The sequence below is a fragment of the Rugamonas sp. FW305-51 genome (assembly GCF_058786935.1).
In genome coordinates this window covers 1-41,712 of sequence record NZ_JBYSZG010000052.1, presented here as the reverse complement: position 1 = coordinate 41,712, position 41,712 = coordinate 1, and the positions used below count along the sequence as shown (strand labels likewise).

The following is a 41,712-nucleotide window of genomic DNA, read 5'->3' as shown; positions in this document are numbered from 1 at the left end:
GCCCCGGCGGCCGGGGGCGGGCAGCGCGGCGGGGACTAGAAACGGCGGGTGAGCGTCATTTGCCCGGCGTTGCGTTGCAGATCGCAGCGGTTCAGGAAAGAGTTGCCCAGCAAGATGACGGACAGGCCGCCCTCCTGCACCAGGGCATCGACCTGGAACAGCTCCAGCTCGCCCACCCGCACGCTGTCGAGGCGGACCACGTAGGCCGGCACGGTGCCGTTGGCCGTACTGACGGGCACCACCCGGCCCTTGCGGTAATCGATGCCCAGCCGGCGCGCTTCGGCGGCCGGCAGGGCGATGAAGGTCGCGCCCGTGTCGACGATCATGCGCACGCCTACGCCGTTGATCTGCCCGTTGGCGATGAAGTGGCCGCCCTCGCTGGCCGACAGCGTGACCTTGCCCTGGGCGCTGGCGGGCGCGCCCACATACTGGCCGAGGGCGATGGTATGGCGCCGGCCGCCCTCCTCGATGGTGGCGCCGTTGCGGTCCACCTCGGCCAGGGTGGCGGTGCCGGCGATCTTGTCGCCCACGGCATAAGTCTTGGGCGCGCCGCCGTCGACCACCAGCAGCGCCTTGCCCGTGAACAGGCCCAGCACGCTGATATCGGCCGCCTGGGCGGTGCCGGCCAGCAGGAACAGGCAGGCGGCCAGCAGCCGGGCAGGGACGGCGCGGAAGGCGGAGAGTGGCAACATGGCATCGGCTCGCGGTAAATGGAGAGCCCCATTGTATAAGAGTGGTGCCATAAGGAAACTATCGAATGGTCACCGGCGCCGCCGAGAAAATGGGGACGTACCCCTTTTTAAAATGGGGACGTACCCCTTTTTCAGGAAACGGGGAGAAAACGGGGACGCAACACGGTTTTCTTGAAAAATGGGGTACGTCCCCATTTTGGGCAGACGAGACACGTTGCCGCAGCAATGGAACAGTTGTGCCCCATGTACCCTGTCCCCGCCATTGCTGGGATCGCACGCGCAGTGCCGTGCCGGCCGTTCAGCGCAGGATCAGGTCGTCGAGCGCAAACGGCGCGGGCCGGCCCTGCATCATGCCGGCCAACAGGCTGGCGCTGCCGCAGGAAAACGTGAAGCCGAGCGGACCGTGGCCCACGTTCAGCCACAGCTTGGGCACGGATGTCGCGCCAATGATGGGGGCGCCGTCCGGCGTGGCCGGGCGCAGGCCGGACCAGGGAATGGCCTGCTCAAAGTCGGCCGCGCGGGGCATGGCGGCGCGGGCCGTGCGCAGCAGGCTGGCGATACGGCGCGGGTCGATGGCGGGACGCTCGCCCACCAGGTCGACCATGGCCGCGATCCGCAACTGGTCGCCGATACGGGCATACAGCGTTTTGCGCTCGAAGTCCGTCACGCTGATGGAGGGCGCCAGGTCGCTTGGGCGGACCGGCGCGCTCAGGCTGTAGCCCTTGAGCGGATACAGGGGCAGCTGCAGGCCCGCGCGCGCGGCAAGGTCACGGCTCTGGATGCCGGCCGCCAGTACGAACTGGTCGGCCTGCTGCGGCCCGAGGCTCGTTTCCAGTGCCACCAACTTGCCGGCTGCGATGCGCCAGCCGTGTGCGTCGCCGTGCAATGTACCCTGGTAGCGGGGATGGCTTTGCAGCAGCCGCGCCAGCGACAGGCAAAACGCACGGCAATCGGCCAACGCCTCGCCGCCCGTAAAGATGGCGCCGGCCAGCGCCGGCTGCAGCGTGGCCAGTGCCGGTTCCAGCTGCGTCGCTTGCGCCGGCGACAAGAACCGGACATCTTGCCCGTCGCGCAGGCCAGCCCCGGCCACAGCCCCTGCCGCATCTCTCGCTATAGCTCCACCTTTAGCGCCGGCCGCAACTCCAATACCGACCGCAGCTCCAACGCCGGCGCCGACTTCAGTTCCAGCTCCAGCCTCGCCCCCAGCCTCGCCCCTGGCCCCGGCCGCCAGTTCCGCCCGCGCCCGCGCGGCGGCCTGGTCGAACAGCGCTGGCGAGCGATACAGCACCAGCTTGCCCGGCGCGCGCCACGCGAATGCGTCCGGCGGTATCAGCGTCATCATCTGCTGCATGGCCGCGCGGCTGCACTCGCCCAACTGCAACAGCGCGGCCGTGGTGCGCGCGTTGCTGACGGTGTTGCAGCGCCGTAGGAATTGCCACAGCCAGCGCCACTGGCGCGGGTCCGCCTCGGGCCGCAGGCGCAACGGGCCGTCGCGCTGCAGCAGCCAGTGCAGCGCCTTCAGGGGCACGCCCGCGTCGGCCAGCGGCGACACGTAGCGGTAGCTGAGCTGGCCGCCGTTGGCGTGGCTGGCGCCGCTGGCCGGCTCGGCCGCGCGCTCCAGCACGCGCACGCGGTAGCCCGCTTCCAGCAGCCACCAGGCCGTGGTCAGGCCCACCACGCCGCCACCGATGACGATCACTTCCTGTCCCATCATTGCCCTCCATCCGCCACGCGTGCCATATGGCCCAACTTCGGCCCAACATAGGCCCAGCATAGGCCCGGTGCCCCGCATCGGCCAACAAAAACCGCACGTTCATCGGCCACATTGCGCCCTGGCTGCCCGTTTTCCGCCACACCGGCCGCGAATTCATGTATTCGGACTACACGTGCGCCCCCTAACGCCAGTACACTAGCGGCGATAGGAGATTCGTATGAGCCAGAGCAGTGCTGTATCCAAACCCGACGACAAGGACAATTCGCCCTTGTATATGCAAATCGCGCGCAAGCTGACCGATGACGTGCACAACGGCCGCTACCAGGTAGACCAGGCCCTGCCGTCCGAACGGACGCTGTCGGAATTGCTGAACGTGTCGCGGGTGACGGCGCGCAAAGCCATCGACCAGCTGGTGGACCAGGGCCTGGTGGTGCGCCGCCGCGGTTCCGGCAACTACATCGCGCCCCGCATCGAGCAGCCGCTGTCGAACCTGACCAGCTTTTCCGAGCAGCTGCAGCAGCGCGGCCACCAGCCCGGCTCGCGCTGGCTCAAGCGTTCCATCGTCACGCCGTCGCCGGACGAGCAGCTGAGCCTGGGCCTGTCGCCCTATTCCAAGGTGGCGCGGCTCGAGCGCCTGCGCCTGGCCGACGAGGTGGTGATGGCCTACGAGGTCAGCGTACTGCCGCAAACCATCCTGGCCGATCCCGAGGCGGTGGGCAATTCCCTGTACCAATACCTGGAGAGCATCGGCAAGGCGCCGGTGCGGGCCTTGCAGCACATCCGCGCCATGAACGCGTCGGCCGAACTGGCCCGCCAGCTGGGCGTGCCGGAAGGCCAGGCCGTACTCTACATCACCCGCATCGCCTACCTGGAGTCGGGCGAGGCCATGGAGCTCACCCATTCCTATTGCCACAGCGATCATTACGATTTCGTGGCGGAAATGCGCCGCCCGACCTGATCTGCCGCAAGCTTTCATGGCAGCAGGGACTGGTTTGGGATTACACTGACCCTGTCACCTTTTCGGGACACGGCGATGCTGAAAACGGAAACCCCCCATCCGGACCACGGCCAGCTGGACCAATATCCGCTGCCGGACCTGGTCGCGGCGTTGGTGGACGATCAGGCGCGGGCCGTGCAGGCCGTGCGGGCCGCCGCGCCCGCCATTGCCGCCGCCGTGGAAGCGATGCTGCCCCGCATCGGCGCCGGCGGGCGCCTGATCTACGTGGGCGCCGGCACCTCGGGCCGGCTTGGCGTACTCGACAGCGTAGAACTGTATCCCACCTTTTCCTGGCCCCACGAGCGGGCGCTGGCCGTGCTGGCCGGCGGCCAGCCGGCCATGTTCGCCTCCGTGGAAGGGGCCGAGGACAATGCCGAACAGGGCGCGGCCGACCTGCGCCGGCTCTACCCGGCCCCGCACGACGTGGTGTTGCTGCTGGCCGCCTCCGGCGTCACGCCCTATGTGCTGGGGGCGCTGCTGGCGGCCCGCAAGCTGGGCGCGTACACCATCGGCATCGCCAACAATGCCGGTTCGCCGCTGGTGCGCGAGGCCGACCAGGGCATCACGCTCGACACGGGGCCGGAAATCATTTCCGGCAGCACCCGCCTGAAGGCCGGCACGGCCCAGAAGATCGTGCTCAACACGCTGTCCAGCGCCCTGATGGTCAGGCTGCACAAGGTGTACGGGAACTTGATGGTAGACTTGCAACCGACCAACGCCAAGCTGATGCAGCGCGCCGTCCAGCTCACCATGCACGCCACCGGCGCCGACGAGGCGGCCGCGCGGCACGTGCTGGCCCAATGCCGTTTCCACGTCAAGGTGGCCATCGTGGCCCTGTTGCGGCACACGGACGTGGATCAGGCCCAGGCCTGGCTGGATGCGGCGGATGGCAGCGTCCGGGCCGCGTTGATGAAATGATACATTTTTGACGTTGCGGTATTGAAAACTGAATCGTTAGGAATGTATGGAGCAAGCGCAGCAACGCAGTCCGTGGTGGTGGGTGCCCACCCTGTATTTCGGCCAGGCCATCCCCTACGTGGTGGTGATGACGCTGTCGGTCGTGATGTACAAGAACCTGGACGTGTCGAACACCGACATCGCCCTCTACACGGGCTGGTTGTACCTGCCGTGGGTCATCAAGCCCCTGTGGTCGCCCCTGGTGGAACTGCTGCGCACGCGCCGGCTGTGGATCGTCGGCATGCAGCTGGCGCTGGGCGCGGCGCTGGCGCTGGTGGCCCTGACCACCAGCCTGCCCCAGTTCTTCCAGCTCAGCCTGGCCGTGTTCTGGCTGATGGCCTTCAGTTCCGCCACCCACGACATCGCCGCTGACGGCTTCTACATGCTGGGCCTGCCCCAGCACCAGCAAGCCGCCTTTGTCGGCGTGCGTTCCACCTTTTACCGGCTGGCCATGATCGCCGGCCAGGGCGGGCTGGTCTACCTGGCCGGCAAGCTGGCCGAGGGGACGGGCAATGTGCGGCTGGCGTGGTCGGTGGTGTTCTTCGTGCTGGCGGCCCTGTTCGTGCTGCTGTTCGCCTATCACCAGCTGATATTGCCGCGCCCGGCCGCGGACCGCCCGCCGGCCGCCGGCGGCGCCCTGTTGCACGATTTTTTCGCCACCTTCAAGAGTTTCTTCCGCAAGCCCGGTATCGCCGTCATCCTCGGCTTCCTGCTGCTGTTCCGGCTGGGCGAGGCGCAGCTGCTCAAGCTGGCCGTGCCATTCCTGCTGGACCCGGCCGACAAGGGCGGACTGGGCCTGACAACGGCCCAGGTGGGGCTGGTCTACGGCACCATCGGCGTGCTGGCCCTGACGGCGGGCGGCCTGCTGGGCGGGCTGGCCGTGGCCCGTTTCGGCCTTAAGCGCTGCCTGTGGGGCATGGTGCTGGCCGTGCATGTGCCGGACCTGGTGTTCGTCTACCTGGCCAGCGCGCTGCCGCACAATGTCTACCTGATCGGGGCCAGTCTGGCGCTGGAACAGCTGGGCTACGGCTACGGTTTTGCCGCCTACCTGATGTACATGATCATGGTGGCCGAAGGCGAACACAAGACGGCCCATTACGCCATCTGCACCGGCTTCATGGCGCTCGGCATGATGCTGCCTGGCATGGCCAGCGGCTGGATCCAGCAGCGGCTCGGTTACCAGCACTTTTTCATCTGGGTCTGCGTGGCCACGGTGCCGGCCTTCATCATGGCCGCGCTGGTGAAAATCGACCCCCAGTTCGGCCGGAAACAGACGCCGGCCGCATTACAATAGGGCATTGCGCGTCATCTGAATCGGGGAACGGGAAGTGGAGTTTAATGCGAAGAAGCGACAGTCCTTGGCCGCCTGCGTGGCCGGCGGCCTGGCCGCGCTGTTGAGCGGCTGTACTTCCACGCCGCTGGCGCCGGCCACACCGGCCCAGCCCGTGCCGCCCGGCGCGGGCCCAGGCCCCGGTAACGGTACTGGCCCCGGCACGGGCAGCGCTGGCGGCACGCCCGCCGACCCGGCCGCGCCGCCGGCGGCCCCGCGCGAGTTCCGCGCCGCCTGGGTCTCCACGGTGGCCAATATCGACTGGCCCAGCCGCAGCAACCTGAGCGTGGACAAGCAGCAGGCCGAGGCGCTGGCCATCCTGGACCGCGCCAAGGCCCTGAACCTGAACGCCATCGTGCTGCAGGTGCGCCCCAGCGCCGACGCCATCTACCCGTCCGAACTGGAACCGTGGTCGGAATTCCTCACCGGCCAGCAGGGCCGCGCCCCGCGCCCGATGTACGATCCGCTGCAATTCTGGATCGACCAGGCCCACGCCCGCGGACTGGAGCTGCATGCCTGGTTCAACCCCTACCGGGCCCGCCACGCGACGGCCAGGACGCCCCTCACGCCTGGCCACATCGCCAATACCCAGCCCGACGCCGTCAAGCCCTACGGCCGCTTCCTGTGGATGGACCCGGGCGAACCGGTCGCCTCGCGCCACACGCTGGACGTGGTGCTGGACGTGGTGCGCCGCTACGACATCGACGGCGTCCACATCGACGACTATTTCTATCCCTACCCGATCGACGCCCCCAACGCGGCCGGCGCCGAGAGCGCGGCGCTCGACGGCGGCGCGGCGCCGAAGGCGGAACTGGAATTTCCCGACCAGCCATCGTGGCAGCGCTACCTGCTGGCCGGCGGCCAGCTGGACCGGGCCGGCTGGCGGCGGCAGAACGTCAACCAGCTGATCGAAGCCCTGTACAAGGGCATCCACAAGGAAAAGGCATGGGTGCGCTTTGGCGTCAGCCCGTTCGGCATCGGCCGGCCGGACCGGCGCCCGCCCGGCATCGTCGGCTTCAGCCAGTACGACAAGCTGTACGCCGACGCGGAGCTGTGGCTGGCCAGCGGCTGGCTCGATTACCTGGCGCCCCAGCTGTACTGGCCGGTGGCGCAGGCGCCGCAAGCGTTCGACGTGCTGCTCGACTACTGGCTGGCGCAGAACACCCATGGCCGCCACGTGTGGCCGGGCCTGTACACCAGCCGCATCGACAATTCCAGCAAGGCGTTCCCGCCGGAGGAGATCGTCAAGCAGATCGGCGTCACCCGCAGCCGGGCGGGCGGCCATGGCCACCTGCATTTCAGCGTGGCGGCCCTGATGGAGAACCGCAAGGGCGTGAGCGACCAGCTCAAGGCCCAGGCTTACCAGTACGCGGCGCTGGTGCCGGCCACGCCGTGGCTGGGCGCGGCGGCGCCGCTTGCCCCGGCCGTGACGGCGCGGCGCGACGGCGCCGGCCTCGCCCTCAAGCTGGCGCCCGGCGCCGGCAAGGCCGTGGCCCAGTTTGCCGTGTGGTCGCGCTACGGCAACGAGTGGCGCTTCGCCGTCGCCCCCGGCACGCGCACGGAATTGCGCCTGCCCGACGATGGGATGGCGGGCGCGGCCAGTGCCGTCGTCGTCAGCGCCGTGGACCGGCTCGGCAACGAGAGCGTGCGCGTGACGGTGGCAGCCGCCTGATCGCCATGACGCTCGCCCATCAAACACCCCGCCTCGGCCTGGGCATCGACGCCGGCGGCACCCAGACCCGCTGGGCGCTGGCCGCCGCCGACGGCGTGATCGTGGCCGAGGGCCACGTGGGCGGCCTGTCGGCCCTGCAGATGGAAAGCGACGCGGGCCGCGCCGCCGTCCACGCCAGTTTCACGGCCCTGTGCGCGGCCGTACTGGCGGCCGGCCGGCCGGACGCCGTGTGCGCCGGCCTGACCGGCTTTGGCGGCGACAGCGTGCAGCTGGCGCACTGGCTGGCCACGCTGCTGGCCATCGGGCCGGACGCCGTCACCGTGCGCAACGATATCGAGATCGCCTGCCTGGATACCTTCGCGCCCGGCCACGGCTACCTGGTATATGCCGGTACGGGCTCGATCGCGGCCTGGGTCGATGAGCACGGCCAGTTCCACCGGGCCGGCGGGCGCGGCGTGCTGCTCGACGATGGCGGCGGCGGCTACTGGATCGCGCGCGAAGCGTTGCGCAGCATCTGGCGCCGCGAGGATGAAACGCCGGGTGCCTGGCAAGACTCGCCGCTGGCGCAGGCCGTGTTCGCCCACCTGGGCGGCAGCGACTGGGCCCACAGCCGCCAGTTCATGTACGGCCAGGACCGGGGCACCATCGGCCGGCTGGCGGTGGCCGTGGCCGCCAGCGCGGAGGCCGACCCGGAAGCGCGCCGCATCCTGCTGGACGCCGGCCTGGAGCTGGCCCGGCTGGCGCGCGCCATGGTGCAGCGCTACGGCCTGCGGCCCGTGGTGCTGGCCGGCCGCGCGGCCGAGCTGCATCCGCTGCTGGTGCAATCGATGCGCGCCGAGTTGCCGGCCCACGTGCCGCTGCAGCAAAAGACCGTGCGGCCCCATCACGCGGCGGCCCGCATCGCGGCCCAGGCCCGCCATTTTCCTACCGCTCCTTTGCGATCCCACCCATGAAGAGTGCTTTCCTGACGCGCCGTCCCGGCCCGCGCGCCGCGCTGTTGCCGCTGGCCCTGCTGACCCTGTTGACGGGCTGCGCCGTGGCGCCGTCCGGCCCCCGCCTCGACCACAGCTACACGGCCCGCGGCCAGAGCGACCGCGTCAAGTTCATTGTGCTGCACTACACGGCGGGCGACCTGACGCGCTCGCTCAAGACCCTGACCCAGGACGTGGTCAGCAGCCACTACCTGCTGACGGACGGCGAACAACCGTTCTTCTACACGCTGGTGGACGAGTCGCGCCAGGCCAACCACGCCGGTGTGAGTAACTGGAAGACTTATACACAGCTGAACGTGAGCTCGATCGGCATCGAGATCGTCAACCCCGGTTTTCGCGACACGCCGGAAGGGCGGCTCTGGTATCCCTTCCCGCAGGCCCAGGTCGACCAGCTGATACCGCTGCTGCAGCAGATCATGGCGCGCCACAACATTCCGCCCGAGAACGTGCTGGGTCACAGCGACATCGCGCCCCAGCGCAAGCAGGACCCCGGTCCCCTGTTCCCGTGGAAGCAGCTGGCCGATGCGGGCCTGGTGCGCTGGCCCAGTGCCGTGCAGGTGGCCGCCCGCCTGCCCCTGTTCCAGGCGCAATTGCCCGAAATCGGCTGGTTCCAGCAGAAACTGGCGCAGCATGGCTATGCCGTGCCGCAGACGGGCGAGCTGGACGCGGCCACCCGCAACGTGCTGGTGGTGTTCCAGTCCAAGTACCGCCAGGCCCGCTTCGACGGCGAGCCGGATGCGGAAACGGCCGCCATTCTCGATACGCTGACGTCGCCGGCCTTGCCGCTGCCACCGCCGGGCGTGCCGGCCGCGCAGCCGTTTGCGACCCAGCCCGCACCGCCGTCCGTTGCACCGGCGGCGCCCTCCTCGCCGCCGCCGGACCCGGTCGAGGGGCACTGAAGAACAGAGCGCGTCCTACCCTTAGCAGCGACCGCGCTTTCCGGTATGCTTAGCCTACGCCGTTCTGGAGGACAGCATGCATCCTGCCGTATCCTGCGAAACGATCGCCAGCCATGGCGGTTTCCGGCCGCTGGCCAGCGTGGCCGGCATTGCCGTCGAACTGCGCTATGCCACGGTGGACAACTTCGTCGGGCGCGACCTGTACTCGCCGCTCGACTGCGCCTGGCTGCACCAGGAAGCGGCCGCCGCGCTGGAACAGGCCGTCGCCTGGCTGGCCCTGCACTGGCCCGGCTACCGCCTGCTGGTGCTGGACGCGCTGCGCCCGCAGCGGGTGCAGGAGCAGTTGTGGCTGGCGCTGCAGGGCACGGAACTGCTGGCCTATATCGCCGCGCCGGCGCGCGGCTCCATCCATTCCTTCGGCATGGCCGTGGACCTGACCATCCTCGATGAGCAAGGCTGCGAGCTGGACATGGGCACCGGCTTCGACGACTTGAGTGAGCGCTCACATCCTGCGCTGGAGGCGCAATTGCTGGCCAGCGGCGAACTCAGCGCCACCCAGGCCGGCAACCGCCAGCTGCTGCGCGACGCCATGCAGCAGGCCGGCTGGGTTGGGATCAACACGGAATGGTGGCATTTCGACTGCGGCGACCGCGACCGGATACGGGGCAGTTATACCCGCGTGCTGTAACCGTCCGCGACGCCTCCCGCCGCCCGCCGACGACGGCAGCGGGCAGCGCTGCGGTGGCATGCCCGTCCCGGTGCCGGGACCCGGCTTCGCCGCCGGGGCCGCCAGGGCCTTTCCCGTCAGCGGTCCACCATCGCAAGCCGTTCCGGGCTGTAGCGCAGGCCGGAGACGTGGCTGAGCGCCTGTTCCAGGCTGGCCATGTCCGCCGCGCTCAGCGTGACTTCGGCCGCCGCCGCGTTCTGCTCCAGGTAGCTGCGGCGGCGCGTGCCGGGGATGGGCACCAGGTCCTCGCCCTGCTGCAGCACCCAGGCCAGCGCCACTTGCCCGGCCGTGAGTCCGCGCGCGGCCGCCAGCGCGTGGACGGCTTGCGCCGCCGCCATGTTGGCGTCGAAATTGGCGCCCTGCAGGCGCGGATCCAGGTGGCGGAAATCCGTGGCCGGATATTCTTCCGCGCGGCGGGCCGTGCCGCCCAGGAAGCCCCGGCCCAGCGGGCTGAACGGCACCAGGCCGATGCCCAGTTCGCGCAGCAGGGGCAGGATCTCGTCTTCCAGGTTGCGCTCCCACAGCGAATATTCGCTTTGCAGCGCGCTGATCGGATGCACGGCGTGGGCGCGGCGGATGTTGGTCACGCCGGCCTCGGACAGGCCCAGGTAGCGCACCTTGCCCTCGCGCACGAGCTCGGCCATCACGCCCACCACTTCCTCGATCGGCACTTGCGGGTCGATGCGGTGCTGGTACAGCAGGTCGATGTAGTCCGTGTCCAGCCGCCGCAGCGAGCCTTCCACCGCCAGCCGGATGTGCTCGGGCCGGCTGTTCACGCCCACCGTCTGGCCGTCCGCGTTGATGTCGAAGCCGAACTTGGTGGCCACCACGGCTTGCTGGCGCCGGCCCTGCAGCGCCTTGCCCAGCAGCGTTTCGTTGGTGTAGGGGCCGTACTGCTCGGCCGTGTCGAAGAAGGTCACGCCCAGTTCCAGCGCGCGGTGCACGGTGGCGATGGCTTCCGCCTCGTCGGCCGCGCCGTAGGTCACGCCGCTCATGCCCATGCAGCCCAGTCCCATGGCCGATACCGTCAGGCCGCAGCGGCCCAGTTTGCGTTGTTCCATCGCTCCCTCCTGTTAATGTGATGGAAATAGTATCGTCCATCTGCCAAAGGTACACAATTACCTTAGAATGCAAAGCATTGTTGAACTCAGTGCAACGGTGGAGGCGGGATGGAGATGTTGAACGAGATGGCGGTGTTCGCCCGCGTGGTCGATTGCGGCGGCTTTTCCGCCGCTGCGCGCCAGCTGGAGCTGACCACGTCGGCCGTGAGCCGCCATGTGTCGCGGCTGGAGGCCCACATGGGTGGCCGGCTGCTGCACCGCACTACCCGTTCGCTGGCCCTGACGGAGCTGGGCCGCCAGGTGCATGGGGCCTGCGTGCGCATGCTGAGCACGGCGCGCGAAGTGCATGCGCTGGCCGGCAGCTACAGCGCCCGTCCCAACGGCGTGATCCGGATGACGGCGCCCGTCGTGTTCGGCCAGGTGTGGCTGGCACCACGGCTGCCTGCCTTTCTCGACCTGTATCCGGAAGTGGATGTGCGGCTGACGCTGGTGGACCGTTTCGTCGATCTGGTCGAGGATGGCGTGGACCTGGCCCTGCGCATCGCCGACGAGCTGGCGCCGGGGCTGGCGGCGCGGCCCCTGCTGCCCATCCGCTATGTGCTGGTAGCCGCGCCGCAGTATTTGGCCCGCCAAGGGGCGCCGCTCACGCCCGACGCATTGCCGGGCCACCGCTGCTGTTACCTCGGCTATGCCCGCTTCGGCGAGCGCTGGCAGTTGCAGCGCGGCGAGGAACGGGTCAGCGTCAGCGTGCCGTCGCGGCTCACCATCAACAACAGCGGCGCCCTGCTGTCCGTGGTGGAAGCGGGCGGCGGCATCGGCCTGGTGCCCGATTTCGCGGCGCAGGCGGCGCTGGCCCAGGGCCGGGTGGTGCAAGTGTTGCCGGAGTGGACCTTTGGCGCGCCCTACGCGGGCACGGCCTACGCCGTGTATTTGCCCGGGCCGCATCTGGCCTTGAAGGTGCGGGCCCTGATCGATTACCTGGCCGGCGGCACCGGCGCCTGAGGGACGCGCGCCACCCAGTCCACCAGCGCATCGAGCACGGCGCGGCCGGCGCCGTTGGCCACGTGCTCGTCGTTGATGAAGGCCACCACCACGCAGGGCTGGCCGCTGGCGTCGGGCACATAGCCGGCGATGGCCACCACGCCGCTCAGGCTGCCCGTCTTGAGGCGCGCATGCAGCGCGGCCGGGCTATCCTTGAGGCGCTTGCGCAACGTGCCGTCGAGGCCGGCGATGGGCAGGCTGGAGACGAATTCCGGCATCCACAGGCTGCGCTGGCCGGCCTGCAGCACCGCGGCCAGCTGGGCCGGCGTGGCCCGCTCCAGCCGCGACAGGCCGGAACCGTTTTCCAGCACCAGGCCTTCGGTGGCGATGCCCCGTTCCTGCAGCCAGGCGCGGATGCGCTGCTCGGCGCGGGCGGCCGTGCTGTCGGCGGTGGGCGGCAGCGGGTGGCTGCCCAGCGCGCTGTCCGCTTCCAGGCTGCCCAGGCTGAGGAACAGGGTGCGGGCCAGCGTGTTGTCGGACTGCTTGTTGATGTCGCGCAGCAGCTCGGGCAGGGGGCGCGAGACATGCTCGGCCAGCAGGCGCGCCGTGGGCGGGGTGGCGCCGGCCGCATCGGCTTCGCGCACGTCGCCGTTGAGCACGCCGCCCAGGCGCTTCCACGTGGTGCGCAGCAGGCGTTCCAGGTAGTCGTGGCGGTCCAGTACGTTGATGCTGGTGGCCTTGCTGCAATCCTTGGGGAAGGTGCCGCGCAGCAGCACGTTGATCTTGCCGTCCGTGCGTACGGCCGCGGGCGGCTTCCAGCCCGTTTCCCACAGGGCGCAGGGAGTGTCGACCAGTTTCAGGTCCGTTTTCAGGGCCACTTTTTCCATGGCCGGCAGCATCACGGCCGACAGCTGGCTGCCCGTGGAGCGCAATTCCAGCCGCAGCAGGTTGGTGTTGAGCAGCAGCGCGTCCGGCACCACGTTGTAGTAGGCGTAGGGGTATTCGTCGAACGGCGGCGCCTGCGGGTCCGGCTGGGAGGGCTGGAACAGCTGGCGGTCGAGCACGATGTTGCCCTGGATGCGCCAGACGCCCTCGTTGCGCAACGCCTGCAGCATGCGGGTCAGCACATCCTCGTTGAAATCGGCGTCGGCGCCGCCGCGCAGGTACAGGTCGCCCCGCAGCACGCCGCGCACCAGCTCGGCGGTCGTACGCATTTCCGTACGTCCGCGGAAGATGGGGCCCAGCTGTTCCAGCGCCACCATGGTGGTCAGCACTTTCATGGTGGAGGCGGGCTGCATGCTGCGCCCGGCGCCGTGCGTCAGCAGCGGCGTACCGTTGCGCAGCACCACGGCGCCCATCGCCTCCTGCGGGATGCGGGCCGTCTCCAGCAGCTGGGCTACCGGTTCCGGTAGCTGGGCGTGGACGGCGCCGCTGGCGGCGAACAGGGCGGCGAGGAGATGGCGGCGCAGCATGGACATGGTCAGTGGAAGAAAGCGTAGGATACGAGGACGGCTGCCACCACCCCGGCGAAGTCGGCGATGAGGCCGCAGGAAATGGCATAGCGCGTCTTGCGGATGCCGACCGAGCCGAAGTACAAGGCCACGATGTAGAACGTGGTGTCGGCCGAGCCCTGGAACACGCAGGTGAGGCGGCCGATAAAGGAATCGGGGCCGTAGGTCTTCATGGCGTCGATCATCAGGGCCTTGGAGGCGCTGCTGCTGAGCGGCTTCATGAGGGCCGTCGGCAGCGAGGGCACGAAGTCCGCGTTCCAGCCCAGGTGCACCACCACCCAGTCCAGCGCGCCGATGACGAAGCCCAGCACACCGGCGTTGCGGATCACGCTGATGGCCACCAGCATGCCCACCAGGTAGGGAATGATGGTGATCGAGGTCTGGATACCGCCCTTGGCCCCTTCGATGAAGGCTTCGTACACGTTCACCTTCTTCCACAGGGCGCCGATGATGAAGGCGGCGATCACGACGATCAGCACCAGGTTGCTCACCACCTTGGACACCTGCTCGATTTCCGAGCGCGCCAGGTACTGGGTGAAATACCAGACGGTGAGGCCGATGAAGGCCGTGATGCCGCCCAGCCAGCCCAGCACGACACCGTTGAACAGGTTGATGCGCTGGCGTATCGCCACGCCGATGATGCCGGCCATGGTGGCCACGTAGGTGGCGATCATGCAGGGGATGAAGATGTCGGACGGATCGTGTGCGCCCAGGATGGCGCGCTGGGCCATGATGGCCACCGGGATCAGGGTCAGGCCGGACGTGTGCAGCACCAGGAACATGATTTGCGCGTTGCTCGGTTCATCCTTGTTGGGGTTGAGCGTTTGCAGCGATTCCATCGCCTTCAGGCCGAACGGGGTGGCCGCGTTGTCCAGGCCCAGCAGGTTGGCCGAGAAGTTCATCACCATGTGGCCGGTGGCCGGATGGTTCTTCGGCACTTCCGGGAAGATGCGCGAAAAGAAGGGCGAGATGACGCGCGCCAGCAGATTGACCATGCCGGCCTTTTCGCCGATGTTCATGATGCCCAGCCACAGCGTCATCACGCCGGCCAGCGGCAGGGCGATGTCCATCACGCCCATGCGGGCCGAATCGAACGTGCCTTCGATGATGCGCTTGAAGATTTCCGTGTCGCCCAGGAACAGCCACTGCGCCAGCGCCGCGGCAAAGCCCACCAGGAAAAAGCCAGACCAGATGTAATTGAGCGACATAGAGCGGGGTGTTCCTCGGGCTAGATGGGATAGGCAATGTTGCAGGCAGAGTATAGAGTATGCTGGCCGCGCAATCTCAACTGGATATCACATGAAGCGTTACTGGAAACTGATACTGACCGGTGCTCTGCTGGCGCTGGCAGGCTGGAGCGGTGCCGCGCGAGCAGCCATGCAGACCACTGCGCCTGCGCCTGTCGGGGTCGCGCCGGCTGCCGCTGCCGCTGCCAGGGCCGTGCCCGCCGCTGCCCGCGCCGCCGCTACCGCAGCAGCTGTCGCTACGCCCGCAGCTGCATCCGCCGTCGCATCGTCGACCGCGCCCAAGGTGCTGCGTGCTTTCCTCAGCACGGGCGAGACGGGGCTGGACCCGGCCGTCGCCTCCGACCTGGCCAGTCTCAGCCTGCTGGAAAACCTGTTCGATCCCCTGCTGCGCTACGACTACCTGGCCCGTCCCGTGCGGCTGCAGCCGAACACAGCCAGTGCCATGCCCACCATCGATGAAGGGGGCTTGCGCTACACCTTCCACCTCAAGCCCGGCCTGGTCTTCTCGCCCGACCCCACCTTCCACGGCGCGCGGCGCGAAGTGACGGCCCAGGACTATGTGTACAGCCTGATGCGGCTGTACGACCCGGCCCTGAAGTCGCCGTGGCTGTTCCTGCTCGAAGGCAAGCTGGTGGGCGACAGCGCGCTCAAGGGCGACGGCTTCCGCTACGACCGCGCCATCGCCGGCCTGCGGGCGCTGGACAAATACACGCTGCAGTTGCGCCTGAACGCGCCCGATCCCAACTTCCTGTTCTACCTGGCCATTCCCGCCACAGGCGTGGTGGCGCGTGAAGTGGCGGATGCCTACGGCAGCCAGTTCGGCAACCACCCCGTCGGCACCGGGCCGTTCGTGATCGGTGAATGGAAGCACAGCGACAAGATCACGCTGCTGGCCAATCCGGACTACCGCCCCACCGTGTTCCATGCCGGCCCGGACGTGGCGCCGGCCGACCGCGCACTGGCCGCCGCGCTGGAAGGCAAGCGCCTGCCGCTGGTGGACCGGGTCGAAGTGAAGATCATGGAGGAATACCAGTCGCGCATGCTGGGCTTCCTGAACGGCGAATTCGACTACCTGGAGCAAGTGCCCGAATCGATGAAGGACATGGTGCTGACGGCCGACGCCACGCCCACGCTCAGGCCGGAGCTGGCGCGCAAGGGCGTGGTACTGACGCCCTTCCCCGTGCTGCAGACCTACTACATGTGGATGAACATGGACGACCCGCTGATCGGCGGCTACGGCAAGGAGAAGGTCGCGCTGCGGCGCGCCATCGCGCTCGGCTACAACGGCGCGGAAGACATCGCCCTGCTCAAGAAAGGCCTGGCCCTGCCGGCGCGAACGCCGCTGCCGCCCAACGTGCTGGGCTACGACCCGGCCTTCCGCAGCCCGACCGCGTATGACCCCGCGCTGGCGCGCGCGCTGCTGGACCGCTACGGCTACCGCCTGGACGCGGACGGTTTCCGCCGCCAGCCCGACGGCCAGCCGCTGACGCTGGTCATGCATACCGAGCCGACCACGGTGGGCCGGCTGCGCGACGAGCTGTGGCGCAAGAATTTGAACGCCATCGGCCTGCGGGTCGAATTCAAGAGCGACAAGAAGACGGAAGTGATCAAGGCCTCGCGGCTGGGCAAGGTGATGATGTTCGAAACCAACTGGATCGCCGACTTCCCCGACGGCGACAACTTCTACCAGCTGCTGTACGGCCCCAACAGCGGCCGCGCCAACTACGCCCGCTTCAACCTGCCCGCCTTCAACCAGCGCTACGAGCAGGCCGGCAAGCTGGGCGACTCGCCCGAGCGTACCCGGCTGTTCGATGAAATGGCCCAGCTGCTGCACGCCTACGCGCCGTGGGTGCTGCTGACCCATCCCATCTCGGCCGACCTGCAGCAACCGTGGCTCAAGCACTACAAGCGCCACCCGGTGGAATTGACGGCCTGGCGCTACGTGGACGTGGAGCACCGCAAGTAACGGCTGGAAAAGAATTTGTGCGTCGCACAAAAAACTATGTTACACTACGTTCAGTGGTGAGGTTTGTTCGCAAGCAGTCCCGCTATCCAGTAGCATGCGCAGCGATTTGTATTGTGTAAGTTCAAATTGTGCAAAGCCGCAAACGCCTGGATTTGTAACTCCGAATACGTTGGTCGATTTACACGTTGGGGGCACTATGCAGATAGCATGGGCGCCCGAGACTCTGGAGGCACTTTGCAGATAGCACTGGCGTCCGGCACGATTAAAGCATAGGTAATACATTGGAATAAAGCTCGCTCCGGCGAGCTTTTTTTTCGTCCGTCGCCAGCACAGAAAAATGGGGACGTACCCCATTTCAGAAAAATGGGGTACGTCCCCATTTTGGGTTAGAGAGCGCGGGCGATCAGGAGCTTCTGGATGTCGCTCGTGCCTTCGTAGATCTGGCACACGCGTACGTCGCGATAGATGCGCTCGACAGGGAAGTCGGATACATAGCCGTAGCCGCCATGCACCTGGATCGCGTCGGAACAGACCCGCTCGGCCATCTCGGAGGCGAACAGCTTGGCCATCGCCGCTTCCTTCAGGCACGGCAAGCCGGCGTCCTTCATCGAGGCCGCGTGGCGGATCAGCTGGCGCGCCGCTTCGATCTGGGTCGCCATGTCGGCCAGGCGGAACTGCACGGCCTGGTGTTCATAGATGGGCTTGCCGAAGCTTTCCCGCTCCTTCGCATAACGCAGCGCCGCTTCATAGGCGGCGCGCGCCATGCCCACTGCCTGCGAGGCGATGCCGATGCGGCCCCCTTCCAGCCCGGACAGGGCGATCTTGTATCCCTGGCCTTCTTCGCCGATCAGGTTTTCGGCCGGGATGCGGCAGTTCTCGAACAGGATCTGGGCCGTGTCCGACGAGTGCTGGCCCATCTTCTGCTCCAGCCCGGCCACGATGTAGCCCGGCGTCGACGTTGGCACCCAGAACGCGCTGATGCCTTTCTTGCCGGCCGCCTTGTCCGTCACGGCCATGACGATGGCCACGTCCGCATACTTGCCGCTGGTGATGAATTGCTTGACGCCGTTCAGCACGTAGCTGTCGCCGTCGCGCGTGGCTGTGGTGCGCAGGGCCGCCGCGTCGCTGCCCGTGTGCGGTTCCGTCAGGCAGAACGCGCCCAGCATGTCGCCCTGGGCCAGCGGCCGCAGCCACTGTTCCTGCTGGCGCGCGTTGGCGTACATCATGGCGATGCTGCACACCGGGCAGTTGTTGACGGAGATGATGGTGGAGGTGCCGCCGTCGCCGGCCGCGATCTCTTCCAGCACCAGCGCCAGCGAGACGTAATCGAGCCCGGCGCCGCCCAGCGCTTCCGGCACGGCCACGCCGAACGCACCGAGCGCGGCCAGTTCTTTCAGTTCCTGCTTGGGGAAATAATGTTCCTTGTCCCAGCGCGCCGCGTTGGGCGCCAGGCGCTCCTGGGCAAAGGCGCGCAGGGCGTCGCGGATCATGTTGTGTTCGTCGCTCAGTATCATGGAAAACGTCTCAGGTGAAGTGGTTGGCGGCGGCTCGGCTTACCAGCCGATCGGGGTGCCGTCGTAGTTGCGGTAGACCGCGTGATCCGCATGCGGCAGGCCGGCCAGCGTGCGGCGGATGCCGGCCGCGCTGTCTTCCACCGCCAGGTCGGCGTCGGCGCCGCCCATGTCGGTGCGCACCCAGCCCGGATGCAGGGCCACGCAGGTGGCGCCCTGGACGCCGAACTGGATGGACGTGTCGATCAGCACGGAGTTGAGGGCGGCCTTGCTGGCCCGGTACAGCGTGCCGCTGGCGTTGTCGCGCTCGGACAGGGAACCCATGTGCGAGGACATCACGGCCAGCTTGCCCCGCGCCGCGCACACCAGCGGCGCGACGATGGGCAGCAGGCGCATGGCGGCCAGCACGTTGGTGTGCATCACGGTGTCGAAGTCCGATTGCAGGGGGAAGCCATCGTGGCGCGGGCCGTACACGCCGGCGTTGAGGATGGCCACTTCCAGCTGTTCGCCGTCCAGCCGCCAGCCGAGGGCGGCGCACGCTTCCACGTTGGTCACGTCCAGCGGGTGGGCTTCGGCGCCCAGGTCGGCCAGCAGCTGGCAGTCTGGCTCCTGGCGGGCGGTGGCGATCACGCGCCAGCCATCGGCCAGGTACTGGCGCGTCAGTTCGTGGCCGATGCCGCGCGAGGCACCGATGATAAGTGCGGTGGGCATGAGATACCTTTACGCCAGTTCGATCGCCATCGCCGTCGCCTCGCCGCCGCCGATGCACAGGGCGGCCACGCCGCGCTTGCCGCCGGTGCGCTTGAGGGCGCCGATCAGGGTGACCAGGATGCGGGCGCCGGAGGCGCCGATCGGGTGGCCCAGGGCGCAGGCGCCGCCGTGCACGTTGATCTTGTCGTGCGGGATCTCCAGGTCGTGCATGGCGGCCATGGCCACGGCGGCGAACGCTTCGTTGATCTCGAACAGGTCCACATCCTTGGTGCTCCAGCCCACCTTGGCGTACAGCTTCTGCACGGCGCCGATGGGGGCGGTGGCGAACAGGTCGGGCGCCTGGGCGTGGGTGGCGTGGCCGTGCACGGTGGCGATGGGGGCCAGGCCCAGCTTCTTGGCCGTGGAGGCGCGCATCATCACCAGCGCGGCGGCGCCGTCGTTGATGGAGGAGGACGAGGCGGCCGTGATGGTGCCATCCTTCTTGAAGGCGGGACGCAGGGCGGGGATCTTGTCGAGCTTGGCCTTGAGCGGGCCTTCATCCTGGTCGATCACGGTGTCGCCGCCGCGGCCGGACACGGTCACGGGCGCCATTTCCCACTTGAAGTAGCCTTCCGCCGTGGCCAGCTGGGCGCGCTTGACGGACGCGATGGCGAACGCATCCTGCGCCTCGCGCGTGAACTGGTACTTGGCCGCGCACTCTTCCGCGAAGGTGCCCATGGAGCGGCCTTCGCCCGTCTTCTCGTTGCGCGAGTAGGCGTCTTCCAGGCCGTCGTACATCATGTGGTCGAACAGCATGCCGTGGCCGATGCGGTAGCCGCCGCGGGCCTTGGGCACCAGATACGGCGCGTTGGTCATCGATTCCATGCCGCCGGCCACCACCACCTCGGCGCTGCCGGCCACCAGCTGGTCGTGGGCGAAGATGGCCGCCTGCATGGCCGAGCCGCACATCTTGGACAGGGTGACGGCGCCGGTCGAGGTCGGCAGGCCGCCCTTCAGCAGGGCCTGGCGGGCCGGCGCCTGGCCCTGGCCGGCCATCAGGCAGTTGCCGAAATAAACGTGCTCGACCAGCTTGGGATCGACGCCGGCGCGCTCGACGGCGGCCGCGATGGCCACGCCGCCCAGGTCGTTGGCGCTCTTGCTCGAGAAGTCGCCCTGGAAGGCGCCCATGGGGGTGCGGGCGGCACCGACGATAACGATAGGATCATTCATTTTCTAGAGTCTCCATAAAGGGGGGCGGCGTGACCGCCGGGGGGGTGGTGAGGTGCTGATGGCAAAAACGGATGTGCTGCGGATAGGGGAACACGTCTTCCACGTAACCATCCGCGATGCGCTGCTTGCGCGCTTGCCAGTACTCCTGCGTGAGCAGGTCGGCGTGGTGTTTCATGAAGTACTTGCGGATCTTGGCGTTCCCGAGCAGGAAGTGGCCGAACTGTTCGGGGAACACGTCGTGCCTGCCGATCGGGTACCACGGTTCGGAGGCCATTTCCTCCTCCTCCGTGCGCGCCGGCGGGATCACGCGGAAATTGCAGTCGGTGATGTATTCGATTTCGTCGTAATCGTAGAACACGACGCGCTGGTGGCGGGTCACGCCGAAGTTCTTGTACAGCATGTCGCCGGGGAAGATGTTGGCCGTCACCAGTTCCTTGATGGCGTTGCCGTATTCCAGGATGCCGTGTTCGATCTGGCTGTCGTCGCCATCCTTTTCCGCGTTGCTGAGCCAGATGTTGAGCGGCACCATGCGCCGTTCGATGTACAGGTGCTTGATGATGATCTGTTCCTTGTCCTCCTCCACCAGCGACGGCGCGAAGTGCTTGAGTTCGGCGATCAGCTCTTCCGTGAAGCGGTGGCGGGGGAAGGCCACGTTCGAATATTCGAGCGTGTCGGCCATGCGGCCCACGCGGTCGTGATTCTTCACCAGCAGGTATTTTTCCTTGATCAGGGCGCGCGTGGTGTCCTTGGGCGCCGGGAAGAAATCCTTGATGACCTTGAACACATAGGGGAAGGACGGCAGCGCGAACACCAGCATCACCAGGCCGCGGATACCGGGTGCGATCTCGAACTGGTCCGACGAATGCTTGAGGTGCTGCAGGTAGTCGCGGTAGAACAGCGTCTTGCCCTGCTTCTGCAGGCCGAGGATGGTGTAGATCTCGCTGCGCGGCTTGCGCGGCATCAGGCTGCGCAGGAATTGCACATAGGCCGACGGCACTTCCATGTCGACCAGGAAGTAGGCGCGCGTAAACGAGAACAGCACCGTGATCTGCTCCAGGTCGAACAGCACGGTGTCGAGTATCAGTTCGCCGTTGCGGTTGTGCAGGATGGGCACGATGAACGGGAATTCCTTGTTGCCGTTGATGCCCTTGCCCACGATGTAGGCGCCCTTGTTGCGGAAAAACAGGCTCGACAGCACCTGGATCTGGTGGTTGGGCTCCATGCGGATGGTGCCGAACAGCTGGCGCAGCCGGGCTTCCACCAGGTCGACGTCGCGGTCCAGGTTGGCGAACTTCGCGTCCAGCTGGAAATTGGTGATGATGCGCCGCAGCGCCACATGCAGGCCGTCCTTGCCAGGGTAATAGACCCGGTAAGTGGGCGACAGCTCTTCCGTCTCGATGTATTCGGTCGACACGACGGGCCGCACGAAGATGAAATCGTTGTGGAAATAAGTGCGGTGCAGGATGTTGCAGCAGACGGAATTGAAGAACGTTTCGGCCAGTTCCGGCTGCTTGTGGTCCGACAGCATGCCGATGAAGTGCAGCTTCAGTTCGCGCCACACTTCGTCCGTCAGCTCGGCCGGGTCGTATTCATCTTCCAGCATCTGCACGCATTCGTGCACGCGCTGGTCGTAAAAGCCGATGCGGGCGCGCGCGGCCTGCTGGGCCTCGCGCCACGCGCCCCGTTCGAAATGCTGCCTGGCTTGCTGACTGGTCTGGCGAAACAGCCGGTAGTGCTTGTCGAAACCGTCGCGGATGGTGCGCGCGATATCGAAGGCAATCTGGGAAGACAGCAGTTTGGGAAAGGCAGCTTGGGTCATCGTCCTACTCGCGGTTGGGCTGGTGAGTGAGCGCCGTTCCCGCGCGGGAACGGCGTACGGACCGCCCCAGCCCGAGTGAACTGTCACGCTCGAATCGGTAGTGCCTGCCGCGCCGGCGCCGCGCATGGCCGCGTTGCAAATGCTCGCGATAGCCCGCTATCGCTGCGCTTTGCGCCTTGCCCTGTGCGCCACCGGCACGTCCTTCACTCCCGATTCTACCGTGACAGTCCACTACATGGTCTCTGCGAACAGTTCGCGACCGATCAGCATGCGGCGGATTTCGCTGGTACCGGCGCCGATCTCGTACAGTTTGGCGTCGCGCCACAGGCGGCCCACCGGATACTCGTTGATGTAACCGTTGCCGCCCAGGGTCTGGATGGCCTCGCCGGCCATCCAGGTGGCTTTTTCCGCGCTGTACAGAATGGCCCCCGCCGCGTCCTTGCGCAGCTGGCGGACCGCTTCCGGGGTTGTGGCCCGGTCGCAAGCCTGACCGACGGCGTACACATATGCCTTGCACGCCATCATGGTCGAGTACATATCGGCTATCTTACCTTGCATCAGCTGGAATTCGCCGATGGGCTGGCCGAATTGCTTGCGATCGTGGATGTAGGGCACCACGTTGTCCATGCAAGCCTGCATGATGCCCAGCGGGCCGCCGGACAACACGGTGCGTTCGAAGTCCAGGCCCGACATCAGCACGTTGACGCCCTTGCCCAGGCCGCCCAGCACGTTCTCGGCCGGCACTTCGCAGTTCTCGAACACCAGTTCGCCCGTGTGCGAGCCGCGCATGCCCAGCTTGTCGAGCTTTTGCGCCACGGAGAAGCCCTTGAAATCCTTTTCGATCAGGAAGGCCGTCATGCCGCGCGGGCCCGCTTCCAGGTCGTTCTTGGCGTACACCACCAGTACGTCGGCGTCGGGGCCGTTGGTGATCCACATCTTGGTGCCGTTCAGTACCCAGCGGTCGCCCTTGAACTCGGCCCGCAGCTTCATGCTCACCACGTCGGAGCCGGCGTTCGGCTCGGACATGGCCAGCGCGCCCACGTATTCGCCGGAAATGAGCTTGGGCAGGTATTTGCGCTTCTGCTCTTCGGTGCCGTTGCGCTTGATCTGGTTCACGCACAGGTTGGAATGGGCGCCGTAGGACAGGCCGACCGAGGCCGAGGCGCGCGAGATTTCTTCCATCGCCACGATGTGGGCCAGGTAGCCCATGTTGGCGCCGCCGTATTCCTCGCCGACGGTGATGCCCAGCACGCCCAGCTCGCCCATCTTGCGCCACAGGTCCATGGGGAACTGGTCGTTGCGGTCGATGTCGGCGGCGCGCGGGGCGATTTCGGCGGCGGCGAACTGTTGCACGGCTTCGCGCAGGGCGGCGATGTCTTCGCCATGGTCAAAGGTCAGGCCGGGGAGATGGAGCATGTCATCCTCTATTGTCGTGTGGGTGGTGGTGGGACAATGATACGCTTGTGTGACGTTAACGTAAACGTCAAGTGAAACAGGCAAGGCCGCCCATGCGGCCCCTGGCGCCGCCTATGGGACGGCGCCCTGCTGCTCGTCGGCCAGGGCCGCCAGCAGGCGTTTGCATTCGTCTTCATGGGCCGTCAGCTCGGCCAATGCCATTTCCAGGTCTTCGCGCTGCTGTTCCAGCGTTTCCCGGTGCTGCGACAGCACGTTGAGGAAGCGGTGCATCTGGGCCGCCGTGTCCTTGGGCGATTCATACATGTCGACCAGGCTCTTGATTTCGGACAGGGCCAGGCCCAGGCGCTTGCCGCGCAGGGTCAGCTTGAGCCGGGTGCGGTCGCGCGGCGTGTAGACGCGGTTGCGCCCGCCCGCGCCTTCGCGCGAGGGGCTCAGCAGGCCCTGGTCTTCATAAAAGCGGATGGCGCGCGCCGTCACGTCGAATTCGCGGGCCAGTTCGGTAATAGTATAGGTCGGCATTGTTGGGCTTGCGGTAAAGTGGCGGAATCCGGATGACGGGGGGGCAGGTGCCGTTTACAATCGGTGCTCTGCTTCCGTTTACGTCAACGTCAATCACATTGTAGCGCGCCTGCCGGGAAAGATCGCCATGAATCCACTTGAATCGCAACTGCAGTATCCGCTGGGCGACACCGTGCCCGCCGTCGGCACCACCGTCCCCGTGGCGGACGGCGTGGCCTGGCTGCGCATGCCGCTGCCGTTCGCGCTCGACCACATCAACCTGTGGCTGCTCGACGACAGCGACGGCGAGACGGGCGCGCCCGGCTGGACCGTGGTCGATTGCGGCGTGGCCACGGACGCCACCCGCGCCGGCTGGGAAGCCCTGTTCGCCGGTCCCATGGCCGGCCGGCCGCTGCAGCGGGTACTGGCCACCCATTGCCATCCCGACCACATCGGCCTGGCCGACTGGCTGGGGCGGCGCTGGCAGGCGCCGCTGTGGACCACGACCGGCGAATATGCGTTCGCGCGCATGATGTCGGCCGCCCTGCCCGGCGTGGACGGCCCGGCCGCCTTGCCCCACTTCCAGCGCCACGGCCTGCGCGATCCGGACATGCTCGACAAGATGGCCAGCCGGCGCCAGTACTACCCGAGCCTGGTGCCGTCCGTGCCGGACAGCTACCGCCGCATCCAGGATGGCCAGCTGCTGGCGATCGGCGCCCACCAGTGGCAAGTGATCACCGGTTTCGGCCACGCGCCCGAGCATGCGTCGCTGTACTGCGCTGCCCTCAACGTGCTGATTTCGGGCGACATGGTGCTGCCGCGCATTTCCACCAACGTCTCCGTGTTCGCCGTCGAGCCGGAAGCGAACCCGCTGGGGTTGTATCTCGATTCGCTGGGCAAGTTCGCCGCCCTGCCGGACGACGTGCTGGTGCTGCCGTCGCACGGCAAGCCGTTCCGCGGCCTGCACACCCGCATCGCCCAGCTGCGCCAGCACCACGTGGAGCGGCTGGCCGAAGTGGTGGCCGCCTGCGCCGAGTGGCAGGCGGCGGCCGACATCGTGCCCATCATGTTCAAGCGGGCGCTGGACGCCCACCAGCTCAGCTTCGCGCTGGGCGAGGCGCTGGCCCACCTGCACAAACTGTGGCAGGACGGTATCGTGCGCCGCGAAACGGGGGCAGACGGCATCATAAGATTTCGGCTGCGCTGATCGGGCCGCAGGTCAGTTTGCATGTGGAAATAACATGGCCCCACTGGCCGGGGGCGGGTATAAATGTTATGGTATCAATCTTGCCATTTAACCTCCGTCCGTATCCCGCCTGGGCTGGTATTTTCACTGACCGTCACCAAATTTAGTTTGGCGGCGGTGTTGGTCATTGGCGGTGCGCATGTGAAATAGAATGTCAAACGTTAAATCCATTTATGTCACAATTAGTGTTTGCATCCAAGAGACTGACTTTCATGCGGCAACGTGAAATAGTGCAATTATGAATTCTTCCAATGAACGCGAAAGCTTTAGCCAGCGCCTGCAACAGGCACTCAAAAATGCTCACTACTCTCCCGACAGTCCCACCCGCCTGGCACGGGAGTTCAACATCCGTTTCGATGGCCGTCCGATCACGGTCCACGCGGCGCGCAAGTGGCTGGTAGGCGAGGCGATACCGACCCAGGAAAAGTTGCGCATGATTGCGCAATGGCTGGGCGTGCCCGCGGAATGGCTGCGCTTTGGCGGACCGGAGGCCGGCGCCCCGGCCGGCGAGGGCGGCAATGGCTTGTCGCGCTTTGAATCGGCCGACGTCAAGCTGATCGCCGATTTGCAACGGCTCGATGAACATCACCGCCAGATCGCGCGTGAATTTATCCGCATGCTGGTGCGCGTCAATTACCAAAAGTAACAAAATGCTATTAATTGTCCTGAACAAAACAGGACGCAGGCTGGCCGCATTTTCCGCATAAATTTAAGCTCTCTTAAATTCCCTCCGACTTTTATTTGGTCTTTTGCTACCCGGCAAAACTCTACCCGTCCGCGGCGGCCCACGCCGTTTGCGCCCTGTCATGTGGACGATACGCACGGGGTGCACAATGGCGGACGGGCCATTTCTTTTTTGCAATGACTCGCTTCTTTACAGCGCAGATGCCAATAGTGGCTCATAATTGGGTTAGTTTTCGCGTCGCAGCAGTTTTCACCACGGAGTCGAGCCTTTGAGCCGCCATATGAAAAGTAATTACAGCAACGTCGCACAGTTGAAGGACCTGATGACCGTGCCGCCCATGACGGCGGCCCAGCATGCGGAAGTGATGCGCAAGCGCATCGCGCAGCGCCGCAAGGTGGAAGAAGCCAGGGAATTGAAACAAGCTTGCGGCGCCCAGTTCGAGAAACGCTAGCCGCGAGTTGCGCCGGGGCCGGCAAGGTCCGGGCTGTTGAGCAGAATGTGTTGCCATCGCTGCGACCCTGCGGCAGGCGGGGGCCAGTGCCGCCCGAGCGATAGTGTGCTGCGGGGGCCATCGGGCCGGCGGCCAGCTTCAGGTGCAGGGGCGCAAGCGGCGCGGAATCGGCCGTGCGGCCGGTGTCAGCCGTCCGTCGCGGGCTTGAGGCCGTTCCAGCGGGGCGCCAGCGTGTGGGCGATGCCGAACAGGTCGATGACGCGGGCCACCGTATGGTCGACCATCTCGTCTATGCTTTGGGGCCGGTGGTAGAAGCTGGGCAGGGGCGGGAACACGATGCCGCCCATTTCCGTCACGGCCGTCATATTGCGCAGGTGGGCCAGGTTGAACGGCGTCTCGCGCACCATCAGCACCAGCCGGCGGCGCTCCTTGAGCACCACGTCGGCCGCGCGCGCGATCAGATTGTCGGACAGGCCATGGGCCACGGCGGCCAGCGTCTTCATCGAACACGGCGCGATCACCATGCCGTCGGACTGGAACGAACCGCTGGCGATGGACGCGCCGACGTCGCGCGTCTTGTGCACCACGTCGGCCAGCGCCTCGACGGCGCGGCGCGTCATGCCCGTTTCCTGCTGCAGGGTCAGCACGGCGGCGTCGGACACGATCACATGGGTCTCGACGCCGGGCATGGCCTGCAAGTGCTGCAGCAGCCGCACCCCATACACGGCGCCGGTGGCGCCCGTGATGGCGATGACGAGCCGCTGCGGACGATCAGGCATCCAGCAGGGCTTTCAGTTCGCCCGACTCATACATTTCGTTCATGATGTCGGAACCGCCGATGAATTCACCCTTGATGTAGAGCTGGGGAATGGTAGGCCAGTTCGAGTATTCCTTGATGCCCTGGCGCACTTCAGGATCGTCCAGCACGTTCACGGTGGCGATGTTTTCCACGCCGCAAGCTTTCAGGATCTGGATGGCGCGGCCGGAAAAGCCGCACTGCGGGAACTGGGCCGTGCCCTTCATGAACAGCACCACGGGGGTGCTGGTCACCGTCTCTTTGATCCAGGTTTGTACGTCGCTCATAGCTGCCTCAAGGTAAATAAAATAAAGATGCCTGTATTTTATAAGAAAACGGCGGGGCCGGTACATTTGGGTGTTGGCCGCAACCATCTTCCTTGCATCTTGGCTGTCATGGCAACAATGGCCGGCGCGACCACGTCACGGATGGCGGCGCCGCCCTTGGCGCTGATCGGGTGGGCTTGGGCTGGCGTTGCCTTTTCTGCATAATATTAAAAATAGATAAATATTTCTTAATTTATAGCTTAGAATTTCCAGGTGCTTGCGCAGACGTATGCGAGCAGGTCCGGCGCTGATCGTCAGGTGCGCCCCCTTTCCCTTTCCTTATATCTTTCCCTCATGAAAATTTCGATCCCTCAATCACTGGTCGCAGCCGCCACGGTGGTGTTCGCGATGACAGGCCATGCCGAAGAAACCAAGTCCGCATTCGATTTGGGTGCCATGATCAAGAATAGTTTCAACAAGGCCTTGAGCAAGAATGGCATCGGCGCCAAGGAAGGTGAGCAGGGAAATGCGGGCGCGTCCGCCAGTTATCAGAAATTGACGGATACCAAACTCAAGGATATTTTGAAGGCCTATCCGGTCAAGGACGATATGAATCCGCCCGCGTTTCCAAAGTTGGCCATTCGTATTACCGGCTACGCCAAGACGCTGGATCAGTGGTCAAATCGGACCAACACGCCAAACGAATGCGTAAACTACAACGTGACCCTGTGGACCAGCGAGCGCAAGAGCGAAAAGTTTGACAATCTGCGCATGTGTGCCACCGATCTGGCCTACAACATCAGTTTTGTCAGTGTGCGCAGTCCGTGGCCGGCAAAAATGAATTACAACAAGAGTTCCGGACAGGTGCGCGACGACGGTCCGGTGGCGCCGTCCAAGCCGTATCCTAACGATCCGGTGGCCCGCAGCTTCATGGCTGGCGGCGGCGTGTTTTACATCGGTTCCATGTTTGTCCAGATGGGCTACGACTGGGATTATCCTCACGACACCATGCGCGTGTGGGTGTCCGGCGTTTCCAACACTGGCGATGGCAACGTCTCGGCCGCCAATCATGCCGGCGCGGCAGTCATGACGACCACCGCGCAGCCGCCGGCGGAGACGGGCGCCCAAGGGGCGGCTGGCGCCTATCCTGTCGCGGGCGTCTACGATGCTTCCGACCGCAATTTTGAACGCACTTTCACCGTGTCGGCGGACGGGAAGTTTGAACTGGTGGTGCAGCAAAAAGGCAAGGCCGGCAATCTGCGTTCCGGCATCGGCGAAGGCCAGTTGGCCGAAGGGCCAGGCGGCTGGCAGTTCAATGCCGGCAACTGCAAAATGACAGTACGGCGCGGCAGTGGCAGCGTGCAATTGCATGCCGAACGTTGTTCCGGTGACTGGGGCGATGTGCCCTACGATGGCCGCTATCAGTTCAAGGCGACGCCGTCTGAAGCGCAGGATGCAGGCAAAGGCACAGGCAAGGTTGCGGCCAATGGGGGGGCGGCTGAAATGGTGCAGGCTGGCAATCTACCGACCCGCAAGGAGCTGAAAGACAATTGGGATGCCGTGTCCACTGCCACGTTATCGGGCAAGGCCTTGACCGTGTTGACCAAGCGTGCGGCGTCCCTGGAAGGCAGTCCCTATTCCCATACGGATGCCGCCGTGTTTGTGATCGACAATCCGGTCCACGGCAACCTGAATGCGTCCGAATTGGCAAAGTCGCCACTGAAAGTGGTTGATATTCCTTTGCCTCCGCGCGCGCCCAACCAAGGCTACGCGATCCAGGGAAACTGCTCGCAAGGCAAGAACAAGAATGTGGTGTTAATCCAGATTGCCAACGAAACCCCATATGGCACCGCTCCGAAGCCCGTCAGCGCATGGGTGCTCGATGCCAATCAACAGGCGGTCCAGGTGAATCCCGCCAAGTCCGTCAAATGTCCGGTTGTTGAAACAGACGTTTGAATCTCACTCTCTTGACCAGTTAGTGATGGCGCGCCGGCGGCAGCGTAGTGTATCGCGACGCCTCCCCGGCCGAAGCCGGGCAGGCGCCGGGCGGGCTTAGTTGTCGCAGCCCAGGTCGTGCAGGCGGTCATAGGCCGCCTTGGCCTGTACCAGGCCGTAGCCGAAGTACGGGTCGCGGCCCGGCGCGCCGAGGTCGAGCGCGGTCTTGTCCAGCGTGCTGCGGATCTGGCTGACGCTGCAACTTGGGAAGTAGCTCCACACCAGTGCCGCCACCGCCGACACGTGCGGCGTCGCCATCGAGGTGCCGTTGAACAGCGCGTAGTTGGTGGCCGTCACCTGCATCGTGGCCGGCTGGCCCAGCTGCGCCTTCAGGCTCGCGCCGTCCGTGTCGGACACGCCCACCGAAGGAATATTGGTCACCGTGCCGCCGAGGGTGCCGTTCAGGGCGCCCGCCACATTGTTATAGACCACGGCGCCCACGCCGCCGCTGGCCTGGCAGTTGCTGACCTTGGTCGCGAAGGAGATCGTACCGCGCTTGATCAGGCACACCTTGCCGGCCATGGCCGCATCGGTCGCCGTGCCCAGCCCGAAGTCGGCCAGCGGCGCGGTGACCGTGGCCACCGGCGAGCCATCCATGGCGCCGGCTTCGTAGCTGGCCGCCCCTACCGTCAGCGCGGCGTTGCGGCCGCTGCCCATCGGCACGGTCGACAGCACTTGCACGCCCGGCGCGGCCAGTTCGACCTTGGGAGTGTATTGGGAAAAACCGGCGATCTGCCTGTTCTGGTCGAGCGCGGCGACCGACACCACGCTGGCATAGCCGGCCGGGTAGGACTGGACGTCGTTGCCGTCGTTGCCGGCGGCGGCGATCGACAGCACCCCGCGCTTGGCCAGGCCGTCGAACGCACGCTCCTCCGCGATGCTGCGGTCGCCGCCACCGAGCGACATGCTGATGACGTTGGCGCCCGCCGCGCCGCACTTGTTGGCGGCCCCGATCAGGGTCGAAGTGTAGGCCCAGCCGTCGGCGCCGAATACCTTGACGATGTGCAGGTTCAGCTGGCGGCCCGGGTTGACCCCGACCACGCCGACGCCGGCATTGTCGATGGCGGCGATGGTGCCGGCCACGTGGGTGCCGTGGTGCAGCTCGTCTGTGTCCCAGGCGCCGGTGCCGGGGTTGGCATCGCCGCTGACCCGGTTGTCGTGCAGGTCTTCATGGGCCAGGTCGATGCCGGAGTCGATGATGCACAGCATGCGGTTGCCGGCGTAGGTATCGGGCAGCTGGTTGGCCTGTACCATGGCGATGCCATACGGTACCTGCTGGCCCAGCTGGTAGGGGTTGCCGGTGGATGGCGTGGACGCGCTGGTGGGTGTGCGTTTGCCATCCACTTCCACGAATTCGATATTGGGATTGTTGCGCAGGCCGGCCAGGGCCTTGGTCGGGATCTCGGCGGCCGTGGCGTTGATTTCGGCCAGGTCCAGCACCGGCTGGCCATGGGCGGCGGCGATGGCCGCCTTGCCGTTGGCGCTGGCGCCTTGCTTGAAGCCGACGATGACCCGTGTGTTGTCCGCCGTGGCCGCGCTGGCAAGGGGTGCCAGCGCAGCGACGCCGGCCGCCAGCGTACCGATGAGGACGCGTGCGCGGAGATTGCTCTTCTTATTATCGAACATGATTTAGCCCTGGAAATGAATGGATAGATTGTTGCTACCGATACACCAGAAACGCGACGGCCGCGCTTAGCGGCCATCGAAAACCGATGCTAGGGGCGTTCCGGGGCGGGGTCAATCATATTAATTCGATATTGTGCATGATTGGCGAATAAACCACATAAACCGTTGCCGCGCAAGCAACAACGCCGGCCCGCGAGGGCCGGCGTTGCGCGCGCGGGGCCGGCTGCTAGCCGCGCAGCTTGGCGAAGGCGGCCGCCATGCTGCCGCTCGGGGCTTCCGTGCGGGCCGCCTGCTTCTGGTGCTGGCCCAGGCTCTTGCGGTCGTTGCGGTCGGCCCGCTGCTGCGGGTTGGCGCCGGGCTGGGGCGCGCTGTCGGTCAGGCGCATGGTGAGGGCGATGCGCTTGCGCTTCTCGTCCACTTCCAGCACTTTCACCTTCACCACCTGGCCCGCCTTGACCACCGCGTGCGGGTCCTTGACGTAGCTGTTGGAGAGGGCCGAAATGTGGACCAGGCCGTCCTGGTGCACGCCGATGTCGACGAAGGCGCCGAAGGCGGCCACGTTGGTCACTACCCCTTCCAGTATCATGTCCGGACGCAGGTCGCGGATTTCCTCCACCCCTTCCTTGAAGGTGGCGGTGCTGAATTCCGGACGCGGGTCGCGGCCCGGCTTTTCCAGTTCCTTCAGGATGTCGGTCACGGTGGGTACGCCGAACTTGTCGTCGGCATATTTTGCCGGGCTCAGGGTCTTGATCAGGGACGTTTCGCCGATCACGGCGCGGATATCCTTCTTGATATCGCCCAGGATCTTTTCCACCAGCGGATACGATTCCGGGTGCACGGCCGAGGCGTCCAGCGGGTTTTCGCCGCCCATCACGCGCAGGAAGCCGGCCGCCTGTTCGAACGTCTTGTCGCCCAGGCGCGGCACGGCTTTCAGGGCCGCGCGCGACGGGAAGGCGCCCTTCAGGTCGCGGTAGGTGACGATGGACTGGGCCACCGAGGCCGACAGGCCCGACACGCGCGCCAGCAGCGGCGCCGAGGCCGTGTTGACGTCCACCCCCACCGCGTTCACGCAGTCTTCCACCACGGCGTCGAGCGAGCGGGCCAGCTGGGTTTGCGATACGTCATGCTGGTACTGGCCCACGCCGATCGACTTGGGGTCGATCTTGACCAGTTCGGCCAGCGGATCCTGCAGGCGGCGGGCGATGGAGACGGCGCCGCGCAGCGACACGTCCATGTCGGGCAGCTCGCGCGAGGCGAATTCGGAGGCCGAGTAGACCGAGGCGCCCGCCTCGGACACGACGATCTTGGTCAGCTTCTGCTCCGGATGGCGCTTGATCAGGTCCTGGGCCAGCTTGTCCGTCTCGCGCGAGCCGGTGCCGTTGCCGATCGAGATCAGCGACACATTGTGCTGGGCGGCCAGCCGGCCCAGCGTGTGCAGCGAACCTTCCCAGTCGTTCTTGGGCTGATGCGGGTAGATGACGGCCGTGTCCACCACCTTGCCGGTGGCGTCCACCACGGCCACCTTGACGCCCGTGCGCAGGCCCGGGTCCAGGCCCATGGTGGCGCGCTGGCCGGCCGGGGCGGCCAGCAGCAGCGCCTTCAGGTTGGTGGCGAAGATGTTGATGGCATCCTGCTCCGAGCGTTCGCGCAGGGCGCCCATCAGTTCCGTTTCCAGGTGCATGAAGCTCTTCACGCGCCAGGTCCAGCGCGCCGTGTCGGCCAGCCACTTGTCGGCCGGCCGGCCGGCCTGCTTGATGCCGAAGCGGGCCGCGATCCGGCTTTCGCACGGGTTGTGGGGGGCGTCCCACTTCGGTTTTTCCGCTTCCGTGTCCAGCCGCAGGGTCACGTCCAGCATGCCTTCGCGGCGGCCACGCAACAGTGCCAGGGCCCGGTGCGAGGGCACGGTGCCCAGGGTTTCCGAATAATCGAAGTAATCGGCGAATTTTTCGCCTTCTTCTTGCTTTCCTTCAATGACTTTCGATTCCACTACGCCATGATCGAGCACGTATTCGCGCAGCGATTGCAGCAGCGTGGCGTCCTCGGCGAAGCGTTCCATCAGGATCTGGCGCGCGCCGTCGAGGGCGGCCTTGATGTCGGCCACGCCGGGATTGTTGCCGTCGGCCGTGGTGAACGGTTCGCGCAGGAACTTGTTGGCTTCCATTTCAGGAGTCAGTTCCGGGTTGGCCAGCAGGCCGTCGGCCAGCGGCGCCAGGCCCGCCTCGATGGCGATCTGGGCCTTGGTGCGGCGTTTTTGTTTATACGGCAGATACAAGTCTTCCAGCCGGGTCTTGTCTTCCGCGTGCATGACGGCATCTAATAACTCAGGCGTCATCTTGTTCTGCTCGGTGATCGAGGCGACGATGGCGGCGCGGCGTTCTTCCAGCTCGCGCAGGTAGCGCAGCCGCTCTTCCAGCAGGCGCAACTGGATATCGTCCAGTCCGCCTGTGGCTTCCTTGCGGTAGCGGGCGATGAAGGGCACGGTGGCACCTTCGTCCAGCAGGGCGATGGCGGCGGCGACCTGGACGGGCTTGGCGGCCAGTTCCAGGGCAAGACGGTGTTCGATGGAAGGCAACATGAGGGGTGGTTCCTAAGCGGTCAAGCTCGGAATGATACGCAATCGGGGCGATTGCGCCAGTCTTGACAGCCCAATAGGACTATGCACCGGCCCCCGCGCCGTTCAGCTTGCTGAAGATTACGCAAACACGAAGCCGCGTATGGCGGATAATATTGCCTGTTGCCGTTTTTGAACCATCGTAGACCAACAATGCGCCCTATGGATTTTACCCGCGATGACGCCACCGATGCCCCAGCCGTTCCGGCACGCCCCGCGCCGCCCGCGACCCAATTGTCGTACGCTGTCGCCACCTGGCTGCAGCGGGTGGATGCGGCTGCGCATCCGAAGGCCAAGCTGACCCCGGTCGCGGCCGATGCCGATCCCAAGCAAACCCAGTTCCGGCTGATCTACGTGATGGCGCCCACCAGCGGCGGCCGCCACGTGGCCCTGTGCCTGTACAAGGCGCGGCTGCGGGCCAACGGCGACGTGGCCGCGGCCAGTCCCGTGAGCGAAGTGTTTTCGCTGCTGTCGACCCCGCCGACCTTCCTCGCCCCCGGCGACGAGGACTTGATTCGTTTCTTCGTGGCCATGCGCAGCGGCGCCGCGTCCCAGACGGGCAGCGCCACCGAGCCGCGCGGCAAGATCGGCGCGGCCCTGCTGCAAATGCTGTCCGAGCAGGAGAAATTGCTGTGGGCTAACTCCTGGGCCGACGTCGGCAACGGCCTGGTGTACCCGCTCAAGGCCGGACCGTTGCGTCCGGCCAACCTCGTGTGGCGCGAGGAAGGCAAGGGCTTGCGCCTGGGCTGGCAGGTCGAGGCGCCCGAGGGCGCGCGCCACCATGGCGCCGACCAGATCGACTACATGCTGCCGACCGACCCGCCGTGGTATATCGACAACCTGTCGTGCGGCGTGCTGCAGCTGAACCAGGGCGGCGCCGCCATCCCGCTGGCCGAATTGCAGGCGCTGGTGGCCCAGGCGCCGTTGCTGACGGCCAACGACAAGGTGCGCGTGTCGCAGCTGCTGCTGGCGCACGGCTTGCAGCAGCTGATGCCGCTGCCCCAGCCCCTGCCCCAGCGCCTGCGCGAGGATGTGCGGCCCCGTCCCGTGTTGCTGCTGGACGCGGCCATGCTGGCCGACGGCAGCCTGCAGCGCTGGCACGACTTCGCCGTGTTGTCCTACGATTACGACGGCGAACGGGTCTCGTTCGACCCGTCCCAGCGCGTGGTGCGCCAGCGTGGCGACGTGACGGAAATCATCCAGCGCGACACGGCGGCCGAGACGGCCGCGCTGGAAGTGTTGCAGACCATGGGTTTCCGCAAGCCGACGGCCTTGCCGCTGAGCAGCGTGAAGGGCGGCCAGCTGCTGCCCGGCCAGGCCGACTGGATACGCTTTGCCGACGACGGCCTGGCCGCGCTCCAGGCCCAGGGCTGGAAAGTGGAAAAGAGCCCGCGCTACCGCTACGACATGACGGCCGTGGAAGACTGGTATGCCGATGTGGAACTGGACAGCGCCGACGGCGGCCACGCCTGGTTCGAGCTGGAACTGGGCATCGTCGTCAACCAGCAGCGGGTGCCGCTGCTGCCGGTGCTGGTGCAGCTGATCCGCAACGCGCCGCTCGATTTCAACCCGAAAACCATGGCCGGTTACGCGGCCCATGACCAGATGCTGGCCACTTTGCCCGACGGCAGCCGGGTGGCCCTGCCGTGGGGCAGGGTCCAGCCCATCCTCAACACGCTGGGCGAGTTGTATTTCAGCGACAAGATCAAGCAGTCGCTGCGCATGGCCACGCTGGACGCGGCCCGGCTCGACGAGCTGGCCCGCAACGTGGAATTGCGCTGGACGGGCGGCGAGGAATTGCGCCAGATGGGCGCGCGCCTGAACCAGTTCGGCGCCGTCAAGCGGGTGGCCACCCCGGCCGGCCTGCAGGCGACGCTGCGCGACTACCAGGCGGACGGCCTGGCGTGGATGCAGTTCCTGCGTGAATACGGCCTGGCCGGCATCCTGGCCGACGACATGGGCCTGGGCAAGACGGTGCAGACCCTGGCCCACATCCTGGTGGAAAAGGAGGCGGGCCGGCTGACGGCGCCCACCCTGGTAATCGCCCCCACCAGCCTGATGGGCAACTGGCAGGACGAGGCGGCCCGTTTCGCGCCCAGCCTGCGCGTGCTGCTGCTGCAAGGCAAGGACCGGATGGCCCAGTTCGACCAGATCGACCAGGCCGACCTGGTGCTGACCACCTACGCCCTGCTGCCGCGCGACGAAGAAAAGCTGCGCGAGCACGATTTCCACCTGGTCATCCTGGACGAATCGCACTACATCAAGAACACCCGCTCCAAGGCGGCCCAGAGCGCCGGCCTGCTGCGGGCCCGCCACCGGCTGTGCCTGTCGGGCACGCCGCTGGAAAACCACCTGGGCGAGCTGTGGTCGCAATTCCACTTCCTGCTGCCGGGCCTGCTGGGCGACGAGAAGAGCTTCAACAGCCTGTTCCGCCACCCCATCGAGCGCCAGGACGACCCGTTGCGGCGCACCCTGCTGAACCGCCGCATCAAGCCTTTCCTGCTGCGCCGTACCAAGGACAGCGTGGCCAAGGAATTGCCGCCCAAGACGGAAATGGTGCGCAAGGTGGAGCTGACGGGGCCCCAGCGCGACCTGTACGAGACGGTGCGGCTGGCCATGGACCAGAAGGTGCGCGACGAAATCGACCGCAAGGGCGTGGCGCGCAGCCAGATCGTGATCCTGGAAGCGCTGCTCAAGTTGCGCCAGGTGTGCTGCGACCCGCGCCTGGTCAAGTCGCTGCCGGCCAAGAAGCAGACGGCCGGCTCGGCCAAGCTGGCCGACCTGATGCAGATGGTGGAAGACTTGCTGGAAGAGGACCGCAAGATCCTCGTGTTCTCCCAGTTCACTTCCATGCTGGAACTGATCGAGCAGGAACTGGAGGCGCGCGACATCCCGTATGCCCTGCTGACGGGCGACACCAAGGACCGCGGCGCCCAGGTGGCCGCATTCCAGCAGGGGGCCGTGCCGATCTTCCTGATCAGCCTGAAGGCGGGCGGGGTGGGCCTGAACCTGACGGCGGCCGATACCGTGATCCATTACGATCCGTGGTGGAACCCGGCGGCGGAAAACCAGGCCACGGACCGGGCCTGGCGCATCGGCCAGGACAAGCCCGTGTTCGTCTACAAGCTGATCGCCAAGGGCACGCTGGAGGAAAAGATCCAGGTCTTGCAGCAGAAGAAGTCGGACCTGGCGCAATCGATCCTGGCCGAGGGCGAATCGCAGAAGATGGCCCTGACCCAGGAAGACTTGCAACAGATCTTCGCCCCGCTGGCCGATTAAGGCGCAGCGGGCTATACTGGTGCTTATTGTTTTATAAATGTAGTTTCATCCATGCAAACAGCTGAGGAACTCGAGGCACTCCAACTCGCACTGCGCCAGGCCCAAGTCAACGAGGCCCGTTACCGCCTGCTGCTTGAGCACAGCAGCGAAGTGAGCTGGATGGCCGACTGCGCCAGCGGCCGGCTGACCTACCTGAGCCCGGCGGCCGAGCGCCAGTTCGGCTACCGGCTCGACACGGTACAGCCGCTGGCGACCGCCCTGCTGGCCGATTTGCCGGCCCGGCTGGCCCGGCTGGCGGCCGGCGACGCCAGCCGCATGCATGTGCTGCGCCAGTGCGAGCAGCCCCATGCGGACGGCCGCCTGCTGCCGCTCGAGATCGAATCGACCGTGGTGCTGGGCGACGATGGCCGGCCCGCCACCCTGGTGGGCGTGGTGCGCGACTTGAGCGCGCGGCGCGAACTGGCCGAACAGCAAAAGAAATTCGCGTCCATGGTGTCGCATGAATTCCGCACCCCGCTGGCCACCATCGACGGCGCCATCCAGCGCCTGGAAATGACGGGCGGCCACCACGACGAAGCGACCCGCAAGCGCTACCGCAAGATCCAGACGGCCGTCGACCGCCTGCTGGCCATGCTCGACGATTACCTGTCGCCGGAGCGGCTGGCCAGCATCGGCCGGGTCCGCCAGCCCAATGAACTGTCGCCGCAGACCCTGCTGGAAACGGCCGCCGCCCAGGCCCGCGCCCGGCGCGCAGCCATCCGCGTCCACTGCAGCGGCCTGCCCCAATGGATACGGTGCGACCCGGATGGCTTGCGCCTGGCAGTAGAAGTCTTGCTCGACAATGCAATTAAGTACACAAAGCCCGATACCGCGATAGAATTGATAGGTAAAAAGGCAATGGAAGGCGGCATCGAATTGCTGGTGCGCGACCATGGGGCCGGTATCCCGGAGGCCGAGCTGGCGCACGTGTTCGACAAGTCCTTCCGCGGCAGCAACGCGGCCGGCATCCCCGGCTCGGGTTTGGGTTTGTATATGGCAAAAGCCGTGGTCGATGTGCAGGGCGGCACCGTGAGCATACGAAATGTTTCTGAAAGCGGCGCGGAATGTCGGATTTGGTTGCCGGCGCCGGCCGCCGCCGGGAAAAGCCTTGCACAAGGACTGGGCAGCAGTGATAATTCCCCGACGCAAGTTCACTCTGCCGCGGGGCAGAACTGAGCACGATTGCTCAATAATCGGACCGAATGGCGCATCAATGACGCAAATACTCATCGTGGAAGACAATCTGGACTATGCCGAGGAAATGGCAGAGTTCTTGACTGAGCTTGAACACGAAGTGCACATCACCAACAACGCCAGCGAGATGTGGTCCGCCCTCAGCCAGGGCAAGGTGGGCGTGGTGGTGCTGGACCTGGGCTTGCCCGATGAGGATGGCTTCAATGTAATTCCCCGCATGCGCCAGCTGTATCCGCAGATCGGTCTGCTGGTGCTGACGGGCCGGGTGGCCTTCGACAACCGCATCCTCGGCTTGCGCCTGGGGGCCGACCATTATCTGACCAAGCCCATCAAATTCCCCGAGCTGGCCGCCCACATCGAGGCGCTGGACCGGCGCGTGGGGCCGCAAGACCCGGTGCCCGTGCCCAGCAAGTGGACGCTGCGGGTGTCGGCCCGCCAGCTGGAACTGCAGGGCATGGCCATCACGCTGACGGAAAAGGAATGCAATTTCCTGCATCTGCTCACCATTAACACCCGGCCCGTGCCGCGGCAGGTGATCGTGGCCGGCATTGGCGGCGACGATCCCGACGCCGGCCGCCGGGTCGACATGCTGGTGTATCGTTTGCGCAAAAAGGCACGCACCGGCCTGGGCCAGGACCTGCCCCTGCGCAGCGCCTACGGCGAAGGTTACAGCCTGTCGGCCAGCTTTAACATTTCTTGACTTTTTCTCAATATTGCTCAGCAATTTTTTGTTGCTGGTGGGAATATGTGAGTTTTCTTCCGCTATCCATCACGTAGTATGAACTCTCCACGCACCATCTGACCGGATCGCCGGACCACGGATGGGCGCCTTGTCCATGTCTGGGGGGAGTTCGCAATGAAGATTTCCGACTTAAAGATTGGGGTACGGCTGGGCGGCGGTTTCGGCCTGGTGCTGCTGTTGATGATGGTCATGGCAGGGGCCGGCATCTGGCGCCTGCAGGAAGTGGGGCGGTTGACGGAGCAGATGGTGAGCGAGGCCATGCTCAAGGAACGCCTGACGGCCGAATGGCATAACCTGATCAGTATTTCCGGCATCCGCGTGATCGCGTTCGCCCGCAACTCGGACCAGGCCGAGTCGCCCACCGAGGCGCAGCAGGCGGCGGCCACCCGGAGCCGCGTCAACGCCATCCAGAAACAGCTGGAACCCATGCTCACCAGCAAGGAAGAACAAGCCCTGCTCGAGGCCGTGGCGGCCGTGCGCAAGGATTACGCGGCCACCCGCGACGCCGTGTTCAAACTCAAGAAGACGGACCAGGCGGCGACCCGCCAGCTGGTCGACAGCAAGCTCGAAGGCCAGTTCGCGGCCTACCTGAGCAATGTGGAAAAGATTGGCAGCTATGAGGCCGACGTGGGCCGGGCCCTGGCGGCCCAGGTGCAGCAGCAGTACCGCGACGGCCAGCGCTTCCTGCTGGCGCTGGTGGCCGGCGGCCTGGTGCTGGGCAGCTGGTTCGCCTACATGATCGCCATCTCCATCACGCGGCCGCTGCACAAGGCGGTGCAGGTGGCGCAGACGGTGGCGGCCGGCAACCTCAATAGCCGGATCGACGTGCGCAGCGGCGATGAGACGGGCATGTTGTTGCAGGCGCTGAAGGACATGAACGCCAGCCTGGTCAACATCGTCGGCCAGGTGCGGCAGGGCACGGACACCATCGCCACCGCTTCCGGCCAGATCGCCAGCGGCAACCTGGACCTGTCGGCCCGCACCGAGCAGCAGGCCAGCTCGCTGCAGCAGACGGCGTCCTCGATGGAGCAGCTGACGGCCACCGTCAAGCAGAACGGCGACAACTCGCGCCAGGCCCACTCGCTGGCCCTGTCGGCCTCGGAAGTGGCCGTCAAGGGCGGCACCGTGGTGGAGGAAGTGGTCGATACCATGGGCATGATCAATGCGTCGGCCCGCAAGATCGTCGACATCATCGCCGTCATCGACGGCATCGCGTTCCAGACCAACATCCTGGCCCTGAACGCGGCCGTGGAAGCGGCCCGGGCCGGCGAGCAGGGACGCGGCTTCGCCGTCGTCGCCTCCGAAGTGCGCAACCTGGCCCAGCGCAGCGCGGCGGCCGCCAAGGAAATCAAGCAATTGATCGGCGACTCGGTCGACAAGGTGGAGGCAGGCGCCCGCCTGGTGGACGAGGCCGGCAGCACGATGAAGGAAATCGTCATCAACGTGCGGCGCGTGACGGACATCATCGGCGACATCACGGCCGCCAGCACGGAGCAGACCTTGGGCATCGAACAGATCAACCGCGCCATCGCGCAGATGGACCAGGTGACCCAGCAGAACGCGGCCCTGGTGGAAGAGGCGGCGGCGGCGGCCGCGTCGCTGCAGGACCAGAGCACGGCCCTGGCCGAAGTGGTGAGCGTGTTCCAGCTGACGGGCCATGGGGCGCCGCGCGCCCTGCCTGCCACGCCCCGCCGCACGGCCCTGCCCGCCGTCCGTCCCGGCAAGCAACGGGCCGCGGCACCCGAGTGGGAAGAGTTCTGATTAAATAGGGACAGAGCCGGGCCGATTTTCCATTGCGGAAAAATAATCGGGGACAGAGTGGTGCGGAGCGGGTAAGATAGCGACTTGATCCGCCCTCGCTGGCCCCACTTTTCCCTGATTTTGCCATGGCCCGACTGCCCCGCCTCATCATTCCCACCCAGCCGCACCACGTCATCCAGCGTGGCAACAACGGTCAGCCCGTGTTCCAGGACACGGCCGACTACCTGGCCTTCCTTGGCTGGCTGCGCACGGCCGCCCGCAACTACAAGGTCGCCATCCACGCCTATGTGCTCATGCCCAACCACGTGCATTTGCTGGTCACGCCGTCCGACGCGGACGGCCTGGGCCACATGATGCAGTGGATAGGCCGTTACTACGTGCCCTATTTCAACCAGAAATACGGCCGCAGCGGCACCCTGTGGAATGGCCGCTACAAGACTTCCGTGGTGGACGCCGACCAATTCTTCCTGCAATGCAGCCGCTACATCGAGTTCAACCCGGTGCGGGCCGGGCTGGCGGCGGGGGCGGGCGACTATCCCTGGTCCAGCTACGCCCACCATGCGGGCCTGCAGGTGGACGCCCTGATCACCGACCATCCGCAGTACTGGGCGCTGGGCAACACGCCATTCCAGCGCGAGGCGGCCTACATCGCGCTCGGCGAGACGGCGCTGACGGCGGCCCAGGTCGACACCATCAACCGGGCCGTGCTCAAGGGCTGGCCGCTGGGCTCGGACCAGTACAAGCTTGCGCTGGAACACAAGATGAAGCGCCAGGTCCTGCCCGCCAAGCGGGGCCGGCCGTTCAAGAAGCCGACCACCACGGACGACGTACCGGCTGGTGCGCCTGATGCCTCCAGCGCGCCGCTCCCGGCCTAAAACGCGTCATCCCACGGAAAAAATGGGGACGTACCCCATTTTTCGAGAAATGGGGTACGTCCCCATTTTTTGACCTGCCGGCAGGCAGCTCCAATGCCTGTAACCGCCAATCGGCCAATCAAAAAGGGGGACGTAACACGGTTTGAGAATTCGCAAATTGTGTTACCGTGAAAGCTCGGTACTGCAGGCGTATGCCTACTCACCTCGCGGTATGGCGAGTGTGATCGTACCGCCAG

At 66.1% G+C, this 41,712-nt stretch carries 33 protein-coding genes; 18 read left to right on the top strand and 15 right to left on the bottom strand.

All coding sequences use genetic code 11. The annotated features are described in order from the left end of the window. Positions 1 to 35: 35 nt before the first annotated feature. Together AC3WOS_RS24740 and AC3WOS_RS24735 are read right to left on the bottom strand one after the other, a co-directional pair. On the bottom strand, positions 36 to 692 hold the full coding sequence (locus tag AC3WOS_RS24740; protein WP_492719485.1) for a retropepsin-like aspartic protease family protein: 657 nt from the start codon (positions 690 to 692) through the stop codon (positions 36 to 38). 298 nt (positions 693 to 990) lie between these two features. Beyond that, on the bottom strand, positions 991 to 2,406 hold the full coding sequence (locus AC3WOS_RS24735) for an FAD-dependent oxidoreductase (protein WP_492719483.1): 1,416 nt from the start codon (positions 2,404 to 2,406) through the stop codon (positions 991 to 993). A 217-nt stretch (positions 2,407 to 2,623) separates the two neighbouring features. On the opposite strand from AC3WOS_RS24735, the gene AC3WOS_RS24730 reads away from it, so the two are divergent. The 7 genes from AC3WOS_RS24730 (at position 2,624) to AC3WOS_RS24700 (ending at position 9,941) form a co-directional block, all read left to right on the top strand. Continuing rightward, positions 2,624 to 3,364, top strand: a complete 741-nt coding sequence (locus AC3WOS_RS24730) for a GntR family transcriptional regulator (RefSeq protein ID WP_492719481.1) — start codon at positions 2,624 to 2,626, stop codon at positions 3,362 to 3,364. Between the two features lie 75 nt (positions 3,365 to 3,439). Then, a complete protein-coding gene (gene murQ / locus AC3WOS_RS24725) occupies positions 3,440 to 4,321 on the top strand; it encodes an N-acetylmuramic acid 6-phosphate etherase (protein ID WP_492719480.1) in 882 nt (293 codons plus the stop codon). Between the two features lie 46 nt (positions 4,322 to 4,367). Continuing rightward, positions 4,368 to 5,654 (top strand): MFS transporter, encoded by a 1,287-nt coding sequence (locus AC3WOS_RS24720; protein WP_492719478.1) that lies wholly within the window; start codon positions 4,368 to 4,370, stop codon positions 5,652 to 5,654. A 64-nt stretch (positions 5,655 to 5,718) separates the two neighbouring features. After that, positions 5,719 to 7,362 carry a glycoside hydrolase family 10-like protein gene (locus AC3WOS_RS24715; protein ID WP_492719476.1) on the top strand — a complete coding sequence of 548 codons (1,644 nt, stop codon included), beginning with the start codon at positions 5,719 to 5,721 and terminating at the stop codon, positions 7,360 to 7,362. Between the two features lie 5 nt (positions 7,363 to 7,367). Then, the gene (locus tag AC3WOS_RS24710; RefSeq protein WP_492719475.1) at positions 7,368 to 8,315 is read left to right on the top strand and encodes an N-acetylglucosamine kinase; all 948 of its coding nucleotides are present in this window, start codon (positions 7,368 to 7,370) and stop codon (positions 8,313 to 8,315) included. Beyond that, entirely contained in the window at positions 8,312 to 9,253 is a 942-nt protein-coding gene (locus AC3WOS_RS24705; protein WP_492719474.1) for an N-acetylmuramoyl-L-alanine amidase, read from the top strand. The genes AC3WOS_RS24710 and AC3WOS_RS24705 overlap by 4 nt, the downstream gene beginning before the upstream one ends. A 76-nt stretch (positions 9,254 to 9,329) precedes the next feature. Then, positions 9,330 to 9,941 carry a M15 family metallopeptidase gene (locus AC3WOS_RS24700; RefSeq protein WP_492719472.1) on the top strand — a complete coding sequence of 204 codons (612 nt, stop codon included), beginning with the start codon at positions 9,330 to 9,332 and terminating at the stop codon, positions 9,939 to 9,941. 116 nt (positions 9,942 to 10,057) lie between these two features. On the opposite strand, the gene AC3WOS_RS24695 is transcribed toward AC3WOS_RS24700, so the two are convergent. Beyond that, entirely contained in the window at positions 10,058 to 11,041 is a 984-nt protein-coding gene (locus AC3WOS_RS24695; RefSeq protein WP_492719470.1) for an aldo/keto reductase, read from the bottom strand. 108 nt (positions 11,042 to 11,149) lie between these two features. Between AC3WOS_RS24695 and AC3WOS_RS24690 the strand changes: the two genes are divergently transcribed. Next, entirely contained in the window at positions 11,150 to 12,043 is an 894-nt protein-coding gene (locus tag AC3WOS_RS24690; RefSeq protein ID WP_492719468.1) for a LysR family transcriptional regulator, read from the top strand. Here AC3WOS_RS24690 and dacB read toward each other — a convergent pair. Further along, positions 12,016 to 13,500, bottom strand: a complete 1,485-nt coding sequence (gene dacB / locus AC3WOS_RS24685; protein WP_492719466.1) for a D-alanyl-D-alanine carboxypeptidase/D-alanyl-D-alanine endopeptidase — start codon at positions 13,498 to 13,500, stop codon at positions 12,016 to 12,018. The two genes, AC3WOS_RS24690 and dacB, sit on opposite strands and share 28 nt — an antisense overlap. A 2-nt stretch (positions 13,501 to 13,502) precedes the next feature. Then, positions 13,503 to 14,741 (bottom strand): nucleoside recognition domain-containing protein, encoded by a 1,239-nt coding sequence (locus tag AC3WOS_RS24680; protein ID WP_492719464.1) that lies wholly within the window; start codon positions 14,739 to 14,741, stop codon positions 13,503 to 13,505. Between the two features lie 91 nt (positions 14,742 to 14,832). On the opposite strand from AC3WOS_RS24680, the gene AC3WOS_RS24675 reads away from it, so the two are divergent. Continuing rightward, positions 14,833 to 16,746 (top strand): ABC transporter substrate-binding protein, encoded by a 1,914-nt coding sequence (locus AC3WOS_RS24675; protein WP_492719462.1) that lies wholly within the window; start codon positions 14,833 to 14,835, stop codon positions 16,744 to 16,746. Positions 16,747 to 17,132: 386 nt separating this feature from the next. Here AC3WOS_RS24675 and AC3WOS_RS24670 read toward each other — a convergent pair whose 3' ends face one another. From AC3WOS_RS24670 to AC3WOS_RS24645, 6 genes are all read right to left on the bottom strand, one after another. Beyond that, positions 17,133 to 18,260 (bottom strand): acyl-CoA dehydrogenase family protein, encoded by a 1,128-nt coding sequence (locus AC3WOS_RS24670; RefSeq protein WP_492719460.1) that lies wholly within the window; start codon positions 18,258 to 18,260, stop codon positions 17,133 to 17,135. A gap of 39 nt (positions 18,261 to 18,299) precedes the next feature. Next, entirely contained in the window at positions 18,300 to 18,968 is a 669-nt protein-coding gene (locus AC3WOS_RS24665) for an SDR family oxidoreductase (RefSeq protein ID WP_492719458.1), read from the bottom strand. Between the two features lie 9 nt (positions 18,969 to 18,977). Beyond that, positions 18,978 to 20,177, bottom strand: a complete 1,200-nt coding sequence (locus tag AC3WOS_RS24660; RefSeq protein WP_492719456.1) for an acetyl-CoA C-acyltransferase — start codon at positions 20,175 to 20,177, stop codon at positions 18,978 to 18,980. Beyond that, entirely contained in the window at positions 20,170 to 21,996 is a 1,827-nt protein-coding gene (aceK, locus tag AC3WOS_RS24655; RefSeq protein WP_492719454.1) for a bifunctional isocitrate dehydrogenase kinase/phosphatase, read from the bottom strand. The genes AC3WOS_RS24660 and aceK overlap by 8 nt, the downstream gene beginning before the upstream one ends. Before the next feature lie 231 nt (positions 21,997 to 22,227). After that, the gene (locus AC3WOS_RS24650) at positions 22,228 to 23,412 is read right to left on the bottom strand and encodes an isovaleryl-CoA dehydrogenase (RefSeq protein ID WP_492719452.1); all 1,185 of its coding nucleotides are present in this window, start codon (positions 23,410 to 23,412) and stop codon (positions 22,228 to 22,230) included. A 111-nt stretch (positions 23,413 to 23,523) separates the two neighbouring features. Next, entirely contained in the window at positions 23,524 to 23,931 is a 408-nt protein-coding gene (locus AC3WOS_RS24645; protein ID WP_492719450.1) for a MerR family transcriptional regulator, read from the bottom strand. A gap of 127 nt (positions 23,932 to 24,058) precedes the next feature. On the opposite strand from AC3WOS_RS24645, the gene AC3WOS_RS24640 reads away from it, so the two are divergent. From AC3WOS_RS24640 to AC3WOS_RS24630, 3 genes are all read left to right on the top strand, one after another. Continuing rightward, on the top strand, positions 24,059 to 25,117 hold the full coding sequence (locus AC3WOS_RS24640) for an MBL fold metallo-hydrolase (protein ID WP_492719448.1): 1,059 nt from the start codon (positions 24,059 to 24,061) through the stop codon (positions 25,115 to 25,117). Between the two features lie 277 nt (positions 25,118 to 25,394). Further along, entirely contained in the window at positions 25,395 to 25,802 is a 408-nt protein-coding gene (locus tag AC3WOS_RS24635; RefSeq protein ID WP_182151733.1) for a hypothetical protein, read from the top strand. Between the two features lie 319 nt (positions 25,803 to 26,121). Beyond that, entirely contained in the window at positions 26,122 to 26,292 is a 171-nt protein-coding gene (locus AC3WOS_RS24630) for a hypothetical protein (RefSeq protein WP_492719447.1), read from the top strand. Between the two features lie 185 nt (positions 26,293 to 26,477). On the opposite strand, the gene AC3WOS_RS24625 is transcribed toward AC3WOS_RS24630, so the two are convergent. Together AC3WOS_RS24625 and grxD are read right to left on the bottom strand one after the other, a co-directional pair. Beyond that, on the bottom strand, positions 26,478 to 27,071 hold the full coding sequence (locus tag AC3WOS_RS24625; RefSeq protein WP_492719445.1) for a UbiX family flavin prenyltransferase: 594 nt from the start codon (positions 27,069 to 27,071) through the stop codon (positions 26,478 to 26,480). Further along, a complete protein-coding gene (gene grxD, locus AC3WOS_RS24620; RefSeq protein WP_492719444.1) occupies positions 27,064 to 27,375 on the bottom strand; it encodes a Grx4 family monothiol glutaredoxin in 312 nt (103 codons plus the stop codon). The genes AC3WOS_RS24625 and grxD overlap by 8 nt, the downstream gene beginning before the upstream one ends. 333 nt (positions 27,376 to 27,708) lie before the next feature. Between grxD and AC3WOS_RS24615 the strand changes: the two genes are divergently transcribed. Beyond that, positions 27,709 to 29,310, top strand: coding sequence for a hypothetical protein (locus AC3WOS_RS24615; RefSeq protein ID WP_492719443.1), 1,602 nt, complete (start codon positions 27,709 to 27,711; stop codon positions 29,308 to 29,310). Between the two features lie 96 nt (positions 29,311 to 29,406). Here AC3WOS_RS24615 and AC3WOS_RS24610 read toward each other — a convergent pair whose 3' ends face one another. Both AC3WOS_RS24610 and AC3WOS_RS24605 read right to left on the bottom strand, forming a co-directional pair. Continuing rightward, the gene (locus AC3WOS_RS24610) at positions 29,407 to 30,975 is read right to left on the bottom strand and encodes a S8 family serine peptidase (protein WP_492719441.1); all 1,569 of its coding nucleotides are present in this window, start codon (positions 30,973 to 30,975) and stop codon (positions 29,407 to 29,409) included. 226 nt (positions 30,976 to 31,201) lie between these two features. Beyond that, a complete protein-coding gene (locus tag AC3WOS_RS24605; protein ID WP_492719439.1) occupies positions 31,202 to 33,550 on the bottom strand; it encodes a Tex family protein in 2,349 nt (782 codons plus the stop codon). A 198-nt stretch (positions 33,551 to 33,748) separates the two neighbouring features. Between AC3WOS_RS24605 and AC3WOS_RS24600 the strand changes: the two genes are divergently transcribed. The 5 genes from AC3WOS_RS24600 to AC3WOS_RS24580 all read left to right on the top strand — a co-directional run bounded on the left by AC3WOS_RS24600 (position 33,749) and on the right by AC3WOS_RS24580 (position 41,476). Next, entirely contained in the window at positions 33,749 to 36,865 is a 3,117-nt protein-coding gene (locus tag AC3WOS_RS24600) for an SNF2-related protein (RefSeq protein ID WP_492719437.1), read from the top strand. A gap of 51 nt (positions 36,866 to 36,916) precedes the next feature. Next, positions 36,917 to 38,080: a PAS domain-containing sensor histidine kinase gene (locus tag AC3WOS_RS24595; RefSeq protein WP_492719435.1), complete on the top strand. Its 1,164-nt coding sequence runs from the start codon at positions 36,917 to 36,919 to the stop codon at positions 38,078 to 38,080. 37 nt (positions 38,081 to 38,117) lie between these two features. Further along, the gene (locus tag AC3WOS_RS24590) at positions 38,118 to 38,798 is read left to right on the top strand and encodes a response regulator transcription factor (RefSeq protein ID WP_492719434.1); all 681 of its coding nucleotides are present in this window, start codon (positions 38,118 to 38,120) and stop codon (positions 38,796 to 38,798) included. Positions 38,799 to 38,954: 156 nt separating this feature from the next. Continuing rightward, positions 38,955 to 40,601 (top strand): methyl-accepting chemotaxis protein, encoded by a 1,647-nt coding sequence (locus AC3WOS_RS24585; protein WP_492719432.1) that lies wholly within the window; start codon positions 38,955 to 38,957, stop codon positions 40,599 to 40,601. A gap of 125 nt (positions 40,602 to 40,726) precedes the next feature. Then, on the top strand, positions 40,727 to 41,476 hold the full coding sequence (locus AC3WOS_RS24580) for a transposase (protein ID WP_492719430.1): 750 nt from the start codon (positions 40,727 to 40,729) through the stop codon (positions 41,474 to 41,476). Positions 41,477 to 41,712 lie beyond the last annotated feature (236 nt).

Coding starts and splice junctions, on each gene's coding strand:
- AC3WOS_RS24740 (WP_492719485.1), bottom strand. CDS start 692: ATGTTGCCACTCTCCGCCTTCCGCGCCGTCCCTGCCCGGCTGCTGGCC.
- AC3WOS_RS24735 (WP_492719483.1), bottom strand. CDS start 2,406: ATGATGGGACAGGAAGTGATCGTCATCGGTGGCGGCGTGGTGGGCCTG.
- AC3WOS_RS24730 (WP_492719481.1), top strand. CDS start 2,624: ATGAGCCAGAGCAGTGCTGTATCCAAACCCGACGACAAGGACAATTCG.
- murQ (WP_492719480.1), top strand. CDS start 3,440: ATGCTGAAAACGGAAACCCCCCATCCGGACCACGGCCAGCTGGACCAA.
- AC3WOS_RS24720 (WP_492719478.1), top strand. CDS start 4,368: ATGGAGCAAGCGCAGCAACGCAGTCCGTGGTGGTGGGTGCCCACCCTG.
- AC3WOS_RS24710 (WP_492719475.1), top strand. CDS start 7,368: ATGACGCTCGCCCATCAAACACCCCGCCTCGGCCTGGGCATCGACGCC.
- AC3WOS_RS24705 (WP_492719474.1), top strand. CDS start 8,312: ATGAAGAGTGCTTTCCTGACGCGCCGTCCCGGCCCGCGCGCCGCGCTG.
- AC3WOS_RS24700 (WP_492719472.1), top strand. CDS start 9,330: ATGCATCCTGCCGTATCCTGCGAAACGATCGCCAGCCATGGCGGTTTC.
- AC3WOS_RS24695 (WP_492719470.1), bottom strand. CDS start 11,041: ATGGAACAACGCAAACTGGGCCGCTGCGGCCTGACGGTATCGGCCATG.
- AC3WOS_RS24690 (WP_492719468.1), top strand. CDS start 11,150: ATGGAGATGTTGAACGAGATGGCGGTGTTCGCCCGCGTGGTCGATTGC.
- dacB (WP_492719466.1), bottom strand. CDS start 13,500: ATGTCCATGCTGCGCCGCCATCTCCTCGCCGCCCTGTTCGCCGCCAGC.
- AC3WOS_RS24680 (WP_492719464.1), bottom strand. CDS start 14,741: ATGTCGCTCAATTACATCTGGTCTGGCTTTTTCCTGGTGGGCTTTGCC.
- AC3WOS_RS24675 (WP_492719462.1), top strand. CDS start 14,833: ATGAAGCGTTACTGGAAACTGATACTGACCGGTGCTCTGCTGGCGCTG.
- AC3WOS_RS24670 (WP_492719460.1), bottom strand. CDS start 18,260: ATGATACTGAGCGACGAACACAACATGATCCGCGACGCCCTGCGCGCC.
- AC3WOS_RS24665 (WP_492719458.1), bottom strand. CDS start 18,968: ATGCCCACCGCACTTATCATCGGTGCCTCGCGCGGCATCGGCCACGAA.
- AC3WOS_RS24660 (WP_492719456.1), bottom strand. CDS start 20,177: ATGAATGATCCTATCGTTATCGTCGGTGCCGCCCGCACCCCCATGGGC.
- aceK (WP_492719454.1), bottom strand. CDS start 21,996: ATGACCCAAGCTGCCTTTCCCAAACTGCTGTCTTCCCAGATTGCCTTC.
- AC3WOS_RS24650 (WP_492719452.1), bottom strand. CDS start 23,412: ATGCTCCATCTCCCCGGCCTGACCTTTGACCATGGCGAAGACATCGCC.
- AC3WOS_RS24645 (WP_492719450.1), bottom strand. CDS start 23,931: ATGCCGACCTATACTATTACCGAACTGGCCCGCGAATTCGACGTGACG.
- AC3WOS_RS24640 (WP_492719448.1), top strand. CDS start 24,059: ATGAATCCACTTGAATCGCAACTGCAGTATCCGCTGGGCGACACCGTG.
- AC3WOS_RS24635 (WP_182151733.1), top strand. CDS start 25,395: ATGAATTCTTCCAATGAACGCGAAAGCTTTAGCCAGCGCCTGCAACAG.
- AC3WOS_RS24630 (WP_492719447.1), top strand. CDS start 26,122: ATGAAAAGTAATTACAGCAACGTCGCACAGTTGAAGGACCTGATGACC.
- AC3WOS_RS24625 (WP_492719445.1), bottom strand. CDS start 27,071: ATGCCTGATCGTCCGCAGCGGCTCGTCATCGCCATCACGGGCGCCACC.
- grxD (WP_492719444.1), bottom strand. CDS start 27,375: ATGAGCGACGTACAAACCTGGATCAAAGAGACGGTGACCAGCACCCCC.
- AC3WOS_RS24615 (WP_492719443.1), top strand. CDS start 27,709: ATGAAAATTTCGATCCCTCAATCACTGGTCGCAGCCGCCACGGTGGTG.
- AC3WOS_RS24610 (WP_492719441.1), bottom strand. CDS start 30,975: ATGTTCGATAATAAGAAGAGCAATCTCCGCGCACGCGTCCTCATCGGT.
- AC3WOS_RS24605 (WP_492719439.1), bottom strand. CDS start 33,550: ATGTTGCCTTCCATCGAACACCGTCTTGCCCTGGAACTGGCCGCCAAG.
- AC3WOS_RS24600 (WP_492719437.1), top strand. CDS start 33,749: ATGGATTTTACCCGCGATGACGCCACCGATGCCCCAGCCGTTCCGGCA.
- AC3WOS_RS24595 (WP_492719435.1), top strand. CDS start 36,917: ATGCAAACAGCTGAGGAACTCGAGGCACTCCAACTCGCACTGCGCCAG.
- AC3WOS_RS24590 (WP_492719434.1), top strand. CDS start 38,118: ATGACGCAAATACTCATCGTGGAAGACAATCTGGACTATGCCGAGGAA.
- AC3WOS_RS24585 (WP_492719432.1), top strand. CDS start 38,955: ATGAAGATTTCCGACTTAAAGATTGGGGTACGGCTGGGCGGCGGTTTC.
- AC3WOS_RS24580 (WP_492719430.1), top strand. CDS start 40,727: ATGGCCCGACTGCCCCGCCTCATCATTCCCACCCAGCCGCACCACGTC.